53 protein-coding genes, 3 tRNA genes and 1 pseudogene (1 of these 57 only partly in view) are annotated in these 55,503 nt (G+C 67.8%); 19 read left to right on the top strand and 38 right to left on the bottom strand.

What is annotated here, in order from left to right; genetic code table 11:
* Positions 1–155 (top strand): annotated as a pseudogene (locus tag ALI44B_RS15870) (aspartate aminotransferase); the annotation flags it as partial.
* A 3-nt stretch (positions 156–158) separates the two neighbouring features.
* On the opposite strand, the gene ALI44B_RS06915 reads toward ALI44B_RS15870, so the two are convergent.
* The 9 genes from ALI44B_RS06915 to ALI44B_RS06955 all read right to left on the bottom strand — a co-directional run bounded on the left by ALI44B_RS06915 (position 159) and on the right by ALI44B_RS06955 (position 7,404).
* Positions 159–1,370, bottom strand: coding sequence for a UDP-N-acetylmuramate dehydrogenase (locus tag ALI44B_RS06915; protein ID WP_083709704.1), 1,212 nt, complete (start codon positions 1,368–1,370; stop codon positions 159–161).
* 55 nt (positions 1,371–1,425) lie between these two features.
* On the bottom strand, positions 1,426–1,869 hold the full coding sequence (locus ALI44B_RS06920; protein WP_077054047.1) for a MaoC family dehydratase: 444 nt from the start codon (positions 1,867–1,869) through the stop codon (positions 1,426–1,428).
* Positions 1,866–2,312: an FAS1-like dehydratase domain-containing protein gene (locus ALI44B_RS06925; protein ID WP_083709705.1), complete on the bottom strand. Its 447-nt coding sequence runs from the start codon at positions 2,310–2,312 to the stop codon at positions 1,866–1,868. Before ALI44B_RS06925 ends, ALI44B_RS06920 begins: the two co-directional genes overlap by 4 nt.
* Before the next feature lie 49 nt (positions 2,313–2,361).
* Positions 2,362–3,156, bottom strand: a complete 795-nt coding sequence (locus ALI44B_RS06930; RefSeq protein WP_077054049.1) for a sulfite exporter TauE/SafE family protein — start codon at positions 3,154–3,156, stop codon at positions 2,362–2,364.
* 74 nt (positions 3,157–3,230) lie between these two features.
* Positions 3,231–3,304 (bottom strand) — tRNA-Met (locus ALI44B_RS06935).
* A 58-nt stretch (positions 3,305–3,362) separates the two neighbouring features.
* Positions 3,363–3,434: transfer RNA gene (locus tag ALI44B_RS06940), tRNA-Thr, on the bottom strand.
* A gap of 108 nt (positions 3,435–3,542) precedes the next feature.
* Positions 3,543–4,448, bottom strand: coding sequence for a sugar ABC transporter permease (locus ALI44B_RS06945; protein ID WP_077054050.1), 906 nt, complete (start codon positions 4,446–4,448; stop codon positions 3,543–3,545).
* Position 4,449: 1 nt separating this feature from the next.
* Positions 4,450–6,084 (bottom strand): ABC transporter permease subunit, encoded by a 1,635-nt coding sequence (locus tag ALI44B_RS06950; RefSeq protein WP_077054051.1) that lies wholly within the window; start codon positions 6,082–6,084, stop codon positions 4,450–4,452.
* Between the two features lie 90 nt (positions 6,085–6,174).
* Complete coding sequence (locus ALI44B_RS06955; protein WP_077054052.1) at positions 6,175–7,404, bottom strand: sugar ABC transporter substrate-binding protein; 1,230 nt, start codon at positions 7,402–7,404, stop codon at positions 6,175–6,177.
* A 198-nt stretch (positions 7,405–7,602) separates the two neighbouring features.
* Between ALI44B_RS06955 and ALI44B_RS06960 the strand changes: the two genes are divergently transcribed.
* Together ALI44B_RS06960 and rfbB are read left to right on the top strand one after the other, a co-directional pair.
* Complete coding sequence (locus ALI44B_RS06960) at positions 7,603–9,366, top strand: glycoside hydrolase family 13 protein (protein WP_083709707.1); 1,764 nt, start codon at positions 7,603–7,605, stop codon at positions 9,364–9,366.
* Between the two features lie 98 nt (positions 9,367–9,464).
* Positions 9,465–10,463 carry a dTDP-glucose 4,6-dehydratase gene (gene rfbB / locus ALI44B_RS06965; RefSeq protein WP_077054053.1) on the top strand — a complete coding sequence of 333 codons (999 nt, stop codon included), beginning with the start codon at positions 9,465–9,467 and terminating at the stop codon, positions 10,461–10,463.
* 164 nt (positions 10,464–10,627) lie between these two features.
* On the opposite strand, the gene ALI44B_RS06970 is transcribed toward rfbB, so the two are convergent.
* The gene (locus ALI44B_RS06970; RefSeq protein WP_077054054.1) at positions 10,628–11,440 is read right to left on the bottom strand and encodes an inositol monophosphatase family protein; all 813 of its coding nucleotides are present in this window, start codon (positions 11,438–11,440) and stop codon (positions 10,628–10,630) included.
* Between the two features lie 210 nt (positions 11,441–11,650).
* Between ALI44B_RS06970 and ALI44B_RS06975 the strand changes: the two genes are divergently transcribed.
* Positions 11,651–12,034: a hypothetical protein gene (locus ALI44B_RS06975; protein WP_077054055.1), complete on the top strand. Its 384-nt coding sequence runs from the start codon at positions 11,651–11,653 to the stop codon at positions 12,032–12,034.
* An 89-nt stretch (positions 12,035–12,123) separates the two neighbouring features.
* On the opposite strand, the gene ALI44B_RS06980 is transcribed toward ALI44B_RS06975, so the two are convergent.
* Positions 12,124–12,208 (bottom strand) — tRNA-Tyr (locus tag ALI44B_RS06980).
* Positions 12,209–12,337: 129 nt separating this feature from the next.
* Between ALI44B_RS06980 and ALI44B_RS06985 the strand changes: the two genes are divergently transcribed.
* From ALI44B_RS06985 to ALI44B_RS06995, 3 genes are all read left to right on the top strand, one after another.
* Positions 12,338–13,384, top strand: a complete 1,047-nt coding sequence (locus tag ALI44B_RS06985) for a LacI family DNA-binding transcriptional regulator (RefSeq protein WP_077054056.1) — start codon at positions 12,338–12,340, stop codon at positions 13,382–13,384.
* A 120-nt stretch (positions 13,385–13,504) separates the two neighbouring features.
* On the top strand, positions 13,505–13,993 hold the full coding sequence (locus ALI44B_RS06990; protein ID WP_077054057.1) for a YajQ family cyclic di-GMP-binding protein: 489 nt from the start codon (positions 13,505–13,507) through the stop codon (positions 13,991–13,993).
* Between the two features lie 171 nt (positions 13,994–14,164).
* Complete coding sequence (locus ALI44B_RS06995) at positions 14,165–15,586, top strand: FtsX-like permease family protein (protein WP_077054058.1); 1,422 nt, start codon at positions 14,165–14,167, stop codon at positions 15,584–15,586.
* A gap of 72 nt (positions 15,587–15,658) precedes the next feature.
* Here the strand turns inward: ALI44B_RS06995 and ALI44B_RS07000 are convergent, their stop codons facing one another.
* The 6 genes from ALI44B_RS07000 to gabT all read right to left on the bottom strand — a co-directional run bounded on the left by ALI44B_RS07000 (position 15,659) and on the right by gabT (position 24,177).
* Complete coding sequence (locus ALI44B_RS07000) at positions 15,659–17,239, bottom strand: APC family permease (RefSeq protein ID WP_077054059.1); 1,581 nt, start codon at positions 17,237–17,239, stop codon at positions 15,659–15,661.
* Positions 17,240–17,243: 4 nt separating this feature from the next.
* Positions 17,244–18,119: a universal stress protein gene (locus ALI44B_RS07005; RefSeq protein ID WP_077054060.1), complete on the bottom strand. Its 876-nt coding sequence runs from the start codon at positions 18,117–18,119 to the stop codon at positions 17,244–17,246.
* 211 nt (positions 18,120–18,330) lie between these two features.
* A complete protein-coding gene (locus ALI44B_RS07010) occupies positions 18,331–19,689 on the bottom strand; it encodes a flavin monoamine oxidase family protein (protein WP_077054061.1) in 1,359 nt (452 codons plus the stop codon).
* Between the two features lie 87 nt (positions 19,690–19,776).
* Positions 19,777–21,228: a gamma-aminobutyraldehyde dehydrogenase gene (locus ALI44B_RS07015; RefSeq protein WP_083709709.1), complete on the bottom strand. Its 1,452-nt coding sequence runs from the start codon at positions 21,226–21,228 to the stop codon at positions 19,777–19,779.
* Between the two features lie 73 nt (positions 21,229–21,301).
* Positions 21,302–22,798 (bottom strand): NAD-dependent succinate-semialdehyde dehydrogenase, encoded by a 1,497-nt coding sequence (locus ALI44B_RS07020; protein ID WP_077054062.1) that lies wholly within the window; start codon positions 22,796–22,798, stop codon positions 21,302–21,304.
* Complete coding sequence (gene gabT, locus ALI44B_RS07025) at positions 22,795–24,177, bottom strand: 4-aminobutyrate--2-oxoglutarate transaminase (protein WP_077054063.1); 1,383 nt, start codon at positions 24,175–24,177, stop codon at positions 22,795–22,797. The genes ALI44B_RS07020 and gabT overlap by 4 nt, the downstream gene beginning before the upstream one ends.
* Positions 24,178–24,331: 154 nt before the next feature.
* Here gabT and ALI44B_RS07030 point away from each other — a divergent pair, with 154 nt between their 5' ends.
* Positions 24,332–25,933, top strand: a complete 1,602-nt coding sequence (locus ALI44B_RS07030) for a PucR family transcriptional regulator (RefSeq protein WP_077054064.1) — start codon at positions 24,332–24,334, stop codon at positions 25,931–25,933.
* A 13-nt stretch (positions 25,934–25,946) separates the two neighbouring features.
* Here the strand turns inward: ALI44B_RS07030 and ALI44B_RS07035 are convergent, their stop codons facing one another.
* The 4 genes from ALI44B_RS07035 to ALI44B_RS07050 form a co-directional block, all read right to left on the bottom strand.
* Positions 25,947–26,933, bottom strand: coding sequence for an alpha/beta hydrolase (locus ALI44B_RS07035; protein WP_077054065.1), 987 nt, complete (start codon positions 26,931–26,933; stop codon positions 25,947–25,949).
* 140 nt (positions 26,934–27,073) lie between these two features.
* Positions 27,074–28,639, bottom strand: coding sequence for an FAD-dependent oxidoreductase (locus ALI44B_RS07040; RefSeq protein ID WP_238592149.1), 1,566 nt, complete (start codon positions 28,637–28,639; stop codon positions 27,074–27,076).
* A gap of 32 nt (positions 28,640–28,671) precedes the next feature.
* Positions 28,672–29,766, bottom strand: coding sequence for a polyprenyl synthetase family protein (locus tag ALI44B_RS07045; protein WP_077054066.1), 1,095 nt, complete (start codon positions 29,764–29,766; stop codon positions 28,672–28,674).
* A 61-nt stretch (positions 29,767–29,827) separates the two neighbouring features.
* On the bottom strand, positions 29,828–30,544 hold the full coding sequence (locus tag ALI44B_RS07050; protein WP_077054067.1) for a demethylmenaquinone methyltransferase: 717 nt from the start codon (positions 30,542–30,544) through the stop codon (positions 29,828–29,830).
* Positions 30,545–30,586: 42 nt separating this feature from the next.
* On the opposite strand from ALI44B_RS07050, the gene ALI44B_RS07055 reads away from it, so the two are divergent.
* Both ALI44B_RS07055 and ALI44B_RS07060 read left to right on the top strand, forming a co-directional pair.
* On the top strand, positions 30,587–31,828 hold the full coding sequence (locus ALI44B_RS07055; protein WP_077054068.1) for an isochorismate synthase: 1,242 nt from the start codon (positions 30,587–30,589) through the stop codon (positions 31,826–31,828).
* A 125-nt stretch (positions 31,829–31,953) separates the two neighbouring features.
* Positions 31,954–33,219 (top strand): ammonium transporter, encoded by a 1,266-nt coding sequence (locus ALI44B_RS07060; protein WP_077054069.1) that lies wholly within the window; start codon positions 31,954–31,956, stop codon positions 33,217–33,219.
* A gap of 216 nt (positions 33,220–33,435) precedes the next feature.
* Here the strand turns inward: ALI44B_RS07060 and menD are convergent, their stop codons facing one another.
* Both menD and ALI44B_RS15875 read right to left on the bottom strand, forming a co-directional pair.
* Positions 33,436–35,187 (bottom strand): 2-succinyl-5-enolpyruvyl-6-hydroxy-3-cyclohexene-1-carboxylic-acid synthase, encoded by a 1,752-nt coding sequence (gene menD, locus ALI44B_RS07065; RefSeq protein WP_077054070.1) that lies wholly within the window; start codon positions 35,185–35,187, stop codon positions 33,436–33,438.
* Positions 35,180–35,731: a PLDc N-terminal domain-containing protein gene (locus ALI44B_RS15875; protein WP_077054071.1), complete on the bottom strand. Its 552-nt coding sequence runs from the start codon at positions 35,729–35,731 to the stop codon at positions 35,180–35,182. Before ALI44B_RS15875 ends, menD begins: the two co-directional genes overlap by 8 nt.
* A gap of 76 nt (positions 35,732–35,807) precedes the next feature.
* Between ALI44B_RS15875 and ALI44B_RS07075 the strand changes: the two genes are divergently transcribed.
* Positions 35,808–36,170 (top strand): DUF4229 domain-containing protein, encoded by a 363-nt coding sequence (locus tag ALI44B_RS07075; protein WP_077054072.1) that lies wholly within the window; start codon positions 35,808–35,810, stop codon positions 36,168–36,170.
* 57 nt (positions 36,171–36,227) lie between these two features.
* Here ALI44B_RS07075 and ALI44B_RS07080 read toward each other — a convergent pair whose 3' ends face one another.
* The 3 genes from ALI44B_RS07080 to ALI44B_RS07090 all read right to left on the bottom strand — a co-directional run bounded on the left by ALI44B_RS07080 (position 36,228) and on the right by ALI44B_RS07090 (position 39,650).
* On the bottom strand, positions 36,228–37,190 hold the full coding sequence (locus ALI44B_RS07080; RefSeq protein ID WP_077055419.1) for a 1,4-dihydroxy-2-naphthoate polyprenyltransferase: 963 nt from the start codon (positions 37,188–37,190) through the stop codon (positions 36,228–36,230).
* 221 nt (positions 37,191–37,411) lie between these two features.
* The gene (locus ALI44B_RS07085; RefSeq protein ID WP_353615669.1) at positions 37,412–38,716 is read right to left on the bottom strand and encodes an AMP-binding protein; all 1,305 of its coding nucleotides are present in this window, start codon (positions 38,714–38,716) and stop codon (positions 37,412–37,414) included.
* A gap of 28 nt (positions 38,717–38,744) precedes the next feature.
* Positions 38,745–39,650 (bottom strand): 1,4-dihydroxy-2-naphthoyl-CoA synthase, encoded by a 906-nt coding sequence (locus ALI44B_RS07090; RefSeq protein WP_077054073.1) that lies wholly within the window; start codon positions 39,648–39,650, stop codon positions 38,745–38,747.
* A 33-nt stretch (positions 39,651–39,683) separates the two neighbouring features.
* On the opposite strand from ALI44B_RS07090, the gene ALI44B_RS07095 reads away from it, so the two are divergent.
* Positions 39,684–40,676 (top strand): o-succinylbenzoate synthase, encoded by a 993-nt coding sequence (locus tag ALI44B_RS07095; RefSeq protein WP_077054074.1) that lies wholly within the window; start codon positions 39,684–39,686, stop codon positions 40,674–40,676.
* Positions 40,677–40,685: 9 nt separating this feature from the next.
* Here the strand turns inward: ALI44B_RS07095 and ccsB are convergent, their stop codons facing one another.
* Genes ccsB through ALI44B_RS07120 form a run of 5 tightly spaced genes read right to left on the bottom strand, consistent with a single transcriptional unit; the run spans position 40,686 to position 45,500 of the window.
* A complete protein-coding gene (gene ccsB, locus ALI44B_RS07100; RefSeq protein ID WP_143459302.1) occupies positions 40,686–41,678 on the bottom strand; it encodes a c-type cytochrome biogenesis protein CcsB in 993 nt (330 codons plus the stop codon).
* A 38-nt stretch (positions 41,679–41,716) separates the two neighbouring features.
* Complete coding sequence (resB, locus tag ALI44B_RS07105) at positions 41,717–43,399, bottom strand: cytochrome c biogenesis protein ResB (RefSeq protein WP_077054076.1); 1,683 nt, start codon at positions 43,397–43,399, stop codon at positions 41,717–41,719.
* Positions 43,383–44,171 carry a cytochrome c biogenesis CcdA family protein gene (locus tag ALI44B_RS07110; RefSeq protein WP_077054077.1) on the bottom strand — a complete coding sequence of 263 codons (789 nt, stop codon included), beginning with the start codon at positions 44,169–44,171 and terminating at the stop codon, positions 43,383–43,385. Before ALI44B_RS07110 ends, resB begins: the two co-directional genes overlap by 17 nt.
* A gap of 13 nt (positions 44,172–44,184) precedes the next feature.
* Positions 44,185–44,862, bottom strand: coding sequence for a TlpA family protein disulfide reductase (locus ALI44B_RS07115; RefSeq protein WP_083709712.1), 678 nt, complete (start codon positions 44,860–44,862; stop codon positions 44,185–44,187).
* Positions 44,859–45,500 (bottom strand): histidine phosphatase family protein, encoded by a 642-nt coding sequence (locus ALI44B_RS07120; RefSeq protein WP_077054078.1) that lies wholly within the window; start codon positions 45,498–45,500, stop codon positions 44,859–44,861. The genes ALI44B_RS07115 and ALI44B_RS07120 overlap by 4 nt, the downstream gene beginning before the upstream one ends.
* A 58-nt stretch (positions 45,501–45,558) precedes the next feature.
* Here ALI44B_RS07120 and aspS point away from each other — a divergent pair, with 58 nt between their 5' ends.
* Complete coding sequence (gene aspS / locus ALI44B_RS07125; RefSeq protein ID WP_077055422.1) at positions 45,559–46,899, top strand: aspartate--tRNA(Asn) ligase; 1,341 nt, start codon at positions 45,559–45,561, stop codon at positions 46,897–46,899.
* Between the two features lie 95 nt (positions 46,900–46,994).
* Here the strand turns inward: aspS and ALI44B_RS07130 are convergent, their stop codons facing one another.
* Positions 46,995–47,312, bottom strand: a complete 318-nt coding sequence (locus ALI44B_RS07130) for a Dabb family protein (protein WP_077054079.1) — start codon at positions 47,310–47,312, stop codon at positions 46,995–46,997.
* Complete coding sequence (locus ALI44B_RS07135; protein ID WP_077054080.1) at positions 47,309–47,563, bottom strand: glutaredoxin family protein; 255 nt, start codon at positions 47,561–47,563, stop codon at positions 47,309–47,311. Before ALI44B_RS07135 ends, ALI44B_RS07130 begins: the two co-directional genes overlap by 4 nt.
* A 138-nt stretch (positions 47,564–47,701) precedes the next feature.
* Here ALI44B_RS07135 and ALI44B_RS07140 point away from each other — a divergent pair, with 138 nt between their 5' ends.
* Positions 47,702–48,019: a helix-turn-helix domain-containing protein gene (locus tag ALI44B_RS07140; protein WP_077054081.1), complete on the top strand. Its 318-nt coding sequence runs from the start codon at positions 47,702–47,704 to the stop codon at positions 48,017–48,019.
* Positions 48,020–48,031: 12 nt separating this feature from the next.
* Here the strand turns inward: ALI44B_RS07140 and ALI44B_RS07145 are convergent, their stop codons facing one another.
* From ALI44B_RS07145 to ALI44B_RS07155, 3 genes are all read right to left on the bottom strand, one after another.
* Positions 48,032–48,487 carry a hypothetical protein gene (locus ALI44B_RS07145; RefSeq protein ID WP_143459096.1) on the bottom strand — a complete coding sequence of 152 codons (456 nt, stop codon included), beginning with the start codon at positions 48,485–48,487 and terminating at the stop codon, positions 48,032–48,034.
* 140 nt (positions 48,488–48,627) lie between these two features.
* The gene (locus ALI44B_RS07150; RefSeq protein ID WP_003792170.1) at positions 48,628–48,726 is read right to left on the bottom strand and encodes a 30S ribosomal protein bS22; all 99 of its coding nucleotides are present in this window, start codon (positions 48,724–48,726) and stop codon (positions 48,628–48,630) included.
* Positions 48,727–48,845: 119 nt separating this feature from the next.
* Positions 48,846–49,283 (bottom strand): ArsR/SmtB family transcription factor, encoded by a 438-nt coding sequence (locus ALI44B_RS07155; protein ID WP_077054083.1) that lies wholly within the window; start codon positions 49,281–49,283, stop codon positions 48,846–48,848.
* Positions 49,284–49,361: 78 nt separating this feature from the next.
* Here ALI44B_RS07155 and ALI44B_RS07160 point away from each other — a divergent pair, with 78 nt between their 5' ends.
* Together ALI44B_RS07160 and ALI44B_RS07165 are read left to right on the top strand one after the other, a co-directional pair.
* Positions 49,362–50,804: a TrkH family potassium uptake protein gene (locus ALI44B_RS07160; protein WP_077054084.1), complete on the top strand. Its 1,443-nt coding sequence runs from the start codon at positions 49,362–49,364 to the stop codon at positions 50,802–50,804.
* Positions 50,797–51,468, top strand: a complete 672-nt coding sequence (locus ALI44B_RS07165) for a potassium channel family protein (RefSeq protein ID WP_077054085.1) — start codon at positions 50,797–50,799, stop codon at positions 51,466–51,468. Before ALI44B_RS07160 ends, ALI44B_RS07165 begins: the two co-directional genes overlap by 8 nt.
* Here ALI44B_RS07165 and proC read toward each other — a convergent pair.
* Positions 51,465–52,301, bottom strand: a complete 837-nt coding sequence (gene proC / locus ALI44B_RS07170) for a pyrroline-5-carboxylate reductase (protein WP_077054086.1) — start codon at positions 52,299–52,301, stop codon at positions 51,465–51,467. The two genes, ALI44B_RS07165 and proC, sit on opposite strands and share 4 nt — an antisense overlap.
* Before the next feature lie 35 nt (positions 52,302–52,336).
* Here proC and ALI44B_RS07175 point away from each other — a divergent pair, with 35 nt between their 5' ends.
* Positions 52,337–53,404, top strand: a complete 1,068-nt coding sequence (locus ALI44B_RS07175; RefSeq protein WP_077054087.1) for an N-acetylglucosamine kinase — start codon at positions 52,337–52,339, stop codon at positions 53,402–53,404.
* Positions 53,405–53,429: 25 nt separating this feature from the next.
* Entirely contained in the window at positions 53,430–54,389 is a 960-nt protein-coding gene (locus ALI44B_RS07180) for a cation diffusion facilitator family transporter (RefSeq protein ID WP_077054088.1), read from the top strand.
* Positions 54,390–54,417: 28 nt separating this feature from the next.
* Here ALI44B_RS07180 and tadA read toward each other — a convergent pair whose 3' ends face one another.
* Entirely contained in the window at positions 54,418–54,846 is a 429-nt protein-coding gene (gene tadA / locus ALI44B_RS07185) for a tRNA adenosine(34) deaminase TadA (protein ID WP_077054089.1), read from the bottom strand.
* 74 nt (positions 54,847–54,920) lie between these two features.
* Between tadA and upp the strand changes: the two genes are divergently transcribed.
* On the top strand, positions 54,921–55,503 hold the 5' portion of the coding sequence (gene upp / locus ALI44B_RS07190; RefSeq protein WP_077054090.1) for a uracil phosphoribosyltransferase. It continues 50 nt past the right edge of the window; the window shows 583 of its 633 coding nt (coding positions 1–583); its start codon is at positions 54,921–54,923; the stop codon falls past the right edge of the window.

The raw sequence follows: 55,503 nt of genomic DNA on the forward strand, positions 1-55,503 counted from the left end.
TCGAATTGGCCGACCTGATGCTCGAACAGGCCGAGGTGGCCGCGGTTCCGGGCGAGGCGTTCGGCCCGAGCGGATACCTGCGCTTCAGCTACGCCCTGGGCGACGACCAGCTGCTCGAGGGCGTCCAGCGCCTGCAGAAGCTCTTCGCGCGGTAGGGGCTAGATCTCGACGCCCACCAGAACGGGTTCGGGCTGCAGGATGACGCCGAACTCGGACTGTACGCGCGCCTGCACGTAGCGGGCCAGCTCGGCGATCTCGTCCGCGCTCGCGCCGCCGCGGTTGGTGAGGGCCAGCGTGTGCTTGCTCGAGATGGCGGCGTGCGAACCGGGCAGCTGGAAACCGCGGTGCACGCCGGCGTTCTCGATCAACCACGCGGCGCTGAGCTTTACCTGCGCCTCGCGCGGTGCCGGGCGCTGGATCTCGCCCGTGAACTCGTCGAGCGGGATGACCGTCACCGCATCGTCGTCGGCATCGACGGGCCAGCGCGGGGCCCGCTCGGGCAGCGTGCGGGCGAACGACTCGGCGACGACGGGGTTGGTGAAGAACGAGCCCGCGCTCCAGGTGTCGGGGTCTGAGGCATCCCACACCATGCCCTTGGAGGCTCGCAGGGCGAGCACGGTCTTGCGCACCTGGGACACGGCAAGGCGTTCGCCGAGGTCGACGCCCAGCGAGAAGGCGAGCTGGGCGTAGGCGATGGGCTCGCTGAGGCCGCCGTTGTCGTGCAGGTCGATCTCGATGCCGAGCACCACGGCGTCGCGCTCGGGCTCGTCACCGGAGTGGCGCTTGAGGGTGGACGTGCGATAGCCGAGGCCGAGCTCGTCGGCCGGCACACGCGTGACCTCGAGGGTGTGACGGTCGAGCAGGTCGACGGCCACGAGCACCGATTCGAGCTCTTGCCCGTAGGCGCCGATGTTCTGGATGGGCGCGGCACCGCACGATCCCGGGATGCCGCTCAGCGCTTCGATGCCGGCCCAGCCGTGTTCGACGGCGTGCGCCACGAGGCCGTCCCACGATTCGCCCGCCTCGACGCGCAACCGAACGGTGCCGGCGGGCACGTCGGCGGTGATGCGGTCGATTCCGGATGTCGCGACACGGATCAGGGTGCCGTCGAAACCGTCGTCAGAGACCAGCGAGTTCGAGCCCCCGCCGATGAGCAGGGGTTCGTCGTGTGCGCGCCAGGTGTTGCGCACGGCGTCGACGAGTTGATCCCGCGTGGTCGCGACGACGGTCGATGCAGCCGGGCCGCCGACGCGGAACGTCGTGTAGGCCGCGATCGGGGTCGGCTTCTGCGAGACGCGGGCTCTACTCGGGGCGACCTCGTCGACGTGCGTGTCGGGCCGCGCGTGGCGACCTCTCGGACGATCCGTCATCGGGTCACCTCCGCGTTCCGGGTATCAATCGTGCTGTGTATCAAGCGTGCTGAAATCAAGCGTGCTGGGCGGGTGCGAACGAGACGCGGGCCTGGGCCTTGCCGAGCACCGTCGATCCCTCGACTGACACCGTGAGATCGATGCGGGCCACGGATGCCTCGGCATCGAGCTGCCCGACCTTCGCCACAACTGTGACCGAAACGCCCACCTCGGGGTCGACGACCACGGGACGCGTGAAGCGCACCTGGTAGTCGACGACGGCGGCGGGATCGCCCACCCAGTCGACGACGGGCTGCACCGCGAAGCCCATGGTGAGCATGCCGTGCGCCAGGACGCCCGGCAGGCCGACGGAGGCGGCGACATCGTCGCGGTAGTGGATCGGGTTGAAGTCACCGGATGCGCCGGCGTAGCGCACGAGCGAGTCACGCGTGAGGGCGAACTCGCGCTCGGCGACGACGTCTCCGACGGTCAGCGTGGCGAAATCGATCGTGGTGCTCATGCGTCTCCCCTGACGACGAGGGTGGAGATGGCCGTGACGACGTGCGCGCCCCCGGCATCGACGATGTCGGACGAGGCCGTGACCATCGAGTTGCCACCCAGCGACTTGACGCTCGTGACCGTCAGCGTGGCCGTGAGCTCGTCGCCCGCGACGATCGGACGCGTGTAGCTGAAGCGCTGCTCGCCGTGCACGACGCGGCTGAAGTCGATGCCGGCCGTCTCGTCGGCGAGGAGCTGGGCCAGAGTGGCCTCTTGCACGACCACCGGGAAGGTGGGCGGCGCCACCACGTCGGCGTGCCCGGCGGCGCGGGCCGCCTCGGGGTCGAGGTTGACGGGGTTGGTGGCGAAGACGGCGCGCGCGAACTCGCGCACCTTCTCGCGGCCCACAAGATAGGGGGCCGTCGGGGGGAACTTCTTCCCCTGGATGTCCGGATTCACAGTCACCCGTCCACCCTACCCGGCCGCCCCACGGCGCCCGTGTGCTGCGCCTGGACTAGCCGGCGTCGGTCGACGGGCGACGCGACGACCGGATGGCGCGCACGGTCAGCTGGATGCCGACCGCGATCAGGAACACGGCGAACAAGATGGTGCCGAGGGACGGCGGGATGACGGCCGCGATGAGAGCGCCCAGGGCCGTGGTGGTGCAGGCGGCCAGGCCGACGACACCCGCCGCGACCAGGTCGATGTTGCCGCGGCGCAAGTTGCCGATGCTGCCAGAGATGCCGGTCGGGATCATCATGAGGAGCGACGTGCCCTTGGCCGCCAGGTCGCTCGCGCCGAACAGCACGATGAGCAGCGGCACGACGACGACTCCCCCGCCGATTCCGAGCAGGCCCGAGAGGATGCCGGTCACGAGGCCCAGCACGACGAGACCGATCGACGACCAGACGGTGTAGTCGATCACGGCATCCCGCGCCGGCACCACGAGGAAGAGCTGCACGATTACGACCACCAGGAATGCGATGAACGCCCACTGCAGCACGAGCTTCGGGATCTTGTGCAAGAGCCACGAGCCGATCTGCGCGCCGACGATCGCACCGAGCGCGAGGTAGAGCGCAGCCATCCATTCAACCGAACCGCTGGCCGCATAGGAGATGACGCCGACGATGGACGTGGGCACGATGGCGCCGAGGGAAGTGCCCGCGGCGAGGCGCTGGTCGAACTTGAGCAGGAACACGAGCGCGGGAACGATGAGGATGCCGCCACCCACGCCGAAGAGTCCGGACAGCAGGCCGGCCACGAGCCCGGTCACGATCAGCCAGACGTAAGTGCGAGGCGAACGCTTCATGACACTTCTCCTGCCGAAATATGCCGAGCGAATGCAAAACGGCCCCCGAAATCGAGGGCCGTTCAATCGAGCGGTAGCAGGAGCGGGGCTTGAACCCGCGACCTCACGATTATGAGTCGTGCGCTCTGACCAGCTGAGCTACCCTGCCGCGAAACCCACCCCGCCACGTTGCTGCGTGACAGCCGCGCGAACCGAGAAAGTTATCGAGCCCCGAGTCGGGTTTGAACCGACGACCCCTTCCTTACCATGGAAGTGCTCTACCACTGAGCTATCGGGGCGTGACCTCGTTGCTTGCGCAATTTGGCACCAGTAGAGAATAGCATCTTCGAACCCTCGGTTCGAACCACCATTCCCCGCTGCATCCACTCTATAAGAGGAGCGACGGACTATTTGACGCTTCCGGCCGTGAGCCCGCCCACGATGTACTTCTGCAGGAACAGGAACAGGGCCATGACGGGCAGCGCGGCGAGCACGGCACCGGCCGCGAAGACGCTCCAGTTCGACGTGAACTCCTGCGAGACGAACTGGTAGAGACCCACCGCGAGCGTCTGTTTCTCGGGCGACACGAGCACCACGCTGGCGATCACGAACTCGTTGGTCGTCGCGATGAACGACAGCAGCCCGACGACCGCGAGGATGGGCGCCACAAGCCGCAGGATGATCGTGAAGAAGATGCGCGCATGCCCCGCGCCGTCGATCTTGGCCGCCTCGTCGATGGCCGGCGGCACCGTGTTGAAGAAGCCGTACATGAGGTAGGTGTTCACGCCGAGCGCTCCGCCCAGGTAGACCATGATGAGCGCCAGCTGGTTGTCGAGACCCAGCGCGGGGAAGATGTCGCCCAGCGTGGTCAGCAACAGGAAGATTGCGACGACCGCGAGAAGCTGGGGAAAGATCTGCACCACGAGCAGGCTCATGAGCCCGAACCGGCGGCCCGTGAACCGCATGCGGCTGAACGTGTAGGCGGCGAGCGCCCCGAGCAACACGGTGCCGACGGCCGTGGTGAGCCCGATCACGAGCGTGTTGACGAACCAGGCGGCGTAGGGCTGCTGCGACGACTGGAAGAGGGCGACATAGCTGTCGAATCCCAGCCGCGAGAAGAGCGCGTTGGAGCCGATGAGCGTGCCGTTCGGGTTGAGGGACGCCGAGAGCACGTAAAGAAGGGGGAACACCGAGAAGACGACCATGACGATGCCGATGAGGTGCCGCCATCCGGTCGCGCGGAACCAGGCACCCGCGGTGACGGGGCGACGCGCGGGAATCTCGGACAGGGGGGTGTGCGTGCTGCTGCTCATATCAGCTCAGCTCCTCGAGGGCCTTGGTGCGCCGGAAGCTGACCACCGAGATGATCGCCACCAACAGGAAGATGATGATCGAGAACGCGCTCGCCAATCCGTAGTCGCGATCGGCGCCCACGAAGGCGACCTTGTAAACCATCGAGATGAGGATGTCGGTTCCGCCCACGTTGACGCCGGCCGCGGCATCCCTCGGCCCACCGCCCGTGAGCATGTAGATCAGGTTGAAGTTGTTGAAGTTGAACGCGAACGAGGCGATCAGCAGGGGCGCGACCGACACGAGCAGCAGCGGGAACTTGATGAGCCGGAAGATGGCGAACGGTTTGGCGCCGTCGACCGTCGCTGCCTCTTGCAGCTCTTCGGGAATCGACTGCAGGGCACCCGTGCACACCAGGAACATGTACGGGAATCCCAGCCACAGGTTCACGAAGAGCACGCTCGCCTTGGCCAGCCATTCGTTGGTCAGCCACGGGATGTCGGCGCCCCCGAACAGCACCTGGTTCACGAACCCGAAGTCCTGGTTGAGCAACCCCGCCCACACGAGCGCCGAGAGGAACCCGGGGAATGCGTAGGGCAGGATCATGAGCACGCGATAGAACTTGCGGCCCTTCATGCGCTGGTCGTTGAACACGACCGCCAAGAACAGCCCGAGCGCGAACGTGGTCGCGACCGAGAGGATCGCGAAGACGAACGTCCAGATGATGACCCCGATGACGGGGCCGCGGATGGTCGGGTCGGTGAAGGCTTTGACGTAGTTCTCGCCGCCCACGACGATGCTCCACCCAGGCAGCAGCTCGGTGCCGTCGTCGGCCGCGAACGCGCCCGTGCCGATATCGGAGTAGACGGTGCCCGTGGCCGCATCGGTCATGGTGTCGGCCGAGGCGTCGTAGACGAGGGACGAGGTATAGAGGTAGGCGCTCGATCCGTCGGGGGTGCGCAGGGTGCCGTCGTTGGGATCATCCGAGACGGGAACGGCAAGATCGGCGATCTCGCCCTGCCGCTGCACGATCTGCGCGAAGTCGAGTGAGGTCGCGCCGGGCACGGCCACCGCTTTTCCGAGCGACAGTTCGGCGTCGGATGTCGGGGCGAGCGGCGTCTCGGGGTCACCCACGAGCACCTCACCGTCGGGGTCGGTCACGAGAAAGCCGAGCGTGCCGGCGCGTTCGATGACCGTCAACTCGTAGGTGGGCGAGTCCGGAACGCGGGCCTGCGACGACTGGATGAGCGCGGTGACCGCGTCCTCCTTCGTGCTGTTGTGCCCCGTGCCATAGTTCGTGACCGAGATGTAGGCGGTGTAGCCGATCACGAACACCTGGAACACCAGGAGGAAGACGAGCCCGGGGGCGAGGTACTTGAGGGGAAGCATCCCGGGCCGGAAGTAGATGAGATTGATAAGGCCTGCGCCCACCAGCACGACGGCGAAGAGCACCCAGTTCTCTTGCATCGCGATGACGAACAACGCATAGACGCTGACGGCGTCGAGGATGCCGAGAGCCACGATCTTGACGATGAGCGGCCAGATGCCGCCCGATGCCACCTCGGCCACGCGGCGGGCCCGGCGTTGATTCGTGGTGGGCGGCGGCGCGTCGTCAGGCGCCCGATCGGAGTCGGCGCGCGGCCGAAGGTTGGTGCTCATGGTGTGTGCCGTTCTCGTGGACTGGGTGCGCGGGAGGGGCGGGTGCCGGCCGGCCGAAGCCGCCGGCACCCGCGAAGGGCTGGCGCCGGGCTAACCGGCGATGGCACCCTGGATGTCGGTCGTCATCTTCTGCCACAGCTCGACGGGGTCACCCTGGCCCTGGATGATGGCGGCCTGCGTGACGCCCCAGTACTGCCACACCTTGCCCATGGCGGGGATCGACGGCATGGGCACACCGTTCTTGCTCACCTCGCCGAACGCGGCGACGATCGGGTCGGACGCCGCAGCCTCGAACGAGGCCGTGTTGGCCGGCGCGCGACCGCCCACCTTGTAAAGCTCGGTCTGCACCTTCTCGGTGCCGATGAAGTTGGTGAGGAACTCGTTGGCGGCGAGCTGATTCTTGGTCTTCGCCGAGACGAAGAAGCCCTGCACGCCCACGAAGGGCTGCGCGGCCTGGCCACCCGGCGCGGGGATCGGGTCGACGGCCACGTCGATGCCGGCCTTCTGGGCGTCGGGCACGTTCCACGGCCCGGTGATGAAGAACGGCGAGGCTCCCGCGTTGAACTTCTCCTTCGCGATGTCGGGTGTCACCGACGTGCTCATGAGGCCGGCCTGGCCTTGCGCCTGCAGCCAGGTCGCGAAAGCGTCGCCGCCCGCGTTGCCGATCTGCAGGTCGTCGGCGTTGTAGGTGCCGTCGGCGTTGGTGCCGAAGACGGGCGCTCCGAACGAGGTCTGGAACGGGTAGAGGTGGTAGGGGTCGGCCTCTTCGCCGATCTGCACCAGGTAGGGGAACTCGGTTCCGGCGGCCTTGCCCGCCGCGACCATGTCGTCGTAGGTGGCCGGGGCCGTCGGCGCGAGCGCCGTGTTACGCAGCAGGCCGATCGACTCGATCGAATACGGCACGCCGTAGGTCTTGCCGTCATAGGTGACGGCCTGAATCGCGACATCCTCGAATTCGGATGCCGAGTCGCCCAGCTCGACGGGCTGCACGACGCCGTTGGTCACGAAACCACCCAGCCAGTCGTGCGCGCCGATGGTGATGTCGGGACCCTTGCCCGACGGCACCTGCGCCACGAACTCTTCCTGGATCTTGGCGAAGTCTTTCTGTACGAGTTTTACATCGACGCCGGTCTCCTTCGTGAATGCGGCGGCGGCGTCCTTCAGAACGGGGGCGCGGTCGGCGTCGACCCACACGGTCAGAGTGCCACCCGAGGTCGACTCGTCGGAGCTGCCCCCGCCCGATGCGCAGCCGGCCAATGCCAGCGCTGCTGCGGCTCCCACCGCGATGACCGACAGGGAACGGTTCTTCTTCACCCTCATTGGTGATGCCTTTCTCAAAGCGATAGCCGGGAGGCCTTTCTCCCGACGGCTGCGACTGCAAGCGTTTCCATTCATACCCCCTGCTCGGGGGCGGAGCAACTCCAGATATCGCATGCAAGCGATCGTTGCCGGAAAGTTACCGAGAAGTTCTGAGGGCAAGCGTTTCCAGGAAGACGGCGACTCCCGTAAAGTACCGCCATGACTATTACGAGCGACGCGACTCCCGAACTGCCCGGAGAAGGCTCCGTCACCGACATCGCCCCCGAGCAGGTGCTCACCACGACGGGCGACGAATGGTGGCGCAGCGCCGTCATCTACCAGATCTATCCGCGGTCCTTCGCCGACGCGAACGGCGACGGTATGGGCGACCTGCCCGGCATCACGTCGCGCCTCGACTCGCTCACCGACCTGGGCGTCGACGCCCTCTGGCTGTCCCCGTTCTTCACCTCGCCGCAGAACGACGCCGGCTACGATGTGGCCGACTACTGCGACGTCGACCCGCTGTTCGGCACGCTGGATGACTTCGACCGCCTCGTCGCCGAATCACACGCCCGCGGCATCCGCATCATCGTCGACCTGGTTCCGAACCACTCGTCGTCGGAGCACGAATGGTTCAAGCAGGCCCTCGCCGCGGCACCCGGCTCGCCCGAACGCGCCCGCTACCTGTTCCGCGACGGCAAGGGTGCCGACGGTTCTGAGGCGCCCAACAACTGGGAGTCCGTGTTCGGCGGCCCCGCGTGGACGCGCATCACCGAACCCGATGGCACGCCCGGCCAGTGGTACCTGCACCTGTTCGACCGCAGCCAGCCCGACTTCGACTGGACCAACGAAGAGGTGCGCGAGCGCTTCCGCGGCATCCTGCGCTTCTGGCTCGACCGCGGTGCCGACGGATTCCGCGTCGACGTGGCCCACGGCATGATCAAAGAAGACGGCCTGCCCGACTACACGCCGCCCGCCGAGGGTGGCAGCATGGGCGGCGCCGGCGGCATCGACCCCGAGACGGGCGAGCAGATTGAGCTGCCGAGCGCGCCCTACTGGGGCCAGGAGGGTGTGCACGAGATCTACCGCGACTGGCACAAGGTGCTCGACGAATACGAGGGCGAACGCGTGCTGTGCGCCGAGGCCTGGGTCGACCCGCTGTCGAAGATGGCCAAGTGGGTGCGCCCCGACGAGATGCAGCAGGCGTTCAACTTCCCCTACCTCGAGACCCCGTGGAACGCCTCGGCACTGCGCGTCGTCATCGACGAGTCGCTGGCCGCATTCGGTGCCGTCGGGGCACCGAGCACGTGGGTGCTGTCGAACCACGACGTCGTGCGCCACGCCTCGCGCCTGGCCCTGACCGCCGAGAACCCGCAGGGCGCTGGCATCGGCCCGAAGAGCCCCGGCAAGCCCGTGCGCGAGGTGGGGCTGCGACGTGCGCGTGCGGCATCCGCCCTCATGTTGGCGCTGCCGGGTGGCGCGTACATCTACCAGGGTGAAGAGCTGGGCCTGCCCGAGGTCATCGACCTGCCCGACGAGGCGCGCCAAGACCCCACCTGGTTCCGCACCAACGGCGAGCGCTACGGACGTGACGGATGCCGCGTGCCCATCCCCTGGCAGGCGGGAGCGCCCGCATACGGCTTCAACGAGACCGGCGCCTCGTGGCTGCCGCAGCCCGACGACTGGGACGACTACGCGCGCGACCGCCAGGAGGGCACGCCGGGCTCGACGCTCGAGCTCTACCGCCTCGCCCTGCAGCTGCGCCGCGCCCACCGGCTGGGACTCGGCGGCGTGACCTGGATCGACGGTTTCGGCGACGACGTCGTGGCCTTCTCGAACAGCGGCGTGACCGTGATCGCGAACGCCGGCGAGACGGCCGTCGAATTGCCCGCCGACCTGCTGGACGCCGAGGTGCTGCTGGCCTCCGGCCCCATCGAGGGCGCCGTACTGCCCGCCGACACCACCGTCTGGCTCGCCCGCTAGTCGCGACCTCTGAATGCCCGGCCACCGTCCTTCGGGGCGCTGGCCGGGCATTCGGCCGTTCAGGGACGCTCCCGCGAGCGCCCGCTACACTGGACGGCGTGTCTAGACTCCTCGTAACCGGCGGTGCCGGATTCATCGGTTCCAACTTCGTCCACTATGTGCTCGCCAACACCGACCACACGGTCACGGTGCTCGACAAGATGACCTACGCCGGCAACACGGCGTCGCTCGAGGGGCTGCCCGCAGACCGCTTCGAACTCGTCGTCGGCGACATCCAAGATGCCGCGCTCGTCGACCAGCTCGTCGAAGCGTCCGACGCCGTCGTGCACTACGCGGCCGAGAGCCACAACGACAACTCGCTGAACGACCCGCGGCCGTTCCTCGACACCAACATCATCGGCACCTACACGCTGCTCGAGGCGGCGCGCAAGCACGACAAGCGCTTCCACCACATCTCGACCGACGAGGTCTACGGCGACCTCGAGCTCGACGACCCCAACCGCTTCACCGAGAAGACGCCCTACAACCCGTCGAGCCCCTACTCGTCGACGAAGGCCGGCAGCGACCTGCTCGTGCGCGCCTGGGTGCGCTCCTTCGGTGTGAAGGCCACCATCAGCAACTGCTCCAACAACTACGGGCCCTACCAGCACGTCGAGAAGTTCATCCCGCGCCAGATCACCAACGTGCTGCGTGGCGAACGCCCCAAGCTCTACGGCTCGGGCGAGAACGTGCGCGACTGGATCCACGCCAACGACCACTCGTCGGCCGTGCTCACCATCCTCGACAAGGGCGAGATCGGCGAGACCTACCTCATCGGGGCCGACGGCGAGAAGAACAACAAAGAGGTCGTCGAGCTCATCCTCACCGAGCTGGGCCAGCCCGCCGACGCCTACGACCACGTGATCGACCGCCCGGGCCACGACCTGCGCTACGCCATCGACTCGTCGCGTCTGCGCACCGAGCTCGGCTGGCAGCCGCAGTTCTCCGACTTCGCGTCGGGCCTTGCCGACACCATCGCGTGGTACCGCGACAACGAGGCCTGGTGGGCTCCGCAGAAGGACGCCACCGAGGCGCGTTACAAGGCGCAGGGGCAGTAGAGCGCCGCTTTACATCTGACGAACCGCGAAACGGCGGGCTAGGCATTCGTTGCCGGGCCCGCCGTTTCGGCGTTCGAGAGGTGCAGAGGTTCAGGCGTCACGTGCTCCCGCGATGACGCGTCGAGGACTCCCCGCGTTCGGTCGACGACGTCTCGACGTCGAGGTCAGTCGAGCGTAAGCCCGGCTCGCTTCAGGGCGTTCTCGAGCTCGACGAAGAGTTCGGGGGCCGCGGCGATGGTGAGGTCGCGGCCATATCGCGCGCCGTCGAAGCCCGCGACGATAGCGCCAGCCTCTTCCGCGATGAGGGCGCCGGCACCCAGGTCCCACGGGTTCAGCCCGCGCTCGTAGTAGGCGTCGATGCGCCCGGCCGCGACGTTGCACAGGTCGAGCGCGGCCGAACCGATGCGGCGGATGTCGCGCACCTCGGCGAGCAGGTTCTGCACGACCTCGGCCTGCACCACGCGGCGCTCGGCCGCATAGGAGAAGCCCGTGCCGGTCAGGGCCAGGTTGAGCGGCACGTTGCGGTTGACGCTCAGCGCGCGCCCGTTCAGGGTCGCTCCCCCGCCGCGCGTGGCCACGAACGTCTCGTCGGCCACCGGGTTCGCCACGACGCCCGCGATCGACTCCCAGGTGGCGGGATCGGCTTCTCCCTCGACCACGGCGATCGACACGGCGTAGGCCGGAATGCCGTAGAGGTAGTTCACGGTGCCATCGATCGGGTCGACAACCCAGGTGATGCCCGAAGCGCTCGACGCCTCGCCGGTCTCCTCGCCAAGGAAGCCGTCGTTCGGCCGCGCGTCGGCCAGGCGGCCCTTGATGAGCTGCTCGACCTCGCGATCGGCGGCCGTCACGATGTCCTCGGGCGACGATTTACTCGCCGCCACGCTGACCCCCTCGTGTCGGCGCTTGAAGGCGAGGGCGGATGCCTCGGCGGCGATGTCCTGGGCGAGGGCGACGAATTCGGCGGCAGCTGTCATGCCTCCACGCTATCGCGACACGCCTGAGCGCTGGATGCCGGAGGCGACACTTTTCGGCGCACACCCCCGTGATCGTGGCGTGCCGTCCGGCCTGCCCGCATCCGGGCCGTTTCGGGCACCTGCCGACCTGTTACCGTGGTGCCGTCCCCGCCCCGCGCCACCCGTTGGCGCGTCCGATCGCATGCACGCGAACACGCATAAGGGGATTCGATGGCTCTCGAACGCAAATACTCCGTCGAGCTGAAGGCCGAGGCGTTGGCCATGGTCGACGAGCTTCGGGAGCGCGACCCGGGCGATCGCTCCGCGGTGCGCGCGACGGCCACGGCGCTCGGGGTGGGCGAGCAGTCGCTGCGGTCGTGGCTGAAGACGCGCGAGAAACGGGAGGCTCAGCGGGCGGCACGGGAGGCCGGGCGTGAGGGCGCAGCATCCGGAATCGCGGGGGCGGCCGCCGCTGCGGCCAATGCCCGCCTCGACACCGACGGCTTGGGCACGGGCTATGCAGGCGCGTCAGAAGAGCTCGAACGCGAGCTGGCCTATCTCCGCGGCGAATGTGCGCGGCTGCGAGCCGCAATCAATGCGCTGATTTCGCCGTGACGCGAGCGGCATGCGAAGAACGGCATCGCAAAAGCACAGCCCGTGCGGGGAAAGGCACAGTCGGTGCGGGCGACAGCGTGGGGTGAAGATGGTGGCGAGTGAGGGATTCGAACCCCCGAATGCTGAGCAGTCTGATTTACAGTCAGATCCCTTTGGCCGCTTGGGTAACTCGCCAGAGCGCGCTCGACCAAACTTGAACAGCCAACCGAAGGCGCTTGAAAATAGTAGCCTGAGATGGCCGTTCAGAGAAATCGAGGCCGGTCGATAGGCTGTGTTCACATCCAGACGGTTCGAAGGGCGCTCATGGTCGGCATCGACGACGTTGCGAAGCATGCCGGCGTCTCGACCGCAACGGTCTCGCGGGCCCTCAGCGGCCGCGGCTATGTCTCCGACGCCACACGCGCAAAGGTCAGCGCGTCCGCCGAACATCTCGACTACGTCGTCTCGTCGAATGCCTCGAGCCTGGCGTCCGGCCGCACGCGCAACGTGGGCATCGTGGTGCCGTTCCTCTCGGAGTGGTACTTCTCGTCGGTCGTCGAGGGTGCCGAGACGGCCCTGCTCCGCCGGGGCTACGACCTCACCCTGTACAACCTGACGGGCGGCGGCGACGACCGCCGCAGCGTCTTCGAGCATTTCCTGCTGCGACGGCGCGTCGACGCGGTCATCGCGGTTAGCCTCGAGTTGAGCGACGATGAGGTCTCGAGCCTGCACTCGCTCGGCAAACCGCTCGTGTCGGTCGGCGGCGTGTTGCCGGGGGTTCCGAGCCTCACGGTCGTCGACAGCGCCATGACGAGCCTGTCCACCGAGCATCTGTTGTCGCTCGGGCATACGCGCATCGCGCATATCGGCGGTGACAGCGCGTTCGACCGCGACTTCAAGGTGCCCACCTACCGCCGCAAGGGCTACGAACAGGCGCTGCGGGATGCCGGGATCACCCCCGATCCGGCCCTGTTCCGCGCGGCTGACTTCACCATGAAGGGCGGGTTCCGGGCGGCGAAGCAGTTGCTCGGGCAACCCCGGGACCGGCCGACCGCGATCGTGGCGGCATCCGACGAGATGGCCATCGGCAGCATCCTGGCCGCACGCGACCTGGGGCTCAACGTGCCGGGCGACGTGAGCGTGTCGGGGGTCGATGACCACCAGCTGGCCGACTTCTTCGGGTTGACCACCGTGGCGCAGTTTCCGAAGCGCCAGGGCGAACGGGCCGTCGAGTTGCTCATGGAGCACCTCGAACCCGAGCCGGGGGCTGCCCAGTCGACTCCCGATCTCTTGAGCGCCGAACGCGTGCCCGTGCCGTTCGAGCTGGTCGTGCGCTCGTCGACGGCCGCCCCGAAGCCCTCGACCGCGTAGGCCGGCGCGGCCGCCAGTCGCTCTCGGCCGCCTGACCTGCCGCGAGCGACTGGCCGCTCGGCTGGTCGACCGGTCGATCCCGGCTGTGGCGCGCCACCATCCCTTCGCTAGGATGGGGAGATGGCAGATTCCTCTTTTGACGTGGTCAGCAAGGTCGACAAGATGGAGGCCGACAACGCCCTCCACCAGGCGCACAAAGAGATCGAGCAGCGCTACGACTTCAAGGGCACGGGCGCGTCGATCGCCCCGAGCGGCGAAAAGATCCTCATGAAGGCCAACAGCGAAGAGCGGGTCAAGGCCGTGCTCGACGTCTACCAGTCCAAGCTCATCAAGCGCGGCATCTCGCTCAAGAGCCTCGACGCCGGCGAGCCCTACGCGAGTGGCAAAGAGTTCCGCATCGAGGCGTCGTTGAAAGACGGCATTACGCAGGAGAACGCCAAGAAGATCAACAAGCTCATCCGCGACGAGGCCCCCAAGGGCGTCAAATCGCAGATCCAGGGCGACGAGCTGCGCGTGCAGTCGAAGAGCCGCGACGACCTGCAAGACACCATCGCCATGCTGAAGTCGAGCGACCTCGACATCGACCTGCAGTTCGTCAACTTCCGCTAGGGAAGTTCCGCTCGGGCAGTTCCGCTACGGGCAGTTCCACTACGGCAACTGCTCGCGGTCGGTCGCCGCTGCGTCACCTTCTGTCGGTCGGCCTCCGGGTGGTCCTTCGGGCCGATGCGAGCGGCACTGTCGGCCGACGACGAGCGGATGTGGCATCCCTAGCGTTGAGCTGTGAATAAAGTTCGCTCTCTCGCCTTTGCCCTGCGTCAGCCCGGCCGCCTCGTCAGCCTCACGGTGGTGACGCTCAGTGCCTGCTACGCCGTGCTGCTGCTCACCCTCACCACGGCGGCCGCCAACGGGGTGCTCGCCAGCGTGTTCGGTGACAACCCCTCGGTCATCGTCGTGCTCGCCATTCTGGCCTTCGCGTTCCTCGTCATCTCGGTGGTCGTCTCGACGGTCGTCATCTCGAACACCTACAGCATCGTGACGGCCAGCCGCGTTCGGGACATCGCCCTGCGCCGCCTGCTCGGATCGGAGGCGCGCACCGAGCGTCGCCGCATCGCCGCCGACGGCCTCGGCACGGGCCTCACGGGCGCCGTACTCGGCGGCCTCCTCGGCATCGCCATCAGCGTGGCCGCCATCCGTTTCGCCGCCGACAACCAAGAGCTGCTGCTCGACGCGGATGCCGCCGGCAACTCACTCACGCCGCTCATCGCCGTGCCCCTCGCCCTCATCGTGCTGTGCACCTGGTGGGCCGCCTGGCGCGGTTCGCGCGGAGTGATCGACGTGCAACCCATCCAGGCGCTCGGCGTGGCCGCTATCGGCGGATCGGACGAATCCGAGGCACGCTCGCGCACGCCGCTCGCCGGGCTCATCACGCTCGCAATAGGCGTCATGCTCCTGCTCGGTGCTGCCGCACTCGGCGTCATCACGCCGCTCGCCTCGCTCCTGGGCCTCGTGGCGGGCACCGTGACCGTGATCGGGTTCATCGGCTCGGCATCCTGGACCATCCCGTTCGTGCTTCGGCTGGTCAACCTGCTGCTGCCGCGCACGTTCGGCGCGAAGAGGGCGGCCGAGAGCCTGCAACGCCATCCGCTCCGCACCTCACGCGCGGCACTCGGCGTGACCATCAGCGTGGCCGTCGTCACGATGTTCGTCGTCGCTTCTGCCTCGTTCGAGGCCACCCTCACGCGTGCCTACGCGGGCTCGGAGTCCGAGGGCGACGCGTACTCGATCATCGGCATGGTGCTCGTGGTCGTGCTCGCCCTCATCAGCTTCACGGTCGTCATCGCGGCCATCGGCCTGGCCAATGCCGTGAGCCTCAGCACGCGCCTGCGGTCGCGCGAGATCGCCCTCATGCGCGTGCTCGGCCAGACGCGTGCGGGCGTCGCGGGGTCGATCGTGTCCGAGAGCGCGCGGCTGAGCATTGCCGCAACCCTGACGGGGCTCGTCATGGGCTTCACTTTCGGATGGATCGGCACTCAATCGCTTCTCGGCTCGATCCGTGACATCGGCCTCGTCGTCCCCGTCGTGCCGCCCCTGTTCCTCGTTGGCACCGTCGTAGCCGGGCTCGCACTGACCGTTCTGGCCAGCGTCTCGCCCACGCGGGATGTGCTGAGGGATGCTCCGATCGAGGCGTTCAGCCGGGCATAGGGCAGCCGGCGAGCCTCCGGCCGGGCGCAGCGCCACCCGGCACAACCGAGAACCGGCCGGGCGGCGAGGCGCCTAAGCGGCGGTTGCGGCATCCACCTCTTCCTCGGTGCCATCCGATGCCCCTCGGCGCAGGCTCTCGCCGCGGAAGAAGCCCGGGTTGCGCACGGCCTGGACGATCATGATGATCACGCCGAGCCCCAGCACGGTCATGCCGAGGATGAAGACCAGGCCGACGCCCGCGATGTTGGAGCCCGAGCCATACTCGGGGTCCATGCTGTCGATCACGGTCGTGAAGAACAGCACGGTGAGGATGAGGCCGCCGATGAGCGGGAACAGCAGCTGGAAGAACACGTTGTGCGCGGACTTGAACAGCTGCTTGCGGAAGTACCAGACGCTCGCGAAAGCCGTGATGCCGTAGTAGAAGCAGATCATCATGCCGAGGGCCGTGATGGTGTCCCACAAGACATCCTCACTGATGAATCGCATGACGGCGTAGAAGGCCGACGCCGCGATCGCCGAGACGATGGTGGCGAAACCGGGCGTGAAGAACCGCGGGCTCACCTGGGCAAAGCGCGCGGGCAGGGCGCCGTAGTGGCCCATGGCGAGCAGCGTGCGGGCGGGAGAGACGAAGGTCGACTGCAGAGACGCGGCCGAGGACGAGAGCACGGCGATCGACACGAGCACGGCGAACGGCCCGAGGATGGGCCCCGCCAGCGCGAAGAACACATTGCCCTGGATCTCTTCGTTGCCGAGGCCGTACTCCCCCGTGCCGACGCCCGCGAAACCGATCGACGTGACCGAGACGAACAGGTAAAGGATCACGACAATGATGACCGTCAGCGTTGCGGCGCGACCGGGCGTCGAGCGCGAACCCTTGGTCTCTTCGGACATGGTGAGCGTGACATCCCAGCCCCAGAAGATGAAAATCGACAGCGAGAGACCTGCGGCGAAGGCACCGAAGGAGGCGACCTCGAACGGGTTGAACCACTCCCAGCTGACGGGCGTCAGGTCGAAGGCGCTGCCCGACGACATGTGCACGATGGCCGCCACACCGAAGAGCAGCAACACGAACAGCTGGAAGCCCACGAGCACGTACTGCAGCTTCTGCGTGGTCTGCATGTCGCGATAGGAGATGATCGTGGCGCCGGCCATGAACGCGAGACACGTCACGACGTTGATGATCGGGTTGAGCGTCAGGTCGGCGATCGACGGGTTGCTGAAGATCTGCGACAGCATCAGATAGAAGAAGTCCACCGCGATGCCGGCCAGGTTGGACAGCACGAGGATGGTGGCGGCGATGAGGCCCCAGCCCGCCATCCAGCCGATCCAGGGCCCGAACGCGCGCGTTGCCCAGGTGAACGACGTGCCCGAGTCGGGCATGGCGCGGTTGAGTTCGCGATAGCCGAAGGCCACCAGCAGCATGGGGATGAAACCCACGATGATGATGGCGGGCACCTGCACCCCGACCTCCGACACCGTGGGGCCGAGGGCCGCCGTCAGCGTGTAGGCGGGCGCAATGCACGAGATGCCGATGACGATGGCGCCGATGAGGCCCACCGATCCGGCGCTCAGGCCCTTCTTCGAGATGCCGCCCGACGAGGCGGTCGAGGATGCTTCGGCAGACGCCTCGGCGCCCGATTTGTGCGTGGTCACAATGTCACTCTCCGAGAGTGAGGACGGAGTCGCGGGGAACGACGACCATCGGAACGGGAAGCTCGCGCAGGATTTTCGCTGCGGTCGAGCCGAGGAAGAGGTGTTGCGGGCGCGCGAGTCGGCTCGAGCCGACGAACACGATCTCGGCGGGGTCCCAGTCGATCGACTGGACGGCGTCTTCGATGCGGTCGCCCGTGGCGATGACGGCCTCCGGCACGAGGTCGTCGGGCAGATACGTGCGAGCCTGTTCGACCACGGCCGTCGCGTGTTCGCGCGCCCGATCGACGGCGGCGCGGTCGGCCGATCCGCCCGGCTGGTCGATGGCTACGAGCGAGAGCAGACGCAGGGGCGAGTCGCCGCGGCGCGCGAAGAGCAGGGCTCCGTCGAGCAGGGCGTCGGCGCCGGCGCGCGTGCCGATGGCGCACGTGATGCGGCTGAGCGGTGCATTCCCCACGCGGCGGGCACCCTCGGGCGCGAGCGCGACGGGCACCTTGGCACTGTGCAGCAGGTCGCTGGCCACGGTGCCGAGCGCGAAGCGGCCGAGCAGTCCCCCGCGCGCGGCCCCGATGACGATCATCGAGGCGAGCAGGTCGCGCGAGGCGCCGAGCAGGCCCTCGGAGAAGGAGTCGGCGTAGACGATGTGCGAGTCGTGTTCGATATCGTCGGGCAGGGATGCCTCGGCCTCGGCCAGCCATCCCGCTGCCGTGTCCTGCAGAAAGCGTTCGTAGCCCGGGTCGGTGGGCGTGAGCGTGGGCTTCGACTCGCTGCCCAGCACGATGACGAGGTGCAGGCTGCCCCCGTAGGACCGGGCGAGGCGGATGCCCAGGGCGAGCGCATCCCTGCCGGTCGGTGTATCGGTGTAACCAATGACGTAACGCAAACGATCCTCGGCTTTCGGGTCGGCGAGTGGTTCGGATACCGGCGGCGTTGCCGGGCGTCTGGTGGTGCGGGTGACGGGTGGGACTAGTGAAGCAGAGTCACGGGATTGGTGACGTTAATTCTGTATTTCGGCTCGTATACCGCGGGATCATGCGGGTACGGCCGGGCAGCGCGCACATCCGGATGGGACGTGCGCGCCGTGTGGGCGCCGGTCAGAGGCCGCGCGCCCCGATGATCTCGTCGGCCGTGTCGCGACCGCGGCGGATGGCGCCATCCACGTGCTGGTAGCCCTCGGCGGCGATATCGCTGCACGACCAGTGGATCGGCCCGACGGGTTCGAGCTGGTAGGCGCCGTAACGGTGCAGGCCGCCCATGTCGTAGCTCGCGGCATACGCACCGCGCGTCCATTCCTCGACGGCCCAGTCGCTCTCGAAGTAGACGACGGGGTTCAACGTCTCGGGCCCGTAGTAGTGAGACAGAGAAGTGAGGATCTCTTTCTGACGATCCTCGGGGCTCAGGGTGAAGAGGCGATCGGCCTTCACATCCGAGACGAAGGCCACGAGGGTTCCTCGCGGGTCGTCGTAGTTCGAGTTGTCGTACGCCTCGTGGGCGATCTCGTACGGGCTGAAGGCGGTGCCCGACAGGCCGGCTTCGCGCCAGAAGGGGGTCTCGTAGACGGCGTGCACCTTGATGACGAGGCCGAGCGACAGGTGCTGGTGCATCTGCTGCTGCACGCGGGGCAGCGGCGGCTGGAAGTCGATGCGCGAGTAGAGGTTCGGGGGAACGGCCACGATGACGTGTTTCGCCGAGACCGTCATGCCGTCGGCCGTGACCGTGGCTCCGGCATCCGTGTAGTCGATGCGGCGGACCGGCTGGCCGAGGAACACGCCGTCGCCCAGGCGGCGGGCAAGCTCGATGGGAACCCGCTGCAGGCCGCCGACGACGCGCTTGTCGAGGATGAAGTCGGCGTCGACGAGGTTGCTGAAGCTGCCGGCCGACGCCGCCATGAGGAACGCCTGCAGCGCCGAGAAGGCGTAGGACGGTTTGGTGAGCATGGCCTCGGCGATGAAGAGCGCGATGTTGTCGCGGGCCTCGACGTCGTCGGTCTGCTGCTCGAGCCACTCGGCCCAGGTCACCTGGTCCCATTCGGCCGCGCGCGGGTGCTCCCACGGGCGGTGCGGGCCCACCTCCGCGACGATGCCGTCGATGAGCGTGATGAGGCGCTCCATCTCGGCCTCGGTCTCGGCCGACACGGGGAACATCTCACCCGTGAAATGCGTCAGCTCGCCACTCGGGCCGATGTAGACGCTGTCGCCCTCGCGGTAGCGCGAGTAGGTCTCGAGGCCGAGCTCCTCGACCGTCTCGATGAGCGCGTGCTGGTCGGGCGAGACCCACTGGCCGCCGATCTCGAGCAGAGCGCCGTCGATCTCGCGGGTCCAGAGCCGGCCGCCGACGCGGTCCCGCGCCTCGAGCACGGCCACGCTGAGCCCGGCCTCGCGCAGCTTGTTGGCGGCGGTCAGACCGGATGCTCCGGCGCCGACGATCACGACATCGCGTTCGATGTGGGTCATAGCTTGTCTCGTTTCTGGGGGCGGCGGGGCCGCGGTTCGGGTTCGGGTGTGGTGTTCAGGGGCGGAGCAAGCGGGCGAGCGGATGCCTCACACGTCGTCGATGGCCGACATCACGTGCTTGATCCGCGTGTAATCCTCGAGTCCGTAGGACGACAGGTCCTTGCCATAGCCCGACATCTTGAAGCCGCCGTGCGGCATCTCGGGAGTCAGCAGGATGTGGGTGTTGATCCACACGGCGCCGAAGTCGAGGTCGCGCGACACCCGCATGGCCGTGCCGTGGTCCTTCGTCCAGACGCTCGAGGCGAGCGCGTACCGCACGTCGTTGGCCTTCTCGACGGCCTCGGCCTCGTCGGCGAACGACTGCACCGTGAGCACGGGGCCGAAGGTCTCCTCCTGCACACACTCGTCGTCCTGATTCACGCCCGTGATCACGGTGGGTGCGAAGAAGTAGCCGCGGTCGCCCACGCGCGTGCCGCCCGTCGCGATGGTCGCGTGGGCGGGCAGCCCGTCGATGACGCTCGTGACCTTGTCGAAGTGCGTCTTGTTGTTGAGGGGGCCGTAGAGGGCGTCGGGGTCCTCGGCATCCCCCGTCTTGCTCGCTTCGGCGGCCGCGACGAGGGCTTCGACGAAGGCGTCGTGGATGCTCTCGTGCACGAGCACGCGGGTCACGGCCGTGCAGTCCTGGCCGGCGTTGAAGTACGCGGCACCGGCGATCGCTTCGGCGGTGGCTGCGACATCCACGTCACCGAAGACCACGGCGGGCGCCTTGCCGCCGAGTTCGAGGTGCACGCGGTGCAGTTGAGGGGCGGCCGAGGCGGCGACGGCCATGCCGGCGCGCACCGAACCCGTGATGGCGACGAGCTGGGGCGTGGGGTGTTCAGTCATGGCCTGACCGGTCGAGGCGTCGCCGAGCACGAAGTTGAGCACACCGTCGGGCAGGATGCCGTGGCTCAGGCGCGCGAGCACGAGCGTCGACTCGGGCGTCGTGTCGGATGGCTTCAGCACGACCGTATTGCCGGCGGCGAGCGCGGGCGCGATCTTCCAGATGAGCATCATGAACGGGTAGTTCCAGGGCGTGACCTGGGCCACGACGCCGAGGGGTTCGCGGCGCACGAACGAGGTGTGACCGGCCAGGTATTCGCCCGCGGACTTGCCCTCGAGGGTGCGCGCGGCGCCCGCGAAGAAGCGCAGGTGGTCGGCGCCCGTGATGACCTCTTCGACCTTGATGGCCTCGCGCGGCTGACCCGTGTTGCGAAACTGCGCTTCGACGATCTCGTCGGCGTTCTGCTCGATGGCGTCAGCGAGCGCGAGCAGGGCGCTCTGGCGCTCCCCCGGCGTCGTGCGGCGCCACGTGCGGAAGGCGGCGTGCGCGGTTTGGAACGCGGCATCCACGTCGGCGGCCGTCGACACGGGATAGCGAGCCACGACGTCCTCGGTCGCGGGGTTCACGACGTCGATGATCTTCTCACCGGTGGGGTCGACGAATCGGCCGCCGATGTAGTTCTGCAGCATGTCCCGGGTGGTGGTCGTGTCGGCCATCGGGGTTCCTTCCGTGCGGTCGTGGTGCTCGGTGTGCTCGGTGCGTGTGCGCGGTACGTGTCGCGGTGCGCTCTTACGGGTTCGGCGTCATCGTGTACTTGGTGCTCAGGTATTCGTGGATGCCCTCGAGGCCACCCTCTCGGCCGATGCCCGACTGCTTGACGCCGCCGAAGGGTGCCGACGCGTTCGAGACGACGCCCACGTTGAGTCCCATCATGCCCGTGTCGAGCCGCTCGATCATGCGCTGTCCGCGCGCGAGGTTCTCGGTGAAGACGTAGGCGACGAGGCCGTATTCGGTGTCGTTCGCGAGGCGCACGGCATCCTCTTCGTCGTCGAACGGGATGATGGCGAGCACGGGTCCGAAGATTTCTTCGCGCAGGATGTCGCTTCCCGTCGGCACCTCGGTGATGACGGTCGGGGCGAAGAAGGTGCCGTCGCCGTCGATGGCCGAACCGCCCGTGAGCACCTGCGCGCCGCGCGTGACGGCGTCGTCGGTGAGGGTGCGGGCCTTCTCGACCGCGGACTCGTTGATGAGGGGGCCGATCGTGACGCCCTCTTCGGTGCCGCGGCCGACGCGCAGCTGCTCGACGCGTTCGGTGACGCGGCGGGCGAACTCGTCGGCGATGCCGCGCTGCACGATGAAGCGGTTGGCCGCCGTGCAGGCCTGGCCGATGTTGCGGAACTTGGCGAGCATTGCGCCGTCTACGGCCTTGTCGAGATCGGCGTCGTCGAAGATCACGAAGGGTGCGTTGCCGCCCAGCTCCATCGAGGTGCGCAGCACGTTCTCGGCGGCCTGCGCGATGAGCTTCTTGCCAACGGCCGTCGAGCCCGTGAAGCTCAGCTTGCGCAGGCGGGGGTCACTGATGATGGGTTCCGAGACGGGGCCCGAGTGCGTGGTCGTGACCACGTTGAGCACACCGGCGGGGAGCCCGGCATCCGTCAGCAGCTGCGCGAAGAACAGCGTCGTGAGCGGCGTGAGTTCGGCCGGTTTGACGACCACGGTGCAGCCGGCGGCGAGCGCTGGCGCGATCTTGCGCGTGGCCATGGCGAGCGGGAAGTTCCAGGGCGTGATGAGGTAGCAGGGGCCGACCGGATGCTGCGACACGATCGTGCGGCCGGTGCCCTCGGGGTTGACGCCGTAACGCCCCGTGATGCGCACGGCCTCCTCCGAGAACCAGCGCAGGAATTCGCCGCCATAGGCCACCTCACCGAGCGATTCGGCGAACGGTTTGCCCATCTCGAGCGTCATGAGCGTGGCGATCTCGAGCTTGCTCTCCTGCAGCAGGTCGAAGGCGCGGCGCAAGATCTCGGCGCGCACGCGCGGTGCCGTTGCGGCCCACTCGGCGGCGGCGTCGACCGCAGCGTCGAGGGCCGTGATGCCGTCCTCGGGTGAGGCATCCGCGATCGTGGCGATGGTACGGCCGGTCGCGGGGTCGGCGACGTCGAACGTGGCGCCGCCCGAGGCATCCCGCCACTCGCCGCCGATGAAGAGACCGGAGGGCAGGGAGGCGAGAAGCGTCGCCTCGTCGACGGGACGCGGGGTGGATGATGCGTTCTGGGCGGCGGTCATGCGCGGGCCTCCTGCGTGTTCTCGGTCGATGCCTGGGCGTCGAGTGCCGCCAAGACGACGTCGATGCCCTCGTTCAGAAGCGTGTCATCGATCGTCAGCGGGGGCAAGAAGCGGATGACGTTGCCGAACGTTCCGCACGTCAGCACGATGACTCCCTCGGCGTGGGCGGCTTTCGCGACGGCCTGCGTGAGCGCCGCATCCGGTTCGGTGGTGCCCGGTTTCACGAACTCGACGGCGATCATGGCGCCGCGGCCCCGGACATCCCCGATGCGGGTGTCGTGCGCCTGACGCTCGCGGAACCGGCCGGTGATGAGCTCGCCGATGGCCGCGGCGCGTTCGACGAGGTTGTCTTCCTCGTAGGTTTCGATGGCGGCGAGCGCGGCGGCGCAGGCGAGCGGGTTGCCGCCGTAGGTTCCGCCGAGGCCGCCCGCGTGCGTGGACTCCATGATCTCGGCGCGGCCCGTGACGGCCGAGAGGGGCAGACCGCCCGCGATGCCCTTAGCGGTTACGACCAGGTCGGGCACGATGCCCTCGTGCTCGCTCGCGAACATGGCGCCCGTGCGCGCGAAACCGGTCTGCACCTCGTCGGCGATGAAGACGACGCCGTTGGCGCGGGCCCACTCGACGAGCGCGGGCAGGAATCCTTCGGCGGGCACGATGAAACCGCCCTCGCCCTGGATGGGTTCGATGATGATGGCCGCCAGGTTGTCGGCGCCGATCTGCTTCTCGATGAGCTGGATGGCGCGCGCCGCGGCATCCGCACCACTCAGGCCGCCGTCGCGGAAGGGGTAGGACAGCGGGGCCCGGTAGATCTCGGAGGCGAAGGGGCCGAAACCGCTCTTGTAGGGCATGGACTTGGCGGTCAGGGCCATGGTCAGGTTGGTGCGGCCATGGTAGGCGTGGTCGAACGCGACGACGGCCTGCTTCTTGGTGTGGCTGCGCGCCACCTTGATGGCGTTCTCGACGGCCTCGGCGCCCGAGTTGAAGAGGGCCGTGCGCTTCTCGTGGCCGCCGGGGGTCAGGCGGTTGAGCGCCTCGGCCACCTCGACGTAGCTGTCGTAGGGCGTGATCATGAAGCACGTGTGCGTGAACGCGGCCACCTGGGCCTGCACGGCCTCGACCACGCGGCGAGCCGAGTTGCCGACACCCGTGACGGCGATGCCCGAACCGAGGTCGATGAACGAGTTTCCGTCGACATCAACGACCACTCCGCCGCCGGCCGCCTGGGCGAAGACGGGCATGGTGGTTCCGACGGCCGTGGGCACGGCCTGTTTCTTGCGCTCCATGAGCTCGATCGAGCGCGGGCCGGGGATGCTCGTGACGATGCGGCGTTCCTGCGCGAGGGTTTCTCCACCGATGGCGGGGGCGGTCAGGGTCATAAGATCCTCCTTCGCAGGGCGTTCAGAACGCGGCTGTCGGCGATGCTGCCGTTCACGCCATGTTAGGGACGGTGGGCGGATGCCTCGACTGCCGGTGTGTCGAAACATCCGCTCACTTTTCGACGGAATGGCACCTCGCGGTTAGGGTGGCAGCATGCGACCGGCCCTGCGTAACGTTCTCGACGCCCCCGACCTGCAGCTGACCCTCGTCGAGCCGGGCGGCCCGGGTGCCCTCGACCGCGGCATCGACTGGGTGCACGGTTCTGATCTGCTCGATCCCACGCCGTTCCTCGCCGAGGGTCAGGTGGTGCTCACGACGGGCACCCAATTCGCGGATGCCTCCGAGCCCGACTTCTCCGACTACGTGCAACGCCTCGTGCGCCGCGGTGTGCGCGGCCTCGGTTTCGGCACCGAGGTCATCCGCGCCGGAACCCCCGCGGAGCTCGTCGCCGCCTGCCGTGCCTCGGCCCTCCCCCTCTTCGAGGTGCCCTACCGCACGCCGTTCATCGCGGTGGTGCGCGCCGTCGCGGACCTACTCGACCGCGATGCCCACGAGCGCGACGACTGGGCGCGGCAGGCGCAGCGGGCGCTGTCGCTCGCGGCCCTGCGACCCCGCCCGATCGAGGCGGTGTTGGGCGAGCTCCACCGTCAGCTCGGGCATCCGGTCTTCCTCATCGGCGCGGATGCCTCGGTGCGCGAGTCGCAGGCGGCCCCGGCCGCGGTTGCGACAGCCGGCGCACGAGATGCGGGCGCCCGAGAGGCACGCGCTCGCGGCGAGGTCACCCGAGGAATGGTCGCGCGAGACGTCGTCGGCTCTGAAGCGGCGCGACTGCTCGACCGTGGCCAGCGCGCCAGCTCGTCCATCGCCGTCGGCTCGGCTGGCTCGGCCACCGGCGAACACGCCACCCTGCAAACCATCGGCCGCGCGGGCGAACTCCTCGGAGTCCTCGCCGTCACCTCCCCCACGAACGCCTCCCTCGACCGCGCCGCACAATCAGTCATCACGGGCGTCGTGGCCCTCCTCGGTCTGGCGCTCGAACACGACCGCAGCCGCGCCCGGGACGGCATCGCCCTCAGAGCCGCGCTCCTGGACGAGGCCCTGCGCGGCGCCCCCGAGACGGCAGCCCGCCTCGCCCACGACACGGGAAACCCGTTCCCCGACGAACCGCTGCAGATCGCACGCCTGCGCCAGGCAGCCTCCGAGACTGAGGTGCTGCTGCGCGACACCACGTCGGCGAGCACAGACGGCCTGGTCTTCGCATCCCGCACCGCCGACGGCCTTCTCCTCTGCGGATCGCCCGCTCGCGTCACGGCCCTTGCCGGACGCGCCCGATCGCGCGCGGCCGCCGTGGGGCTCTCGCGGCCGGTCACCCTCTCGGAACTTCCCGAGGCCGCCGAGCACGCGCAGCTCGCCTGCGCCCGCGCCGGGGCCGGCCAACTCGTGCGCTTCGACGACCTCGTGCAGAACGGTATGCGCTCGGCCCTAGACGCCGAGCGTCTGCGCGCTGTGGCCGAGGCGCTCATCGGCCCGGTGCGCGAGCATGATGCCCGGTTCCAGACCGGTTTGATTGAGGCATCCCGCGTTTGGCTCGAGAGCAACGGACAGTGGGAGAGGGCCGCGGCCGAACTCGGGATGCATCGCCACACGCTCAAGGCGCGCATCCGCCAGGTCGAGCAGCTCACGTCGACGTCGCTCGACTCGTTCGCCGCGCGCGCCGAACTGTGGTTGGCCCTCACCTCGGCCGAGGTGCCTTAGAGCGCGAGGCGTCCTAGCGGGCGAGTCCCCGCACGAACCGCGTCATTCGCGCGTAGGCGTCGCGCCGCACATCCGCCCGCGAGAGCAGGATGTCGTGTAGCGCGCCCTCGATGCGTGCAATGGTCACGGTGGGCGCCAGTTTCAGGGCGCGCATGGCGATATCGTCCACGTTCAGCACGATGTCGCTCGAGCGCATGGCCTCCGACCACACGGGCGCGATGGCCGACCGCGCCGACACCATCGTGAACACCGCCGCGTCGATCGACAACCCCATCGCTACGCGCGCGTGCCCGGCGAGCACGGCGTTCAGCCACGCGGGTCGCACGGGAAAACCGCGCTCGGGGCGCCAGTCGAGGTTGTACTCCCAATCGCCGCCCTTGGCCTTCAGCACGCTGCGGGTGTAATAGCCGAGGTCCACGTTCGGAAGCACCCGCAACGGGTCGACGCGCGCGCCGATGCCGATGAGCGGCGTGAACACCTCACGGCCGAAACCGCGCGCCTGAAATTCGAGCCACGGCGAGTTCAACACGACCGCCTCGGCGCGTCCCGGATGGCGGTCGGCCCACAGGCTCAGCGTCAGCCCGCCCGTCGAATGCCCCATCAGAATGAGCGATCGCGACGGGTGGTCGGCCTCGCCCTGCCCGATCACGCGGAGCGCCGCCTCGAGGTCCTCGTCATAGGTGGTGAGGTTGTCGACGAAACCCGGGGTCTGGCCGTCGCGCAAGCTGCGCCCGTACTTGCGCAGGTCGATGGCGTAGAAATCGGCGCCCATGCGGTGCCAATAGTGTGCGAGCTCGGTCTGGAAGAAGTAGTCCGACCACCCGTGCACGTAGAGCACGTCGGTGCGCCGGGCCGGCCGGTCGTGCAGGCCGAAGTCGGGCCCGGGCTTGTAGCGCACGAGGGTGGCCACGACCTCGCCCTCGGCGTCCGTGCCGAGCGGCAGCGTGAGCTGCTCGAAACCGGGCCCCAGGATGTCGGGGCGCCACGCTGCACCGGCCATGACGTCAGCTCACCCCATCCGTGGTGTCGTCGCTCCCCCGCACACAAACAGACATGCCCCCACCTTAGGGGTGGGGGCATGTCTGACGCTCAGCCTTATCTGGAGATCAGGCCTCTGTGAAGATCAGGCTCTTCTGCCGATCAGTCGAGATCTGAGAGCGACACCGGCTGGCTAGCCGTGGGCTTCGCGGGCTCGGACCCACCCTCGAAAGCCGAGTCGCCGGCACCGGCCTGCGGCGCCGCGTGGCGCGGACCCTGGCCGTCGTCGCTCTTCGGCGACGCGTCGGCGGGCGTGGCAGAGGCGTGCTTGGGCGCGGGACCGTTGATATCGCTGTCGGTCAGGGGCTCGTTTTCGCCGCGCGAGACGTTGACCATCTCGCCGCGGGCGACGACCTTCACGCGCACGCGACCCTCGGCCTCGCCCAAAGCCATCTCGTGCTGGTCGAGGTTGTGCCAACCGTCGAGGTCGGTGAAGCGCACGCCGCGCTCGGTCAGCAGGGCGGGGATGCTCTCCTCGGACGGGTCCTCGGGGCTCCACCAGCTGGCCTGGTCGTTGATGACGTGCGAAACCGTCTCCATGGCGTCGGACTTCGTGTGACCGATGAGGCCGACAGGTCCGCGCTTGATCCAGCCCGTGGCGTAGACGCCGTGCAGCAGGTCGTTGTCGTCGCCCGACAGCACCTTGCCCTCGTGGTTGGGGATGACGCCGTGCTTGTCGTCGAAGGGAACGCCGTCGATGGGCGAACCGAAGTATCCGACCGCGCGGTAGATCGCCTGGATCGGAACCTCGCGGATCTCGCCCGTGCCCTCGACGCCGCCCTGACCGTCGGGCCGCGTGCGCTCGTAACGGAAGGCCTGGACCTTGCCGTTCTCGTCGCCCACGACCTCGAGCGGTTTGGCGAAGAAGTGCAGGTGCAGGCGGCGGGATGCCTGGCCGGTCTCGCGTTCGCGCCACTTCTGCAGCACGCGGTCGATGACCATGACCTGCTTGTTGCTGGCGACGGCGATCTTGGATGCCTCGTCGTAGTCGAAGTCTTCGTCGTAGACGATCATGTCGACATCACGCAGCTCGCCCAGCTCGCGCAGCTCGAGCGGCGTGAACTTGACCTGCGCGGGACCGCGGCGCCCGAAGACGTGCACATCGGTAACGGGCGACTGCTTGAGTCCCTCGTAGACGTTGGCGGGGATCTCGGTCGGCAGCAGATCTTCGGCGTGCTTGGCCAGGATGCGCGACACATCGAGCGCCACGTTGCCGTTGCCGATCACGGCCACGCTCTCGGCCTCGAGCGGCCAGGTGCGCGGCACATCGGGGTGGCCGTCGAACCAGCTGACGAAGTCGGCGGCGCCGTAGGAGCCGTCGAGGTCGATGCCCGGGATGTCGAGGTCGGCGTCGCGCACGGCGCCCGTCGAGAAGATGACGGCGTTGTAGTGCTTCTTCAGATCGTCGAGCGTGATATCGGTGCCGAAGTGCACGTTGCCGAAGATGCGGATGTCGCCGCGGTCGAGCACGTCGCGCAGGGCCGTGATGATGCCCTTGATGCGCGGGTGGTCGGGCGCGACGCCGTAGCGCACGAGCCCGTAGGGCGCCGGCAGCTGCTCGAACAGGTCGATCGAGACGTCGAATTTGCGTTCGGATTTGAGCAGGATGTCGGCGGCGTAGATTCCGGCCGGTCCGGCACCGACGATGGCCAGCCTGAGCTTGGTCATGTTGTTTCCTTAGTTCGTGTGGTGGGGAGTCGTTAGTGGCTGCGGTCGACGATGGTGCCCGCGAAGCGCACGAGCGCCTCTTTCACGGGGCCCTTCGGCAGCACGTCGAGTGCGGCCACGGCTTCGTCCGCCCAGCGATGGGCTTCGGCGAGCGTGCGCTTCGTGACGTCGTGTTGGCGCAGCTCGGCGATGGCGGCGTGGAAGTCATCGGACGCGGCGGCGTCACCGTCGGCGACATCGACCCGGGATGCATCGATACCCGTCACATCCGCCTCGATCCGGCTGAGCAGCGCGGCGGCCTGCGGGTCGGTCTCGGCCTGGCGGCGCAGGTAGATGAGCGGCAGCGTGACGACACCGGCGCGAAGATCGGTGCCGGGCACCTTGCCGGTCTCCTCGGGCTGCGGCGACAGGTCGATGACGTCGTCGACGAGCTGGAAGGCGATGCCCACCTTCTCGCCGTATTCGACCATGGCCGGCTCGTATTCTTCGGGGGCGTGCGAGAACGAGACGCCGGCGCGCGCGGCCGTCGCGATGAGCGAACCGGTCTTGTCGGCCAGCACCTGGATGTAGTGGGCCTCGGGGTCGTCACCCGGCTGCACGCCGACGGTCTCGTGCAGCTGACCGAGCACGAGCCGCTCGAAGGTGTCGGCCTGCAGCAGGATGGCGCGTTCGCCGAGCGAGGCCATGAGCTGGCTGGCGCGGGCGAAGAGCAGGTCTCCCGTGAGGATGGCGACCGAGTTGCCGAAGACGGCGTGCGCACTCGGCACCCCGCGGCGTTTGTCGGCGTCGTCCATGACGTCGTCGTGGTAGAGCGAGGCGATGTGGGTGATCTCGATGGCCTCGGCGGCCGTGATGACCTCGTCGGTGACGCCGTCGCCCAGCTGCGCCGTGAGCAGCGTGAGCATGGGGCGCACGCGTTTGCCGCCCGCCTCGAGCAGGTAGCGCGTGGTGGCATCGGCGACGCTGTCGGCGAAGCCCAGCTCGCGCATGAGCCCCTCTTCGATGCGGTCGAGCCCGTCATCGATCGACGCGATCAGGTGTTTCGTGCCCGGGGACGCGAAAATGCGTTCGGTCAGGCCCAGCTGACTGGTCAGACGGCTGCCTCGACGGGTGGCGCTCGGATTCACAGCTCTAGCCTATCCATTGCGGGTGGGATGGTGGGTGCCGGTCGATGGCCGCACCCGCGGGTTACTCGGCGGCAGGAAAAGGCTTGGTCGCGCGGTGCAGTGCGACGATGCCGCCCGTGAGGTTGCGGTAGTGCACATCGGCCCACCCCGCCTCGCGCAGCCACGAGGCCAGCGTGCGCTGGTTGGGCCAGGCGTGGATGGAGTCGTTCAGGTATTCATAGGACGCCGGGTTGGAGGAGACGACCTTGGTGAGCGCCGGCATGACCTTGTTGAGGTAGAGGTCGTAGGCCGTGCGCATGGCCGGGTTGGCGGGCGTCGAGAATTCGCAGATGACGATGCGACCGCCGGGGCGCGTGACGCGCAGCATCTCTTCGAGGGCCCGGCGCGGGCGCACCACATTGCGCAGCCCGAAGGAGATGGTGGTCGAGTCGAACTCGTCGTCAGCGAAGGGCAGCTCGGTGGCGTCGGCCTCGACGAACGAGACGCGGTTGAGGTGACCGTATTTCTTCTGGCCGACAGCGATCATGCCGGGCGAGAAGTCGGCCGCGACGACCGTGGCGCCCTCGTGCGCGATGGCCGCGCTCGACGTGCCCGTGCCGGCCGCGAGGTCGAGCACCTTGTCGCCCGGGTGCGGGTCGAGCGCCTTGACCGTGGCCACACGCCAGAGCAACGCGTTGCCGGCCGACAGGATGTTGTTGGTGCGATCGTATTTCGCAGCGACCTCGTCGAACATCGCGGAGACTTGCGCGGGCTTTTTCGAGAGGTCTGCCTTGTTCATCCCCCCATCCTAGGCCGGGTTTCCGGGGCGTAGGCTGTGGGTGTGACCGATACCGAGACCCGGGTTCTAAGCGTCGAGACCATCGAGATCTCCGACCTGAAACAAATCATCCCGCTCAGCGATCCCGAGCGACCACTGCTGTGGATGCGCAAGGGGCAGGGGCTCGTCGGCATCGGCGAAGCGGTGCGCCTCGAGTTCGAGGGCCCCACGCGCATGCAAGACGCCGCGGCGGCCTGGCGCGAGCTCGTCGATGCGGCCACGGTGACCAATCCGGTCGAGCTGCCCGGCACGGGTCTCGTGGCGTTCGGCGCCTTTGCCTTCTCCGCTTCGTCGGCCGAGAAGAGCGTGCTCATCGTTCCGCGCATCATCCTCGGCAAGCGCGACGGGCGCTTCTGGGTCACGAAGATCACCGTTGCGGGCGACGATCGGCCGCTCCCCCGCCTCGAGCCGCGCGCCTTCGGCGACGAATACCGCATCTCGCTCCTGCCGGGCGACGAAGATCCGGGGGCGTTCCGCGCCGACGTCGAGACCGCCATCCAGCGCATCGTGCGGGGGGACGTGGGCAAGGTGGTGCTGGCGCGCAACCTCGTCGGGCATCTGCCGGAGGGCTCAGACATCCGCCGCGTTCTCGTCGATCTGGCCATGGGCTATCCCGATTGCTGGACGTATTCGGTCGACGGCCTCATCGGCTCGAGCCCCGAAACGCTCGTCGGGGTCTCCAATCGCACGGTCTCGGCGCGCGTGCTGGCCGGCACCATGTCACGCGGGCGGGATGCCGACAGCGATGCCGAGGCCGCGACATCCCTCGTCACCAGTGTGAAAGACAACGACGAGCACGCCTTCGCGGTGCAGAGCGTGGTTGCGGCCCTGCGCCCGCATTCGCCGCACCTCACCTGGAGCGAGCTGCCCTTCGCCCTGAAGCTGCCGAACCTCTGGCACCTGGCCACGGATGTCGCGGGCCCCCTCACCGACCGTGCGACCTCGCTCGACCTCATCGCCGCCCTGCACCCCACCGCGGCCGTCGCGGGTTTCCCCACCGACGCCGCCCTGGCGCTCATCGACGAACTCGAACCCTTCGACCGCGGGCGGTACGCCGGCCCCGTCGGCTGGGTCGACGCGGCGGGCGACGGCGAATGGGCCATCGCGTTGCGCTGCGCCCAGATCAGCCCCACGGGCGACATCACGGCCTATGCGGGCTGCGGAATCGTGGCCGAGAGCGACCCGATGAAAGAGCTCACCGAGACCAAGATGAAGTTCCGTCCCATCGTCGAAGCGTTCGGATAGACGAGTTTGTCAGCCGAAAATCTGTTTACCTGGGCGAAACACGCCCACGCCACGGGCGGAAACAAAGCTCCAGCAGGATGTGACCACGCGATAAGCAGCGCGTGCGAGCGAATGGGGTTTTCTCAATGGATCAAGGTAATACGGCGTTCTTGTTGATCGCCGCCGCCCTCGTGCTTCTCATGACGCCGGGGTTGGCATTCTTCTACGGTGGTCTCGTCAAGGCGAAGAGCGTCATCAGCATGATGATGCTGAGCTTCGGCTCGATGGGTCTCATCGGTGTGCTGTGGGTTCTCTACGGCTACGCCATCGCCTTCCCGGGTGCCGAGGGAACACTGTTCCCCTGGGCCATCGACGGATCGGCTCTCGGACTGAACAGCCTGCTCGAAACGCCTGAGGGCGCGGCCTACCCGCCGCTCGCCTTCGTGGCCTTCCAGGCGACGTTCGCCATCATCACGGTCGCCCTCGTCTCGGGCGCCATCGCCGACCGCGCCAAGTTCGGCAGCTGGATGGTGTTCGCCGGTGTCTGGGCGACCGTCGTCTACTTCCCGGTCGCCAGCTGGGTCTTCAACTTCGGCCTCGCCGAAGACGGCAGCTTCGCCTACGGCGGTTGGATCACGCACGGCCTGCAGGATGTCTTCGGGGTCGGTGCCATCGACTTCGCCGGTGGAACCGCGGTTCACATCAACGCCGGTGCCGCCGCCCTGGCCCTCGCCCTCGTCCTCGGACGTCGCGTCGGATTCCAGAAGGGCGCGAACGTGCCTCACAACCCGCCGTTCGTCCTCCTCGGCGCCGGTCTGCTCTGGTTCGGATGGTTCGGCTTCAACGCCGGTTCGGAACTCGCCGCCGACGGCACCGCCGCCCTGGCCTTCGTCAACACCATCGCCGCCCCGTCGGCCGCTCTCCTCGCCTGGTTGATCGTCGAGAAGGTCAAGGACGGCAAGCCCACCTCGGTCGGTGCCGCCTCCGGTGCCGTCGCGGGTCTGGTCGCCATCACTCCGGCCTGCGCCTCGCTCCACCCCGTGTGGGCCATCGTCCTCGGCCTCGTCGCCGGTGCCGTCTGTGCCTTGGCCGTCGAGCTGAAGTTCAAGCTCGGCTTCGACGACTCGCTCGACGTGGTCGGCATCCACCTCGTCGGTGGTCTCATCGGAACGCTGTACCTCGGCTTCTTCGCCAACAACACCGGCCTCTTCATGGGTGGCAACGGAGCTCAGCTGCTCGTGCAGGCCATCGCGGCCTTCTCGGTCATGATCTACTCCTTCGTCCTCGCCTACCTGATCGGCTTCGTCATCCAGAAGACCATGGGCTTCCGGGTGAAGAACGAGGACGAGATCGCGGGCATCGACACGTCGGTCCACGGCGAAGAGGGATACGTGCTCACCGACGCACGCTAACCCTTCGTCCCTCGACGAAAACCCCCAATCGCGGGTCTGGCTTCGGCCGGGCCCGCGATTGTCATTTGCCGGCCGGGCCCAGAATTATCGTTTGCCGGCGGGTGCGCCTACGGGTGCGACTGTGGCTGCGCCTGCGGGTGCGGGTGCGGCTACGGATGCGGCCCCGGTGCCGATTCGGCGCCTGCGCGATCGTCGACGACCGACCGTCTCAGACCGTCAGCGGTCGAGCGGAACTTCGATGACCACCGGGCGCTCGACGGGCGCGGTCAGGGCCTGGTCGAGCTCGGCACGCGTCTTCGCGCGCACATAACCCCAGCCGAAACCCTCGGCGAGCTTCTGGATGTCGACGCGCTGCGGTGTGTAGAGGACGCGCCTCATGGCCTCGGGCGCGGCGCTGGCCGCCACCTCGAGTCCGTCGAAGATGGTGCCGCCGCCGTCGTTGCCGACGATGACCTGCAGGCGCGGCATCCGCTCGTCGTGGCCGGGCAAAAGCGCGCCGATGTCGTGCAGGAACGTGAGGTCGCCGACGAGAACGCGCGTGACGCCGGGCGACCCGTCGGCCTGGCTGGCGAGCGCGATGCCCGTGGCCGTGGCCGTGGTGCCGTCGATGCCGGCGAGCCCGCGGTTGGCGTGCACGCGCACCTTCTTGCCGCCGAGCACCTGATCGGCCTCGCGGATGAGGCGGGATGCCCCGAAGACGAGTCGGTCGTGCGGCCACGTGGCGCGCCACACCGCTTCGACGAGCAGGCGCCGGTCGAGCGGGCGACGAATCGCGGCGAACTCGGCCTGGGCGAACGCGAGTCGCTGGGCGGGGTCGTGCGAGTGCCCGGCCTCGAGGTCGGGGGCGACATCGTCGTCCTGCGCCGCGAGCACGGCTCGGGATGCGACCACCCAAGCGCCGAGCCACGCCCGGTCGACGGGGCCCGATGTCACCGACACCTGCCCGACCACGCGCGCGTTTCGGCCGGGATCGTAGGCTTCGGCACCGTGCGGGGCCACGACGATGGTCTCGACATCCGCTCGTTTTAGCAGCGCCGGCACCTGGCGGGAGAGCGTGGGATGCCCGAAGACGATGGCGCGTTCGATGCGCCCGCCGAGCTCGGGGTCGTCGAGGAGTGGGCGGTAGCCGGCGACCAGGTTGCGGCCGAAGCGGGAGCCGCTCGTGACCTCCGCGATGAGCGGCCACCCGCCCGCGTGGGCGACGTCCTCGGCGGCAGGGCCAGCCGCGTTGCCGGCGATGACGACGGTGCGCGGCCCGCGTTCGACGAGCAGCGTTGAGCGACGGCGGCGGTCGCTCTGCGTCGCGGCGTCGCCGGAGGAGGCCGGGGCGTCGAGGTGGGCGCGCACGCGCTCGAGTTCGAGCTCGTCTTCGGCGTCGGAGACGGAGGACAGCGGTTCGCGGAACGCGAGGTTCAGGTGCACGGGGCCCGGGCCCGCGACGCCCTTCGTCGTGCCGACGGCGTGTGCCCAGGACTCGCTCGCGAGCGCAGCCGGGTCGAGCGCTTCGTCGCTGGGGTTGGTGCGGAAGCCCGCAGCGGGACCGGGAGCGGGCACATCCGTCGTGAAGCGGGCGGCTCGGCCGAAAATGGCCGGCTGGTGGGTGGTCTGATTCGAGCGGATGCCGCGCAGCTCGGTCGGTCGGTCGGCCGTGAGCAGCAGCATGGGCACGCCGCTGTGGTGCGCCTCGAGCACGGCGGGGTGCAGGTTGGCCACGGCCGTTCCGCTCGTCACGACCACGGCGGCCGGGACGCCCGATTCGGCGGCCAGCCCCAGCGCGAGGAATCCGGCGACCCGTTCGTCGAGTCGCACATGCAAGTGCAGCAGGCCGGCGCGCTCGTATTCGGCGGCCGCGAGGGCGAGCGCTTGGGAACGCGATCCGGGGCAGAGCACCAGATCACGCAGGCCGAGGCGCACGTATTCGCCCAGGAGGCGAACGGCGAAGCGGGTGCTGGGCGAGGACTCAGACATCCGCTCGGCCTGCGCCGGGCTCGTCGTCGGAATTGCCGCGCTTGGCCGTGCCGTCGTCGGTGCCGGTCGGCTCGTCGCCGGTGCCCGGCTCAGGTTCGGGTTCTGAAGCCGTGGGCTGAGTCGAGGATGCACCGGACGAGGGTGCACCTGTCGAACCGGCGCCTGTCGATCCGCGGGAGGGGCCGGCAGCCGCGGGACCAGACGATCCGTCAGCGGGACCCTCGGAGTCGAGTGCCGCGAGTTCTTCTTCGAGACGGCGGATCCGCTCGTCTTGATCGGGATCGGCCGCGGACGACGAGGAGCGGCCGAAGAATTCGGGGTTGTCGTCGGGCGGAAGCTGACGCGTGCGCGTCTGCGCCTGGCGGCCGCGCCCGATGAGGAACCACAGCACGACACCCACGACGGGAAGCACCAGGATGATGACGAGCCAGGCCGGTTTGGGCAACCCTCGCACTCGATCGTGGGCGAGCATGGCGCAGTCGATGACCGCGTAGATCGTTGCGACCACGACGACGACGACGAGTCCGAGCAGCAGGCGTGCCATCCCCCCATGTTAGTCGGCGCGTCTGAGCCTTTTCTCCACGGCGGCGGCTCCCAGCGGCCCGACTTACACTGGTGGAGTGAAACGCATCTCCCCGGTCCTCGTCTTTACGGTCTTTCGGCTTCTCACATTCGCCGTGCCCCTGACGGCGCTGCTGCTGATGCAGATCAACCCGCTCATCGCCACGCTGCTCGCAGCGCTCATCGGCGTGAGCCTGTCCTACATCTTCCTGCGCCCACAGCGCGAGCAGGTGTCGCGCGAGCTCTATGCGCGCCGCCACGAGGGAAAGACCTCGCCGCACGCCCACGATGACGAAGACGCCGAAGACGCGATCCATACCGACAGCACGGATGCCGCGGCCGCACGCCCGGCCTCGGAGCACCGCCCCGCCACCGACGTCGCATCGCCCGCCGACACGAAACCGGCCGCAAACGAGCGCTGAGCCTGGCTCAACCACCCGTCGCGGCCGGCGTTGTGACGCGGTGTCGCTGCGACCCTCTTACTGACCGCCGCTGTACAGCCAGAAAGCCACAAACAGGGCGATCGCGTAGAACAGCTGCGCCACCCCGGTGAGCTTCAGCACGAGGATCAGTTCGCGCGGCGTGCGCGCGGTCGCCGTGATGATGCACGCGGGCAGCGCGGCCAGCAACACGAACATGGCGAACCACGCGGCCGGGTAGAAGAGCGCGAGAACGCCGGCGATGACGAACGGCACGAGCATCAGCACGATGTAGAGCACGCGCGTGGCCGTGGCGCCGATGAGCACCGAGAGCGTGCGCTTGCCCGACATCCGGTCTTGTTCGATGTCGCGCAGGTTGTTGACGACGAGGGCGGCCGTGGCCATGAACCCGACCGCGATGGCACCGAACCAGGCCTCTTGGTTGAGCTGGTAGACCTGCACGAACGTGGTGCCGAGCGTGGCGACGAGTCCGAAGAAGACGAACACGAACACCTCACCGAGGGCGTTGTAGCCGTAGGGGCGCTTGCCGCCCGTGTAGAACCAGGCGGCGACGAGGGCCGCGGCGCCGACGATGAGCAGCCACCAGAGGCCCGAGACCACCGTGAGCACGAGACCGGCGACGGCCGCGATGCCGAAGAAAACGAGGGCAACCGTGAGCACGGCCTTGGCCGAGGCTTTGCCGCTGCCGACGAGGCGCTGCGGGCCGACACGGTTGTCGTCGGTGCCGCGGATGCCGTCGGAGTAGTCGTTGGCGAAGTTCACGCCGATCTGCAGGGCCACCGAGACGATGAGGCACAGAAGCGCGCGCACGGGATGGTAGACGCCCGGCTCGCTCGCCACGATCGCGGCACCGGTTCCCACGATGACGGGCGAGATCGACAGCGGCAGGGTGCGCACGCGCGAACCGTCGATCCAGTCGGCCAGTGTGGCCTTCTTCACGGCGTCGTAACGTCGCGCTGCGGGGTTGCCGCTCTTGCCGCGCCCGCTGGTCTTGGTGCGCACCGTCTTGTCGGCGTCCGCGTTGCGGCCGTTGACGTTGCGGGGGTCGACCGACCTCGTCGCGTCGATGCGTTGCTGCTTGGGTCGTTGCTGCTTGGGCGCCACTACCGTCTCCTTCGGGTCCGGAGCGAGTTTACGACACCGGGCTATGCCGGCGGGTTCACCGCGGTGCGTCGGGGGCTGGCGAGCGCGATCGGGCGGGCACCGTTGGTCGCGTCGGCGGTTCACCGAGCGCGCGCGATGGCACCTTCGACGAGCGAGCGGATGCGGCGGCGGTCGGGTTTGCCCGACGACAACGTGGGCATCGTGCCGAGCGTCACGACCGCGGCCGGCTGGGCGGCGACCCCGATGAGCGCCGCGACGTGCGCTCGGACCGCGGCTCGAGCATCCGAATCGGCATCGGCATCGGCACCGCCATCGGCGAAGAGGGCGATGACGGGAACCTGACCCCAGCGCTCGTCGTGGACGCCCACGACAATGGCCGTGCCGAAGCCGTCGAGTGCGCGCACGGCCTCCTCGACGCGGTCGAGGGACACGTTCGTGCCGCCCGAGATGATGACGTTGTCGATGCGGCCGGTCACCGCGACCTGGCCCGCATCGACCGTGCCGGTGTCGCCCGTGCGGTACCAGCGCCGCAGGATGCCCTCCGCGTCGGGGGCACGGTGGAAGGCCGCATCCGTGCGCTCGGGGTCGCCGAGATAGCCGTCGGCGAGCATGGGGCCGGCGAGTTCGATCTGGCCTTCAACGACCCTCGCCTGAGCGCCCGGCAGAGGGACGCCGTCATAGACGCAGCCGCCCGCGGTTTCACTCGACCCGTAGGTGCGCACGACGCGTGCGCCCAGCCGATCGGCGCGCTCGGCGAGCACGGCGTCGAGGCGCTGACCGCCGATCAGGATGGCGTCGTAGCTCTGCAGGGCGCGGCGCACGCGGCGCGAATCGGTTGCCGCATCGACCAGGGTGAGAAGCTGGGCCGGCACGAGCGAGGTGAAGCGCAGGTCGCCGTCGAGACGCGACGTCGCGACGGCGAAGGCCCTGGCGTCGAACGGCCCGGGCGGCAGCACCTCGGGCGTCGTGCCGGCCGCGAGGGACCGCGCGAGCACCTGCACCCCGGCGACATAATGCGTCGGCAACGCGAGCAGCCACTGCCCGGGCCCGCCGAGAACGGTCTCGGAGGCGGCGACACTCGCGAGCACGGCGTCGGCCGAGAGCACCACACGCTTGGGGATGCCCGTCGAACCCGACGTCTCGATCACGAGCGCGGTCGACTGGGGGACGGTGTCCGGCACCTCTTGCCCCTCGGCACCGAGAACGTTCGACGGGCGCGTCGGCCTGACGGAAGGGATCGACGACGACCTCGCCGCTGACCGAGACGCAGACGAACCCGGAGGCTGAGATGCGGCCGCAGCCGCAGCCACATTTGTGGCAGCCACCGGCAGAATGGCGGGCCCCGACCGATCGAGCGCGCCCCGCAGAGCCTGCATGACGGCCATCGGGTCAGCGGCCGACACGCGCCGCAGCTGTCTCGTCATGCCGCCACCGCCACGGTGTGCAAACGGCTCAGTACTGCCACGGGTACGGACCCCAGTCGGGCGCCCGCTTCTCGAGAAAGGCGTCCCGCCCCTCGACGGCCTCGTCGGTGCCGTAGGCCAGGCGCGTCGCCTCGCCCGCGAAGACCTGTTGGCCAACCATCCCGTCGTCGACCGCGTTGAAGGCGAACTTGAGCATGCGGATGGCGGTGGGCGACTTCGTGAGAATCGTGCGCGCCCAGCGGATGGCTTCGACCTCGAGCTCCTCGTGCGGAACCACGGCGTTCACGGCACCCATCTGATACGCGCGCTCGGCCGAGTACTCTTCGGCGAGGAAGAAGATCTCGCGCGCGAACTTCTGCCCGATCTGCCGCGCGAAGTAGGCGCTGCCGTAGCCGGCGTCGAACGAACCGACATCCGCATCGGTCTGCTTGAACTTGCCGTGCTCGCGGCTGGCGATGGTGAGGTCGCAGACCACGTGCAGCGAGTGCCCGCCACCGGCCGCCCAGCCCGGCACGACCGCGATGACGACCTTGGGCATGAAGCGGATGAGGCGCTGCACCTCGAGAATGTGCAACCGACCGCCGCGCGCCGCATCGACGCCCGCGGCCGTCTCGGAGTCGGAGTATTTGTAACCGTCGCGCCCGCGGATGCGCTGGTCTCCGCCCGAGCAGAACGCCCAGCCGCCGTCTTTCGCGCTCGGGCCATTGCCGGTCAGCAGCACGACGCCGATGCGCGAGTTCAGCCGCGCGTCTTCGAGCGTGCGATAGAGCTCGTCGACCGTGTGCGGCCGGAACGCGTTGCGCACCTCGGGCCGGTTGAAGGCCACGCGCGCGATGCGGCCGTCGAGGCTGTGGTGGTAGGTGATGTCGGTGAGGGTGTCGAACCCGTCGACGGTGGTCCACTGGCTCTCGTCGAAGATCTCGGAAACGCTCATGCAGCCAGTCTAGACACGCGACAGAATGGACCCATGACGCCCAACCTCGAAGATGTGTTGGCCACCCTGCGCGTGGTTGCCCTGCCCCTGACGACGCGGTTTCGCGGGGTGACGGTGCGCGAGGCCGCGCTCTTCGAGGGCCCGAACGGCTGGACCGAGTTCTCGCCCTTCGTCGAGTACGACGACGCCGAGAGCGCCCTGTGGTTGCGAGCGGCCCTCGAATACGGCTGGGGCGAGCTGCCCGTTGCGCGCCGCACGTCGGTCGCCGTGAACGCCACGGTTCCGGCCATAGCGGCCCAGGATGTCGCGCGCGTCCTCGCCCGCTATGACGGGTGTCGCACGGCCAAGGTCAAGGTCGCCGAGCGCGGCCAGACCCTCGACGACGACATCGCGCGCGTGCGGGCCGTGCGCGAAGTCATGGGGCCAGAGGGACGCATCCGCATCGACGCCAACGCGGGGTGGAACGTCGACGAGGCGGAGCACGCCATCCACGCGCTGTCGACGTTCGACCTGGAGTATGTTGAGCAGCCCTGCGCCAGCATCGAGGAGCTCGCCGACATCCGGCGCCGTGTGAAGTACGCCGGCATCCCGATCGCCGCCGACGAGAGCGTGCGCAAGGCCGACGACCCGTTGCGGGTTGCACGGGCGGGGGCTGCAGACATCCTCATCGTCAAGGTGCAGCCGTTGGGCGGCGTCACGCGCGCGCTCGACATCGTGGCTCAGGCCGGCCTGCCCGCGGTCGTCTCGAGCGCCCTCGACACGTCGGTCGGCATCGGTATGGGCGCGGCTCTCGCGGCGGCGCTTCCCGAGCTCGATTATGACTGTGGGCTCGGAACCGCGGCGTTGTTCTCGCACGACGTCACGTCGAACCCCCTCGTGCCCGTGGGCGGCGCGCTCGAACCGCGTCGCGTCGCCGTCGACGAGGCGGCAGCCGGCCAGGTCGAGGCGGATGCCGAGCGAACCGAGTGGTGGCGCAACCGCCTCACCCGCTGCTTCGCGCTCGTCAAAGCGGACGGCTCGGCATAGACAGACGACCTAGAGACCCGAGTACGCGTGCAGACCCTTGAAGAAGATGTTCACGATCGTGAAGTTGAACATGACGGCCGCGAAGCCGATGATCGCGAGCCACGCGCTGCGTGAGCCCCGCCATCCGCGTGTCGCCCGGGCGTGGATGTAGCCCGCGTAGATCACCCAGATGATGAAGGTCCACACCTCTTTGGTGTCCCAGCCCCAGTAACGACCCCACGCGCGCTCGGCCCAGATGGAACCGGCCATGAGCGTGAACGTCCAGAAGATGAAGCCCACGATGTTCACGCGGTAGGCAAGATTCTCGAGGCGCTCGGACGAGGGCAGCGTGGCCAGGAACTTGAGCTTGAGCAGCTTGAGGTCTTTGCCCGCCAGCTCGCGTCGGTGCTGGAAGAGCTGGATGCCGCTCAGCGCGAAGCCCAAACCGAAGAACGCCGTGCCGAGGCTCGCGACGAAAACGTGGATGATGAGCCACGCCGACTGCAGGGCGGGCGGCAGTGGCACGACGGCCACATAGAAGTTCACGCCCGAGACGCCCAGCAAAATGAGCACGAGGCCCATCACGAAGGTGCCGAGGAACCGCAGGTCGACCTTGACGATGACCATGAGGAACACCATGACGATGAGCAGCGTGCCCGTCATGGCGAACTCGTACATGTTTGCCCACGGCACGCGCTGGGCGCTGATACCGCGCGTCACGTCGGCCGTGGCGTGCAGCAGGAAGCCGATGATGGTCAGCGCGACGCCGATGCGCAGCGTGGCCGAACGCTTGGGCGTGACGTCACTCGCGTCTTCGTCGACGCGCTCGATGGTGGCCGTCGAGGACGCGCGCGCGGTCGTCGTGGTCGCGGCGGAACCGGCCGATGCGACCTGGGACCCATCGGCACGCGAACCGACGCCGGATGCCTGCGCGGCCTGCTCATCGGCGTAAGCACTCACCTCGGCCGACCGCTTTGCCAGGTCGAGCGCGAAGGCAATGAAGGCGAGCGCGTAGATGGCCATGGCCGACCACAGGCTCAGCACCGAAAGTTCGTCGAGATTCACTTCTTAACAGTACCTCTCAGATCGCGCGGCACGCCCAGGATGGTTCCGTGCCGATAGGCAATCGCGTCGACGGCTTGTCGCAGCCCGGGGTCTTCTCCGCGGGCGAGTCCCGCGTATTGCAGCGTGACGCTGCCGTCTTCCTTCTCGACGGCCTTGACCCACACGCGCCGGCGGGGCACGAAGAGCGAGGTCAGCAGGCCGAGCATCACGAGGATGGCGAACAGCAGCACGAATCCCTGCGACGGGTCGTGGTGCACGTCGAGCGAGACGAATCGCGGCACGGTGTTGTCGAAGTTGCCCGCCGCCTGCTGCGGTGAGGCGTTCTCGAACGTGACGGTGCCCATTCCGTTCGGCAGGTCGGAGGTCTGGCCCGGCTGCAACTCGATCGAGTCGACATCCGTTTTGCCGCCCGTGAGCTGGGTCATGCCATCCGTCACCAGTTCATAGACCGATTTCGGTGCGCCCTCGTCGATGCCGAGGTCGCCCTTGTAGACGTTGAGCGTGAGCAGCGGGTAGACGAGGTCCGGATAGGTGGAGGTATAGGCACCGGACTCGTTCTTCACGGCCGTGGGGTAGAAGAACCCGATCATGCCGAGCTGGTCGGAGAGGCCATCCGGAACCTTGACGACGCCGATCGACGTGAGGTTGGCATCTTGCGGCAGGAACGGCACCGAATCGGTGAAGACCACGTTGCCCTGCGGGTCTTTGACCGTGATCTTGGGCGCATAGCCGTTGCCGAGCAGGTAGACGTCGGTGTTGTCGTAGCGCAGGGGCTCGTTCACCTTGATGGTCTGTTTCTCGGGCTCCTGGCCGGGCGAGCGCGTCGTGACCTTGGCCGTGAAGTCAATCGGCTGGCCGTAGGCGTCGAGGTTCTGCTTCTCGTATTCGACGGCGAAATCATCCACCGTGAGGGCATAGGGCGACAGGGTGTCGGGATTGAAGAAGCGGCCCGGGTTGAACGAGTTGTAGTCGAGCAGGGTGTTGACGAAGGTCTGCCCCTCGACAAGAACGCGCTGCCCGGCATAGCCGAAACCGCCGCCAACGCCGATGGCTAGCAGGATGCCGACGAGCGCCGAGTGGAAGACCAGGTTTCCGGTCTCGCGCAGATAACCGCGTTCGGCCGACACCGAGAGCGAACCGCCGCCCTCGTACATCTCGACGCGATAGCCCGACTTCTTCAGCAGCGTGCGGGCCGACGAGATGGCGGATGCCGCGTCAGCACCCTCGACGGTCTGTTCCGTGTAGGAGTCCAACCGGTTGAGCCGGGCGGGCGTGCGCGGAGGCCGCGCGCGCATGGCCTGGAAGTGGTGCTTGGTGCGCGGGATGACGCAGCCGATCAGCGAGATGAAGAGCAGCAGGTAGATCGCGGAGAACCACGCCGAACCGTAGACGTCGAAGAACTGCAGATTGTCGAGCACGGGTGCGAGCGACGGGTTGTCGCGGAAGTACTGCGTGACGCCGTTGGGGTCGGAGCTGCGCTGCGGCACGAGCGAACCCGGCACGGCCGCGATCGCGAGCATGAGCAGCAGGAACAGCGCCGTGCGCATGCTCGTCAGCTGGCGCCAGGCGAACCGGATCCAGCCGACGAACCCCAGTTTGGGCTGCTCGACGAAATTGTCTTCGTTGGTCGGCTGCCGTTTGGCGCTGCCGGAGTCGACGTAATCAGAGGGGCGTGACAAAGCCTTGGATCACCATCCCGAGTTGTGACATGAGTTTTCCCCAAATGCCGGAGACCATCAGGATGCCGATGATCATGAGGAGGACGCCGCCCGCGATGTTGATGGCGCGGATGTGGCGCTTGAGGAAAGCGATGGTTCCGGTCATCCAGCTGAGGCCGAGGGCCACCAGCACGAAGGGGATGCCGAGCCCGATGCAATAGAACAGGCCGAGCAGGGCGCCGCGGCCCGTTGAACCAGAGTTGAGGCTGAGGCCCGTGATGGCGGTCAGGACGGGCCCGAGGCACGGCGTCCAACCGATCGCGAACACGATGCCGAGGAGCGGTGCACCGGCCAGCCCCGTCGCGGGGCGGAACGACGGCTTGATGGTGCGCTGCATGAACGACACCTGGCCGACGAAAACGAAGCCCATGACGATGACGACCGCGCCGAGGATGCGCGTGATCAGGTCTTGCCACTGCACGAAGAACGCGCCGACCGTGCCGACGAACGCGCCCGTGAGCACGAAGACGAGCGTGAAACCGGCGATGAAACCGGCCACCCCGAGCAGGAGCCGCGGCTTGCCGGGCTGCAGGCGGGCTGGCCGGGCCGAGGCACCGGACGGACGTGAGGCGGCACCGGGTTTGGCGGCTGTTGACATGCCGCCTACATAGGCCAGATATCCCGGCACCAGCGGCAGTACGCAGGGCGAGGCAAACGAGATGAGGCCCGCGAGCAGAGCGATGGGGATGGCCGCGACCAGCTGCCCGTTCGCGACGATGTCACCCGGGTTCACGAGGTGGCCCCGGTCATTCGGCTATCGTTTCGCGCACCAGGGTGTCGAGGATCGACTCGGCGGGCAGCTGACCCAGGATGCGGCTCGCCACGCGTCCCTCCTTGTCGAGGACGATCGTGGTGGGCACGGCCTTCGGCGGCACGGAACCCGTGAACGCTAGCTTCACCGAACCCGAGTCGACGTCGAGGATCGAGGGGTAGGTGATGCCGTAGGTCTTGTTGAACGAGGTGGCGGTCTCGGCCTGGTCGTAGACGTTGACGCCCACGAAGCTCGCGCCCTTGCCCTCGTACTTCTCGTTCAGCTCTTGCAGCTGCGGCGCCTCGGCGCGGCACGGGGCACACCCCGCGTACCAGAAGTTCACGACCGTGACCTGGCCCGCGAGATCGGCCGAATCGATGGTCTCGCCGCTCTCGTCGACGCCCGAGAACGAGATCTTCTCGCCGCGCTCGTCGACGGGGATAGTGGTGACGCTGCCGTCGCCCGCGATGTAGCCCTTGTCGCTGCCCTCTTTGTATTGAGCGGCCAGCGGGTCGGCCGAGCAGCCCGCGAGTCCGAGGGTGGCGACGATCGAGACGGCCAGGGCGACGGTTGCGAACCGGCGGCGCGGGCGCTGCGGCGCGCGGGAACCGCCAGGTGCGCCTACTGCGGACGGGGTCGTGACGAGTGAGGACGACGAACGTGCGCGGGTCATACTGCTCCTACGTCGATGGCCCCGGCGGCGAGTCCGGCCGCGGGGTTCGAATATCCGACCTCGATGAACGAATCCCCTACTCGCTCGAACGAGGTGATGCTGGACAGATCGCAGCGGCGGCGGCGAGGATCGTGCGCCAGCTGCTCGCCCGCGATGAAACGGTGGGTGGTCCAGATGGGCAACTGGTGGCTGACCATGACGACGTCACCCTCGCCATCCGCCACCTCGTTCCAGGCATCTTCCATCGCGCGCACCATGCGGTCGGCGATCGAGAGGTAGGGCTCGCCCCAGCTCGGCACCGACGGCGCGCGCAGCACGGGCCAGTTGAGCGGGTTGCGCAGCGCACGCGACATGACCTTGCCCTCGAAGTGGTTGGTCGGCTCGATGATGCGTGCCTCGGTGCGGATGTCGAGATCCGTCAGCTCAGCGATGGGTGCAGCCGACTCTTGGGCGCGCTGCAGGGGCGATGCGTACACCCGGGCGATCGGACGCTCGCGGGCGACAAGGTCGTCGGCGGCACTCCGGGCCATGAGCTCACCGCGTTCGGAGAGTCGGAAACCGGGGATGCGGCCGTACAACACACCCGAGGGGTTGTACACCTCACCGTGTCGAACGAGATGAATCTGGCTAGCTCCCACCTGGCAAGTCTACGTTCGACTCGGCTGGGAATACGCCACACCGGTAGGCTTGGTCCTCGTGAACGAACGAGTACTCATCAAAGACCTGTCCGCCCTGCCCGAAGGCCCCGTCACGGTGTCCGGATGGGTCGATACCGTTCGCGACCAGAAGAAGGTGCAGTTCGTCGTGCTGCGCGACGAATCGGGTGCCGTGCAGATCGTCAACCCGGCCACCCGCGAGGTCGCCGAAGACGACGCATCCTCGGCCGAGCGCGTCGCTACGACCGAGGCCATCTCGGGCCTCAGCCAGGGTTCCTTCATCACGGTCACGGGCACGCTCAAGCACGACGAGCGCGTGAAGCTCGGCGGCCTCGAGGTCAAGCTCGCCACGATGGATGTCGTCAGCCACGCCATCCCCGAAACCCCCATCGCCGCCGACTCCTCGCTCGACAAGCGCATGGACTGGCGTTTCATCGACCTGCGTCAGCCCAAGCAGAACCTCATCTTCCGCATCCAGACCACGTTCGAGCACGCCCTGCGTCAGTACTGGATCGACAACGACTTCATCGAAATCCACACGCCCAAGCTCATGGCGAGCGCGAGCGAGTCGCGCGCCGAGCTGTTCGAGGTCGAGTACTTCGACACCAAGGCCTACCTGGCGCAGAGCCCGCAGTTCTTCAAGCAAATGGCGCAGCCCGCCGGTTTCGGCAAGGTCTTCGAGGTCGGCCCCGCCTTCCGCGCCGACCCCTCGTTCACGTCGCGTCACGCGACGGAGTTCACGAGCATCGACTCCGAGATCAGCTGGATCGACAGCCACGAAGACGTCATGCAGCTGCACGAAGACCTCATCGTCGCCGGCTTCACCGCGGTCGCCGAGAAGCACGGCGACGCGATCCGCGAGCTGTTCGGCCTCGAGGTCACCGTGCCGTCGACGCCGTTCCCCCGCATTCCCCTCGCCGAGGCGAAGCGCATCGTCGCCGAGCGCGGCTACGAGGTGCCCCGCGCCGACGACGACATGGACCCCGAGGGCGAGCGCCAGATCGCGGCCTACGTGAAAGAGGAGTTCGGGCACGAGTTCGTGTTCCTCACCGACTACGCCTCGAGCATCCGGCCGTTCTACCACATGCGCAACGACGAAGACGGCTCGCTCACCAAGAGCTACGACCTCATCTTCAACGGCGTCGAGATCTCGACGGGTGCTCAGCGCGAGCACCGCGTCGACGTGCTCATCGAGCAGGCCAAGGAGAAGGGCCTCGAGCCCGAGGAGCTCGAGTTCTACCTCGACTTCTTCCGCTACGGCGTTCCCCCGCACGGCGGCTTCGGCATGGGTCTCGCGCGCGTGCTCATGCTGATGCTGCACGAGACGTCGATCCGCGAGGTCACGTACCTGTTCCGCGGCCCGACCCGCCTCGCGCCGTAGCAAGCGGGGCGCCCGCCCAGAGAACTGCTGCCGAAGGCGGAGGAGAGCGTTGCTCCTCCGCCTTCGGTATTTGTGCTGTGGGCTCGAATCGCGCTCTACGCGCTCTGTGGCAACGTGTAGTCGATGGCCGAACGCTCGGTGACCAGCGTGCGGATGACGGCCGCCGCGGCCTGGTGCGCCGGGTGAACCTGGTAGGCCTGCAGGTTCGCTGCGTCGGCGAACTCGGACACGAGCACGACATCCCAGTTGCCCGGGGTGTCGTGCAGGTCGATGCCGACCTCGAGACGTTCGACGATGTCGCCGAGTTGCGGCACGAGAGCGGTCAGCTCTTCACGGATGCGGGTGGCATCTTCGGCCTTCTGCTCGACGCTCGGCGCACCGAGCTTCCAGGTCACGATGTGGCGGATGGTCATCGGGCTTCCTCCAGTGCTCGGGCGAGGCGCGCCGGGTCGATGCGCCAGTAGTTGTGGACTTTTCCGTTGATGAGCACCACGGGGATCTCCTCCCAGTAGCGGTCGAACAGGGCCGGATCGTCGAGAATGGACAGCTCTTCGCGAACGGGAGCCTTATCACCGAGGGGCGCAGTGACCTGGTCGATGACGGCTCGCGCATCGTCGCACAGGTGGCAATCGGGCTTGCTGATGAGGGTGAGAGTCGTCGTCACGACTTCAGCCTAATCTGACGCGGAGGTCGGCGACAGTTCGCTGGGATCACACGCACACAGGCTCTAGAGCATTTATGTTTATAAACATAATGCGCGCGCTCTCTGTGTTATTTTCGTATGAGAGACCATCATGGGACTATGTCTGCGTTCCACTCCGAAGCCGCCCATGTTTTGGGCGCGCGTATTCGTGAGGCTCGGAATCAACGCTCCCTCACGCTCGAAGACCTGGGAGCGCTCGCGGGCGTGCACTGGACCAACATCGGCAAGATCGAGCGCGGGCAGGTGCATCCGAGCGTCGAGACGCTCGTCCGCCTCGCGAGCGCCATGGATGCCGACCCCAAGGTTTTCGTCACCGGCCTCACGGCCGATATGTATCCGCGGCCGCGGCACAAGCTCACGGCCAACGATCTGATCCGCGAACGCGAAGAGCGAAGCCGGCACCGCGACACCGAATAGTGTCGGCCGTCGCTACAGCGACACCAGCCACAGGTATTGCGCGCCCTCGTGGAACCAGGTGACCTGCACCTTCGTCTGGCGTGCGAGGTCGTCGCCGAACAACCACACGGCAAGCGCCTGACCGGGTTCGAGCTTCGCCGGAGTCTGTGCGACGAAGTGCCCCGGACCCATGAGGTCGATGGTTATCCACCGCAGCACGTCGCCACTCGCATTGCGCAATTCGATGCGCTCAGACCCGAATCGCTCCACCTCGAAGGGCATGCGGTAGGCAACCGGCCGCATCTCGCGGATTGAATGGTCACCGATCGAAGCGGCAATGATCGGGTCGGCACTGATCGAGTCGGCATGGTGCCAGTCGGCACTGCGCGAGTCGGCACGGCGCGAATGAGCACGGCGCGATTCGGCACCGATCGCGTCGGCTCGGGTCGCAAACGGCCGCGCCAGGTCGATGGTTGTTGTGTAGTGCACGGCACGCGTCATTGGTCTTACCCCCGAGTCGGTCCGACGATTTCCCGTCCCAACGAACTCTAGGCCGAACCTCCGACACCGGTGCCCGAACGCCAAAAAGCGCCAGTCACAGGGACTGACGCTTCGCAGCTGCGTTACAACTACTTCTTGTTGCGACGCTGGTGACGAGTCTTACGAAGCAATTTGCGGTGCTTCTTCTTCGCCATGCGCTTGCGGCGCTTCTTGATGACAGAACCCACTGAGACCTCACATAGAAAGATTGGGTATGGCCGCGGATGCGACGACTGGCAGTAAAAATGCCTCCGTGGAGTCTACCTGATGACCACGGTAAAGCGCGACTCGACCGGGCGAGCGACCCTCAGGGGCGGAGTTTGCGGGTGACGGCCTGCACGGCCGAGGTGACGGCGTGGGTGGCATCCGCAGCGACTTTGCCCACCGTGTCGGCCACGGCACGGGCCTGATCGGGCAGCGGGCCGCCCGCCGACTGAGACATGAGCGACGCGGCGTCGAAGTCGATGCTGAGGAACGGGATCAGCCAGTCTTCGATGTGCTCGAGCGGCGTGTATTCGAGGCGGTAGAAACGGTGCTGGCCCTCTTCGCGCACCGTCACGAGGCCAGCCTCACGCAAAACCTTGAGATGCTTCGATACGGTCGGCTGGCTGAGCCCCAGCGTCGAGACGATCTCGGAAACGGAGGTTCCGCCGGCGGTCTCGTCGTCGGCCGGGTGCCGCTCGAGCAGGACTTGGAGGATGTCGCGTCGGGTGGCATCCGCAACCACGTCAAAAATGTCGGCCATCCACCCAGGGTAGTGACTCCGGAGACGGAGTACCATGACATCCAGCATTCGACACGAACGAACAACGAGGAGCTGAGAATGCCCGCGAGCTCCTCACGGAACATCGTCCACCGGCCCCCACGCCTCAGCGTGCGCACGGTGCGCGACCGAATCAGCGACTTCACCGGGCGTTCCCCCTCCCGCTTCGCGCTCCTCATCTTCACGGCGCTCATCCTGGTCTTCACCCTGCTGTTCTCGTTGCCCATCGCCTCGAGCGCCGGCACCATTACGCCGCTTGCCGATTCGCTCTTCACCGCCGTATCGGTCATCTGCGTCACCGGTCTGTCGGTGGTCGACATGGCCACACACTGGTCACTCGTCGGCCACATCTTCGTGTTCATCGGCGTGCAGATCGGCGCCCTGGGCGTGCTCACCCTGGCCTCCATCCTGGGTCTTGTCATCTCGCGCAAGCTCGGGCTGCGCGCCAAACTCATCGCGGCGAGCGACAGCAACCCCCTGCGCGTCCACCACGGCCCGGTGGCCGAGGGCCAAGCCGTGCGCCTCGGCGAGATCGGCAGCATGTTGCTGACGGTCGCTGTCTCGGCCCTCGTCATCGAGGCCGTGATCGCGGCGCTCCTCTTCCCACGCATGCTGATCGACGGCATCCCAGCATGGGATGCCCTCTGGAACAGCGTTTACTACTCCGCCATGGCCTTCACCAACACGGGGTTCACGCCGAACGCCGAGGGGCTCGAACGCTTCGCCAACGACTATTGGTTCCTCAGCATCCTGATGATCGGGGTCTTCCTCGGCGCGATCGGTTTTCCCGTCATCTATGCGCTCAGCCGCTCGTTCTTCAAGCCGCGCCGCTGGTCGCTGCACGTGAAGCTCACGCTGCTCACCACGCTGATCCTCTTCGTGGCCGGGGCCGTGGCCTTCGTGATCCTCGAATTCAACAATCCGAAGACCTTCGGCAGCCTGAACGCCAGCGATACGGCCTTCCAATCGCTGTTCCTCTCGATGATGACGCGATCGGGCGGCTTTTCGACGATCTCCATCGCCGACCTCAACGGGTCGAGCCTGCTGGTCGCCGACATGCTCATGTTCATCGGTGGCGGTTCGGCGTCGACGGCCGGCGGCATCAAGGTCACCACTCTCGCCGTGCTGTTCCTGGCTGCCCTCGCCGAGGCGCGCGGCCGCCCCGATATGGAGGCCTTCGGCCGACGCATTCCCCAAGACGTCGTGAAGGTGGCGCTCAGCGTCGTGCTCTGGGGCGCGACCATCGTGGCGTTATCGTCGATCGTCATCCTGCAGATCACGAAGGCGCCCCTCGACCATGTGCTTTTCGACGTCATCTCGGCCTTTGCCACGACGGGTCTGTCGACGGGTCTCACCGATCAGCTCCCCGATTCGGGCAAGTATGTGATGGCGGCGACCATGTTCATGGGGCGCATTGGTACAGTGACACTCGCCGCGGCCGTCGCGGCCAGCCAGAACGCGCAACTGTTCCGGCGCCCCGAGGAAAGGCCCATCGTTGGTTGATCGCATCAAACACAACGCCCCGGTGCTCGTGATCGGGCTCGGGCGCTTCGGTGCGGCCTGCGCCGGAGAACTCGACCGGCTCGACCGCGAGGTGCTGGCGATCGATGACAACGCCGACCTCGTGCAGAAGTGGTCGGAGCGCGTCACGCACACCGTGCAGGCCGATGCCCGCAACATCGAAGCCCTCAAGCAGATCGGCGCCACCGATTTCTCGATCGCCGTCGTGGCCGTCGGCTCGTCGATCGAGGCCAGCGTGCTCATCACGGCCAACCTCGTAGACCTGAAGATTCCTCAGATCTGGGCAAAGGCCGTCTCGCAGTCGCACGGCAAGATCCTGGCCCGTGTCGGCGCCAACCACGTGATCTACCCTGAGGCCGAAGCCGGCGAGCGCGTCGCCCACCTGGTGTCCGGCCGCATGCTCGACTTCATCCAGTTCGACGACGACTTCGCGCTCGTCAAGATGTACCCGCCCAAGCCCATCCGCGGCCTGAACCTCACCGAATCGGGTGTGCGCACCAAGCACAACGTCACGGTCGTCGGCGTGAAGTCGCCCGGCAAACCGTTCACCTACGCCACGGCCGACACCGTCGTGTCGAACCACGACCTCATCATCGTCTCGGGCACGTCCGCCGATATCGAGCGCTTCGCGGCGCTCGGCAACTAGCCGGCGAGCTCGCGGGCCCGGGCGAGAGCGGCGTCCGTCGCCTCGTCGAAGATGGCGGCGAAATCAGCCTGCTGCATGACGGCAATAGCGCGTTCGGTCGTGCCCTTGGGGCTCGTCACCTGACGGCGCAGCTCCTCGGGCGTCTTACCCGATTCGTGCAGCAACTCGGTGGCCCCGCGGAACGTGCCCTCGACCATGGTGCGCGCCTCGTCGGGCGTGAACCCCTTCGCGATGGCGGTCTTCGTCAGCTCCTCCATCATGAGGAACACGTAGGCGGGGCCCGAGCCCGAGATGGTGCTCAGCGCGTCGATCTGGTCTTCGGGCACCTCGAGCACTTCGCCCACGGTCTCGAACAGTTCGCGCGTGAGGGCCAGCTGCTCGGGTGTGCTGCGGGTTCCGGGCGAGATGCCCGTGACGGCCCGTCCGACCAGGGCCGGCGTGTTCGGCATCGAGCGGATGACGGCGACACCCTCGCGCAGGTTGGCCTCGAAGGTCTCGATGGTCACGCCCGCGGCGACGCTCACGACGATGGTGCCCGGTGTGAGGTCATCCCGAATCTCGTGCAGCAGGTCGACGACCATTCCCGGTTTCACGCCGATGACGACGATGGATGCCGCAGCCGCCGCCTGCCGATTGGCCCCGGGCTCCTCCTCCAACGCCACCGAGCGCACACCCTCGAGCGCGTCGAGCGCGCGGGCCTTGGCCACGCTGCGATTCGTCACCACGATGCCGCCCTCGACCCGCACATCGGGTGACACGAGTCCGTTGAGGATGGCCGATCCCAAAGATCCGGCACCCAGGATGGCAATTGATGGCAGAGTTGTCGTGGTCATTCGGCCATCCTATGCACCGAGGGGTAGCGCGCTCCATGACGCACATTCGACACCGGCTCGCCATCGACGGCGGCCAGACGGGTATCCGCCTGCGATTGACGGAAGAGGCGGGTGGCGAGGCCGGTGGCCCCACCCGCTCACGGGTTCTCGCCGAGCTCGACGAGCCCGGGGTGCTCACCGACCGATCCGTGGTCGATCAGGTCGCCGAACGCGTCGTGGCCTTTGCCGCCTCTGCCGCGGTCGCGGAGTCCGTCGCCGTGGCGGGCGCTGCCTCAGACGTATACGCAGACGACGCAGAGCCCTCGCCCCGCGGCGCCGGCATCCGCATCGACGAAGTAGCGGTCGGTCTCTCGGGCCTCACTCCCGCTGGCGCGAAACCCGACGAACTCCTGCGCCACACGCACTCCGTCGGCGTCGACCGCGTGGCGCTGGCGCACGACTCGGTCACGGGCTACCTGGCGGCCAACGGCACCGAACGGGGTGTCGTCCTGGCGATCGGAACGGGCAGCGTCACGCTCGCCGCATCCGACACGCGCACCGCCAAGGTGGATGGCTGGGGCTATCTGCTGGGCGACGCGGGCAGCGGCTTCTGGCTGGGCCGCTCCGGTCTCGACGCCGTTATGCGCGCCTACGACGGGCGCGGACCGGCCACGGCACTCAGCGCCCCCGCCGTCGACCTCTTCGGCACCGAGGACGAAATGTACATGCGCCTGCAGGGCGACACGCGCCGCGTCTCGCTCGTCGCCTCCTTCGCCCGCACCGTGGTGGAAGCAGCCGCGGCCGGCGACGCCGTGGCTCTCGACATCACGCGGGGCGCCGCCGAAGAACTCGCCGTCTCGGGCGCGAGCGCGCTGGCACGCACGGGCTGGATGCCGGGCTCCCCCGCCCGAGCGAGTTGGGTCGGTTCGCTGCTCACCCACTCTGAGGTGCTGCGCACCCACGTCGACGAATACCTCGCCGCTCGCACGGGAGGCCTCACGCTCGAGCATCCGTTCGGGGGACCGCTCGACGGTGTCAGCACGCTGCTCGACGTCGCGGGCGGCCATCCGTTGCACACTCTCATCCACACGGCTCAAATCGGGCCCGCCGACCCCGTACGATGATTCCATTCCGGCAAAGGGGACATCTGTGAGCGCATCTGGCGGCAACAAGGCGATCATCGCGGCATTCAGCGCGAACCTGGGCATCGCGGTGACCAAGTTCATCGCGTGGGCCCTCTCGGGTTCGTCGTCGATGCTGGCCGAGGGCGTGCACTCGCTCGCCGACTCGGGCAACCAGCTTCTGTTGCTACTCGGCGGTCGCAAGGCCAAGAAGCGCGCCGACAGCGAGCATCCCTTCGGCTACGGCCGCGAGCGCTATGTCTATGCATTCGTCGTCGCCATCATCTTGTTCAGCGTGGGTGGCGTGTTCTCGCTCTACGAGGGCTACGAAAAGCTGCATGATCCGCACCCGCTCGAGAACTGGTGGATCCCGGTGCTCGTGCTCGTGATCGCCATCGGCCTCGAGAGTTTCTCGCTGCGCACCGCCGTGAAGGAGTCGAATCACGTGCGCGGCAAGGAGTCGTGGGCCAAGTTCATCCGCCACGCCAAGGCACCCGAGCTGCCCGTCGTGTTGCTCGAAGACGTCGCCGCCCTGCTCGGACTCGTGCTGGCCCTCTTCGGAGTCGGCCTTACGGTGATCACGGGCGACGGCATGTGGGACGCCATCGGCACCCTAGCGATCGGTGTGCTGCTGATCGCGGTCGCCGTCATCCTGGGCATCGAGACCAAGAGTCTGCTGGTGGGCGAGGGCGCCAACGATGCGGATGTCGAGGCCATCGCCGCCGCCATCTCCTCCAGCCCGGCCATCCACTCGCTCATCCACATGAAGACGCTCTACCTCGGCCCGGACGAGTTGCTCGTGGCCGCCAAGATCGCGTTCGACGCCGACCGCCCGCTCGGAACGGTTGCCGAGGCCATCGACGATGTCGAAGCGCGCATTCGTGCCGCCGTGCCGGTTGCGCGCGTCATCTACCTCGAACCGGATGTCTTCAGCGCCGAGAAGGCCGCCCTCAAGAACTCTGCGGGCGCCGTCGAGCCCAAGCACTGACGAGCCGACCAGCTCGCCCGCTGAACCGCTACTTCTCCCGGAAGAATGCCGTGAGCGCGCGGCTGCAGGCCTCGGCCTCGACGCCTGCGTAGACCTCGACGCGGTGATTGAGTCGGCGGTCGCGCAGGATGTCGTACACCGATCCCGCGCCGCCGGCTTTGTCGTCCCAGGCGCCGAACACCACGGTGCCGACGCGGGCGGCTACGATCGCGCCCGCGCACATCACGCAGGGTTCGAGCGTCACGACGAGCGTGCAATCCGTCAGGTGCCAGTCCTGTCGCGCGGCCGCCGCACGGCGTAACGCCACAATCTCGGCGTGGCCGGTGGGGTCGTGCAGAAGCTCGCGTTCGTTGATGCCGGAGGCGATGAGGACGCCGTCGCCATCGAAAAGGAGCGCCCCGACGGGAACGTCACCCGACTCGGCCGTGCGCGCGCTCAGGGCGAGGGCGTCGAGCATCCAGCGTCGGTAGCGTTCCGGTACTTCTGGTGGCACGTCGACTGTCCTTCCCGAGAACGGATAGATTGAAGCCTATGCGAGTGCACGTAGCCGACCACCCCCTGATCACCCACAAGCTCACGGTGCTCCGTGACGAGAACACGCCGTCGCCGGTTTTCCGCGCGCTGACGGAAGAACTCGTCACCCTCCTGGCCTATGAGGCCACCCGCGGCGTGCGCGTCGAAGAGGTCGAGGTGAAGACGCCCGTGACGACCACGACGGGTCTCGCCATCAGCCAGCCCCGCCCCCTGGTCGTGCCCATCCTGCGCGCCGGCCTCGGGATGCTCGAGGGCATGGTCAAGCTCCTCCCCACCGCCGAGGTCGGGTTCCTCGGCATGGTGCGCAACGAAGAGACGCTCGAGCCCACCACCTACGCCGAGCGACTGCCCGACGATCTGAGCGACCGTCAGTGCTTCGTGCTCGACCCCATGCTCGCCACCGGCGGTTCGCTCGGTGCGGCAATCGACTTCCTGTTCCAGCGTGGTGCCGTCGACGTCACGGCCATCTGCCTACTCGCGGCTCCCGAGGGCATTGCCGCTCTCGAGAAGGCGACCGAGGGCCGCGATGTCACCATCGTGCTGGGCGCGATGGACGAGCGTCTCGACGAGAACGGCTACA

The sequence above is a fragment of the Leifsonia sp. ALI-44-B genome, assembly GCF_001984125.1.
Classification (GTDB): domain Bacteria; phylum Actinomycetota; class Actinomycetes; order Actinomycetales; family Microbacteriaceae; genus Okibacterium.

Excerpts from the sequence above, each read along its gene's own strand:
- ALI44B_RS07090 (WP_077054073.1), bottom strand. The coding sequence starts at position 39,650 with ATGAGCGTTTCCGAGATCTTCGACGAGAGCCAGTGGACCACCGTCGAC.
- ALI44B_RS06985 (WP_077054056.1), top strand. The coding sequence starts at position 12,338 with ATGGTCGGCATCGACGACGTTGCGAAGCATGCCGGCGTCTCGACCGCA.
- ALI44B_RS07175 (WP_077054087.1), top strand. The coding sequence starts at position 52,337 with ATGACGCACATTCGACACCGGCTCGCCATCGACGGCGGCCAGACGGGT.
- ALI44B_RS07040 (WP_238592149.1), bottom strand. The coding sequence starts at position 28,639 with ATGACCAAGCTCAGGCTGGCCATCGTCGGTGCCGGACCGGCCGGAATC.
- ALI44B_RS07015 (WP_083709709.1), bottom strand. The coding sequence starts at position 21,228 with ATGGCCGACACGACCACCACCCGGGACATGCTGCAGAACTACATCGGC.
- ALI44B_RS07095 (WP_077054074.1), top strand. The coding sequence starts at position 39,684 with ATGACGCCCAACCTCGAAGATGTGTTGGCCACCCTGCGCGTGGTTGCC.
- ALI44B_RS07160 (WP_077054084.1), top strand. The coding sequence starts at position 49,362 with ATGCCCGCGAGCTCCTCACGGAACATCGTCCACCGGCCCCCACGCCTC.
- ALI44B_RS06975 (WP_077054055.1), top strand. The coding sequence starts at position 11,651 with ATGGCTCTCGAACGCAAATACTCCGTCGAGCTGAAGGCCGAGGCGTTG.
- menD (WP_077054070.1), bottom strand. The coding sequence starts at position 35,187 with ATGTCTGAGTCCTCGCCCAGCACCCGCTTCGCCGTTCGCCTCCTGGGC.
- tadA (WP_077054089.1), bottom strand. The coding sequence starts at position 54,846 with ATGCTCGACGCCCTCGCCCTGAGCGCGCGCACGGCCGAGTCGGGTGAC.
- ALI44B_RS07115 (WP_083709712.1), bottom strand. The coding sequence starts at position 44,862 with ATGACCCGCGCACGTTCGTCGTCCTCACTCGTCACGACCCCGTCCGCA.
- gabT (WP_077054063.1), bottom strand. The coding sequence starts at position 24,177 with ATGACCCTGACCGCCCCCGCCATCGGTGGAGAAACCCTCGCGCAGGAA.
- ALI44B_RS07060 (WP_077054069.1), top strand. The coding sequence starts at position 31,954 with ATGGATCAAGGTAATACGGCGTTCTTGTTGATCGCCGCCGCCCTCGTG.
- ALI44B_RS06920 (WP_077054047.1), bottom strand. The coding sequence starts at position 1,869 with ATGAGCACCACGATCGATTTCGCCACGCTGACCGTCGGAGACGTCGTC.
- ALI44B_RS06915 (WP_083709704.1), bottom strand. The coding sequence starts at position 1,370 with ATGACGGATCGTCCGAGAGGTCGCCACGCGCGGCCCGACACGCACGTC.
- ALI44B_RS06955 (WP_077054052.1), bottom strand. The coding sequence starts at position 7,404 with ATGAGGGTGAAGAAGAACCGTTCCCTGTCGGTCATCGCGGTGGGAGCC.
- ALI44B_RS06945 (WP_077054050.1), bottom strand. The coding sequence starts at position 4,448 with ATGAGCAGCAGCACGCACACCCCCCTGTCCGAGATTCCCGCGCGTCGC.
- ALI44B_RS06990 (WP_077054057.1), top strand. The coding sequence starts at position 13,505 with ATGGCAGATTCCTCTTTTGACGTGGTCAGCAAGGTCGACAAGATGGAG.
- ALI44B_RS07155 (WP_077054083.1), bottom strand. The coding sequence starts at position 49,283 with ATGGCCGACATTTTTGACGTGGTTGCGGATGCCACCCGACGCGACATC.
- ALI44B_RS07010 (WP_077054061.1), bottom strand. The coding sequence starts at position 19,689 with ATGACCCACATCGAACGCGATGTCGTGATCGTCGGCGCCGGAGCATCC.
- ALI44B_RS06950 (WP_077054051.1), bottom strand. The coding sequence starts at position 6,084 with ATGAGCACCAACCTTCGGCCGCGCGCCGACTCCGATCGGGCGCCTGAC.
- ALI44B_RS07030 (WP_077054064.1), top strand. The coding sequence starts at position 24,332 with ATGCGACCGGCCCTGCGTAACGTTCTCGACGCCCCCGACCTGCAGCTG.
- ALI44B_RS07020 (WP_077054062.1), bottom strand. The coding sequence starts at position 22,798 with ATGACCGCCGCCCAGAACGCATCATCCACCCCGCGTCCCGTCGACGAG.
- ALI44B_RS15875 (WP_077054071.1), bottom strand. The coding sequence starts at position 35,731 with ATGGCACGCCTGCTGCTCGGACTCGTCGTCGTCGTCGTGGTCGCAACG.
- proC (WP_077054086.1), bottom strand. The coding sequence starts at position 52,301 with ATGACCACGACAACTCTGCCATCAATTGCCATCCTGGGTGCCGGATCT.
- ALI44B_RS06960 (WP_083709707.1), top strand. The coding sequence starts at position 7,603 with ATGACTATTACGAGCGACGCGACTCCCGAACTGCCCGGAGAAGGCTCC.
- ALI44B_RS07085 (WP_353615669.1), bottom strand. The coding sequence starts at position 38,716 with ATGACGAGACAGCTGCGGCGCGTGTCGGCCGCTGACCCGATGGCCGTC.
- ALI44B_RS06930 (WP_077054049.1), bottom strand. The coding sequence starts at position 3,156 with ATGAAGCGTTCGCCTCGCACTTACGTCTGGCTGATCGTGACCGGGCTC.
- ccsB (WP_143459302.1), bottom strand. The coding sequence starts at position 41,678 with ATGGCCATCTACGCGCTCGCCTTCATTGCCTTCGCGCTCGACCTGGCA.
- ALI44B_RS06970 (WP_077054054.1), bottom strand. The coding sequence starts at position 11,440 with ATGACAGCTGCCGCCGAATTCGTCGCCCTCGCCCAGGACATCGCCGCC.
- ALI44B_RS07035 (WP_077054065.1), bottom strand. The coding sequence starts at position 26,933 with ATGGCCGGTGCAGCGTGGCGCCCCGACATCCTGGGGCCCGGTTTCGAG.
- ALI44B_RS07140 (WP_077054081.1), top strand. The coding sequence starts at position 47,702 with ATGTCTGCGTTCCACTCCGAAGCCGCCCATGTTTTGGGCGCGCGTATT.
- ALI44B_RS07130 (WP_077054079.1), bottom strand. The coding sequence starts at position 47,312 with ATGACCATCCGCCACATCGTGACCTGGAAGCTCGGTGCGCCGAGCGTC.
- ALI44B_RS07050 (WP_077054067.1), bottom strand. The coding sequence starts at position 30,544 with ATGAACAAGGCAGACCTCTCGAAAAAGCCCGCGCAAGTCTCCGCGATG.